Genomic DNA, 56,008 nt, shown 5'->3' on the forward strand with positions numbered 1-56,008 from the left:
GGCTCGACGACGACGATGCGCGCGTCGGGCACGCCCTCGCGCAGGCGCTCCAGGTCGCTGTCGATCGTCTCGCGGATGCGGTCGGCCGCGCGGTCGTAGCTGAAGTTGTCGTTCAGGCCCATCGTGACGAAAACGAGGTCGGGATCGTCGGCGATGACCTGGGCGGGGATGTCGTCGAGGCCCGGTCCCATCGAGGCGCGGCGGTTGACGAACCCCAGTCCGTTCTCGCTCCGGTTGATCTCCTGCCACCCGCGCTCGGCCGAGATGATCGTCGACCAGCGCTTGTCGGTGGCGCTCGCGCCCGTGCCGCGCGTGTACGAGTCTCCGTAGAACGACACGACCGGGCCGGTCGCCGCGGGGGCCGGTGTGGCGGGGGCCGGCGCCTCGGCCGGGGCTGCGCACCCCGAGACGATGAGGAGGAGGGATGCCGTGGCGATCAGGCTGAGGAATCGTCGCGCGCGCATGAGCCCATTCTCGGCGGCCCTCAGTGCTCGGGGGTCGGGGGAGCCGATTCTGCGGAGAGGCGTTCGACGTGGCGAGCGATCCGCGCCGCTCGGGTGGCCGGCGTCGCGGCCGTGACCACGGGGTGCAGGACGGAGTAGCGCTCGGTCTTCGTCAGGGCGTCGAAAGCGCGCGCGGCCGCAGGGGCGGCGTCCAGCGCCGCGCGCAGATCGGCCGGTACCTCGATCGCCGCGGAGCCCTCGTACGCGCGCTCCCAGCGGCCGTCGGCGTGAGCGCGTGCGATCTCGTCGGCCCCGCGGGGCCGCATGCGCCCCTTGTCCGTCAGGCGGGCGACGTGATCGACGTTCCGCTTCGACCACATCGATCGGGCGCGGCGCGGGGTGAAGTGCTGTCGGAAGGTGTCGGCATCCCGGGACTGCTTTCGCCCGTCGATCCACCCGCTGCAGAGGGCCTCGTCGAGGGCCTGGGCGTAGGTGAGGGACGTGGGCGAGGTCGTGCCCTTCTTCGCGAGCACCAGCCACACACCATCGCTGGTGTCTTCGTGGGCGTCGAGCCACGATCGCCAGCGCGCGGCGTCGTCGACGATCAGCTCGGGGGCTTCGGTCATGATCGTGATCCTCTCGGCGGGCTCACCGGACCCTAGCGCGGACCTCCGACACGAGCGCCCTATCGGAGCGCGCGCCCCGGGGCAACCGGCCCCCTCCGATGCGCTCGAGAGGAGAACATCGCTGAATGCGCAGTGTGACCTATGCCGGTGAGACCGTGACCACGACCGATGACGTGGCGGAGGCGCTCGTGCAGCTCACCGCGTCGATCGCCGCCGAAGGGCAGGCGGAGGCGGTGAGCATCCCGATCGTCACCGAAGGCGGCGAAGAAGAGGCCGAGCTTGTCATCGGCGTCGGCAACGACGTGCTCAGCGCCCCGGCCGACTGGGAAGGTCAGGAGCCCGACTTCTCGTGGGCGGCCGAAGAGCTGCGCCAGCACAAGCGTTTTCCGCAGGCACCGGCCATCGCGGTCGAGCAGCCGGGCGACGATGCGAACCCCGACGCCTTCTGGGACCCCGACCTCGACGGCTTCACCCGCGCCTGAGCCCAGACGACCGGGCCCCGCACCCGCGGGGGGGAGCTCGTCAAGCCCGCCTCGCCGGCCGCGCTCGGACGTAGCGTGGGCCATCCGCATCGGACGCGACCGGTTCATCGCCTCGATGCGTGAGCCCCGGACAGTTCGGGCGGCCCGCCGTTTCGTGGAGCCGCCCGAACGCTCGGCACCGGGAGGATGGGTGCATGCTGCACTCTCTGGTCACCGGCGCCTCACGCGGAATCGGGCGCGCGATCGCCGTCGCGCTGAGCGCCCGCGGCGATCGGGCCGCCGTCCACTACGGTCAGGACCTCTCGGCTGCCGACGAGACCCTCGCGCTGCTGCACGGTGAGGGGCACGTCCTCGTGGGAGGAGACGTCTCCGACTCGGAGACCGCGGAACGCATCGTCGACGACGTCCTCCACGCGTTCGGACGCATCGACGTCCTCGTCAACAACGCGGCCCTCGCGCCCGGCCCCTCGACTTCGCACCCCATCGCGACCGTCGACTACGCCACCTGGCACCGCACCTGGGAACGCATGGTCCAGGTCGATCTGCAGGCGCCCGCCAACCTGGCCTTCCTCGTCGCGCGCTCCCTCATCGAACGGGGGCTCCCGGGGTCGATCGTGAACGTGGGCTCGCGCGGCGCCTTCCGTGGCGAGCCGGAGTTCCCGGCCTACGGGGCGGCGAAGGCGGGGCTGCACGCGATGGGGCAGTCCCTCGCGGTGGCGCTCGCTCCGCATGGCATCGCGGTCACGAGCGTCGCTCCCGGGTTCGTCGGCACCGACCGGCAGCAGGAGAAGCTGGCCGGAGCGGCGGGCGACGGCATCCGGGATCAAAGTCCCTTCGGTCGCGTCGCCACTCCCGAAGAGGTGGCGGATGCCGTGGTGTACCTCAGTTCGCCGGGTTCGCAGTGGGCGTCGGGTGCGGTGCTCGATCTGAACGGGGCGTCGCACCTGAGGACGTGAGGCCGGTCCCGCGCGGGAGGAAGCGAGCGGCGGGTCGGGGCCGAGGGCGGCGGCTCTCATGGACGACGCGGGGCTCCGCCGCGGGGGTGTGCACGACGAGGGCTGTCGAGGCGGGTTCCGCCTGCGCCGCGAGCGCCGCGTAGACGTCGCCCCAGGTGAGCGTCACGTGTCGGTGTGTCCGATCGAAGGCGGCCCGTCGACCGGCGTCGGCGAGACGTTCGGCGTGATCGCGGAGCGGCGAGGGGGCGACCATCCACGTCCCGGCACCGCTGATCCGCCAGGACTCGCGGACGCGCCGCGCGAAGGGGCGGCTTCTCCATGCCAGCCAGGCCCACGGCACGAGCCACACGACGGCGCCGAGTGCCACGCTTGCCGCGACGGAGCTGGTGTGATGCGCGGCGGCGGCCGCGGCGATGCCGCAGAAGAGGCCGACGTAGGGCCAGATCACCGCCGCGTTCCACACGAGTCGCTCTTCGGGCCTGCCGTCCGGGGGGAGCACCCGCAGGTGCTCGACGACGAGCCCGTGACCGCTCAGTCGCCGTTCGTAGAAGCCCCAGGTTCCGCTCGCGTGAAAGGGGAAGCCGTTGTTCGTTCGCACACGACGATGCTGCGCTCGACGCATCGGCGCGGGAAGGATCCTGACGATATCCATGCGCCCCGTCGACTCGTCGACACGGGCGAACGACTGTCTCCACAGCTGTGGATAACTTTGTGGAGAGCGTGTGTGGAAACTGTCGCAGCCTGTGCAAACACGTGTGGATAAGGCCCGGATTCGTTAACGTGTTCGAAACTACACACGCGTAATTCCGCGGCGCCGGTCGTCTCCGGAGTTTCCTAGCCCTGTGGAAAGTCCCCCTCGGATGCCGCGCCCGCGGGCTCAGCCGAGAAAGGCGAACAGGAGCCGGACGAACCCCCACGCGCACATCGTGACCCAGAACAGCGTCCACCCGAGCAGGGTGTAGCCCCAGACGGCCTGGCCCACGCTCATGCGACCACGGCGGAAACGGACGCCGAGCACGATGCCGACGACGAGCGCACCCGCGACGACCAGAGCCGCGATCTGCTGCTGCCAGACGATGATCAGCGGGAGCGCGAGGATGACCGCGAACGCCGCCGCGTCGTAATTGACGCCGGAGGACGCCGCCTGCACGCCCTGCAGCACGACGAAGGCGACGAGCGCCAGCGCGATGACCACCACCTGCAGCCATCCGAGCGCCTTCACCCAGAACGGCAGGCCTCGATCATCCGTAGCATCCGGATGACGTTCCGCGACCTCTGTCATGACGTTTCCCCCTCGTCGCGTCCAGTCTGCCCGCGCGGTGAACGGCCGAGGGGGAGGGGTTGACGGGGGAAAGACAAAGCCCTCCCAAACGGCCTGAGGCCGCCCGCGAGGGCTGTGGAGGGGCTGACGGGAATCGAACCCGCGCTATCTGCTTGGGAAGCAGATGTTCTGCCATTGAACTACAGCCCCGTGCGCCTTGCGGCAGCCCGGCCAGCATAACAGCGTCTGCGTGGCATCCCTCGGCATCCGGGATGATCACGCGATTCGAGCGCGGGGTCGGCGCCGTCGAGACCGCGGGAGATTCGCGAGGACGCACACGTTCGTCGCCCATCGCACGCGGTCTCGACAAACGGATGCGGTTTCGACACCGGCCTCGGCGCCGAAACCCGACCGACGTGACACGTGCCCCGCCTCTAGGCTGGGGCCGTGCTGCTCTCCGATCGCGACATCCGGGCCGAACTCGACGCGAAGCGCCTCGGCCTCGAGCCCTTCGACCCGGCCATGGTCCAGCCCTCGAGCGTCGACGTGCGTCTCGACCGCTACTTCCGGTTGTTCGACAACCACAAGTACCCCTTCATCGACCCCGCCGAGAACCAGCCCGAGCTCACGCGTCTCATCGAGGTCGAGCCCGACGAGCCGTTCATCCTGCACCCGGGCGAGTTCGCCCTCGGGTCGACGTTCGAGCGGGTCAGTCTGCCCGACGACGTCGCCGCGCGCCTCGAGGGAAAGTCATCGCTCGGGCGTCTGGGGCTGCTCACCCACTCCACCGCGGGGTTTATCGACCCCGGGTTCTCGGGCCATGTCACTCTCGAGCTCTCGAACGTCGCGACGCTGCCGATCAAGCTGTGGCCCGGGATGAAGATCGGGCAGGTCTGCTACTTCCGGCTCACCTCGCCGGCCGAGAACCCGTACGGCTCCGGGCCCTACGGCAACCGGTACCAGGGGCAGCGCGGCCCGACGGCCTCGCGCTCGTCGCTGAACTTCCACCGCACCGACGTCGGCTACACCGACGCGGGTTCCGCGGGACGCTGACCGAACGACGACGCGGCGGGCTCCCGAGGGAGGTCCCGCCGCGTCGTGTTCTCGATGATCACTCGGATGCCGCGGACTCGCGCCCACGGGTGAACCCGGCGTCGAAACCGCGTTCGTAGGCGCGCTCGACCGCCCGGTGTCCGCGGCCGTGTCCGCGCTCGTGCCGGTGGCCGTGCTCCCCGTGGCGGGGCGCGGTGCCGGGGGCGGAGTCGTCGGAGGCGCTGTCGCCGTCGGAGAGGTGCCCGTCGGTGTACCCGCCGTGGCGGGGGCCGAAGCCGTGGTGGGCATTGCCGCCGTCTTCGCGTCGGTGGTCGCGCTCGCCGCCGCCGAAGCGGGGGCCGCCGCGCATTCCGGGACCGAAGCCGCGGCCGGACCCGGGGCCGAACGGGCCGGGACCGAAGCCGAAGCCGCGGGGGCCGCGCGGGCCGGCGTCCTCCTCGAGGCCGAGGGCCCCGGAGATCGCGTCGAGGGCGGCGGTCAGGCGCTCGATCTCTTCGGCGGGAACTCCGGCGAGAAGCGCCTGGCGGTCGGCATCCACTCGATCGAGGATCTGGCGACCCTCGTCGGTGAGCGTCCAGCCGTCGCCGGCGGGGGCGATCCATCCCCGGTCGGCGAGGGCGCTGATGCGCTTGCCGCCGCGGGCGATGCGGTCGCTGATCCACGGGGCGTCGAGGCGTCCGTCGATCACGGAGAGGACCGCGACGGTCTTCGGGTGCAGGTCGCTGTCGCGCAACTGCGCGAACAGGCGGTGGTGCAGCGCGTGGCCGACCGTCGTGAGGCGATGGGCGAGGCTGCGGGGGTCAGAAGGTGCGGGGGTGTTCATGGGGGAGTCCTTTCGTGGGCGGTCGATCCGCTATTGCATGTCATGTGACAACAAATGTACTGTGACATGTATTCCCGATGCTTGTCAAGAGACATGTAAAATTTCCGCATGGCCACCGACCCCGCCGACGAGATCGCCGCCGCCCTCGGGCGCCTGCGCGGACGACGCCCGAGGCCGCCGTTCCCGGCCGAGGCGCACCACCACCCGCGCGGCGACCACGGTGGCGGGCACGGCGGGCCCTGGGGCCGCGGCGCTCCGCCGTGGGCCGCCGATCCCTCGCACGGACGCTTCGGCGGGCCGGCGCGCCTGCGCATGCTCGACGCCCTGGTCGCGGCATCCGGTTCGCTCTCGGTCAGCGAGATCGGCGAGGCCGTCGGCGTCGACCAGCCGCGGGCCTCGCGCCTCGTGCAACAGGCCGCGCAGATGGGTCTGGTCGCGCGCGAGCCCGACCCCGACGACGCTCGTCGCACGCGCGTGCGCCTCACTCCCGAGGGCGAGAGGCTCGTGTCGGGTTTCCGGGGACGAAGGCGGGATGCCGTGCGCTCGGCACTCGAGTCCTTCAGCGACCCCGAGCGCGTGGAGTTCGCCCGACTCTTGGCGAAGTTCGCCGATTCCTGGCCCCGCGACTGAGGCCGCGGGGCGTAGCTCGCGGCATCCGGCACTTTGCCACGCAGTCACGCGCTCCGCACGGGTCGCACGGTCGGGGTCGCCGGGCTCGCGCGAAGCATGTGACACGACCGGCGCCCCGGACCTCGGCCGGCGCGGGATCAGGCGATGACGGCCGGCTTCGCCTTCACCGGGATCAGCAGCAGCAGCCCCGCGCCGAGGATCAGCACGATGCCCAGGATGCCGAGGCGCGTGTCGCCCGTCAGCCCGACGAACAGCGCGAACAGGCCCGGAGCGAGGAACGACACGGCGCGACCGGTCGTGGCGTAGAGGCCGAAGATCTCGCCCTCGCGCCCCTCGGGGGCGACGCGCGCGAGGAACGACCTGCTCGCCGACTGCACCGGACCGACGAAGGCGCACAGGCCGAGGCCCACGATCCAGAACGCGGTCTGCGAGGTGCCGATGAACAACACCGCGCTGCCGAGCACGATGAGTCCGATGAGCGAGGCCATGATGACGCGCTTGGGCCCGAACCGGTCGTCCAGGCGTCCGGCCGCGAAGGTGCTGATACCGGCGACGACGTTCGCCGCGACGGCGAAGTACAGCACCTGCGTCGAGCTGAACCCGAAGACCTGCGCGGCGATGATCGCCCCGAAGGTGAAGACGCCCGTCAGCCCGTCGCGGAACACCGCGCTGGCGACGAGGAACACCAGGACCTGTCGGCTGTCGCGCCACAGTGATCGCAGCGTGGCCCACAGCAGAACGTAGGAGCGGAAGAAGCTGACCTTCACCCGGCGCTCGCGGGCCGGGATCTCGGGTACGCGCAGCAGCACCGGAATCGCGAAGACGGCGTACCAGAGGGCGGATGCCACCACCGCCAGGCGGATGTTCCAACCGCCGTCCTTGGTCACGGCGAGGAGCCCACCGGCATCCGGATCCCCGAAGCTCTGGATGAACAGCACGAGCAGCAGGATCAGCAGCGCGATGCCGCCGACGTAGCCCATGCCCCACCCGAAGCCGGAGACGCGGCCGATGTTCTCGCGGGTCGAGACCTGGGTGAGCATCGCGTAGTAGTTGACGCTCGCGAACTCGAAGAAGACGTTGCCGACCGCGATGAGAGCGGCTCCCAGCACGAGGAAGTGCGGAGTGCCCTCGACGAACACCATCGCCGCCATCGCGATCACCACGAGTCCGGTGTTGATGCCGAGCCAGAGCTTGCGACGGCCGGTGCCGTCGGATCTCTGGCCCAGGACGGGGGCCACGAGCGCCACCACGATCCCGGCGATCATCAGGGCGACGCCGACGAGGGTGGCGTTGTCGGCGAGGGCGCGCACGAGGGCGGGGTCTTTGTCGTTGCCGTCCGCGGCGGCCACGATCGCGGGGTCCACGAAGAGCTGGCTCGCCAGATACGTGCTGAAGACGAAGGTCGTGACCACGGCGTTGAAGGCCGCGGAGCCCCAGTCCCACAGGGCCCAGGCGAGCACGGGACGGCGTGCGGAGACGCCGGTCGGGGTGGCGGCGGGGGGAGGCATGGGGGTCACGGTAGGGCCCTTCGGTGAACACCCGGTAAGGCCGGGATCAGGCCACGCCGTCGTCGACGTGCGCGTTCAGGTTAGACCCCGGCCCGCGCGTGGGCGCGGAGGAGACTACCGTGGAGTCATGGCATCCGAAACCCCCGTCGACTCCGCTGAGGCAGAGACCACCCCCGAAAAGCTCACCTTCGCCGATCTGGGACTGGATGCCGCTGTGCTCAAGGCCCTGAAGGACGTCGGGTACGAGACCCCCTCCGCGATCCAGGCGGCCACGATCCCGGTCCTGCTGCAGGGTCGCGACGTCGTCGGCCTCGCCCAGACCGGAACGGGCAAGACCGCTGCCTTCGCGCTGCCGGTGCTGTCGCAGATGGAGACCGGCCACAAGAACCCGCAGGCTCTCGTGCTCGCTCCCACCCGTGAGCTGGCCCTGCAGGTGTGCGAGGCGTTCGAGAAGTACGCCGCCCACATCAAGGGTGTCTCGGTGCTCCCCGTGTACGGCGGTCAGGGCTACGGCCAGCAGCTGTCGGCCCTGCGCCGCGGCGTCGACATCGTCGTGGGCACCCCCGGTCGCATCATGGACCACCTCGACAAGGGCACCCTCGACCTGAGCGAGCTGAAGTACCTCGTGCTCGACGAGGCCGACGAGATGCTCAAGATGGGCTTCGCCGAAGACGTCGAGACGATCCTCGCCGACACGCCCTCGACCAAGCAGGTCGCGCTGTTCTCGGCGACCATGCCGGCGCAGATCCGCCGCATCTCGGCGCAGTACCTCAACGATCCCGAAGAGATCACGGTCAAGACCAAGACCGCGACCTCGACGAACATCACGCAGCGTTACCTGATCGTCTCGTACCAGCAGAAGATCGACGCCCTCACGCGCATCCTCGAGGTCGAGAACTTCGAGGGCATGATCGTCTTCACCCGCACGAAGAACGAGACCGAGACGGTCGCCGAGAAGCTGCGCGCCCGCGGCTACACCGCCGCCGCCATCAACGGCGACGTCGCCCAGGTGCAGCGCGAGCGCACGGTCAACCAGCTGAAGTCGGGCAAGCTCGACATCCTCGTCGCCACCGACGTCGCCGCCCGCGGCCTCGACGTCGACCGCATCAGCCACGTCGTCAACTACGACCTGCCGATCGACACCGAGTCGTACGTGCACCGCATCGGCCGCACCGGTCGCGCGGGTCGCACCGGTGACGCGATCAGCTTCGTCACCCCGCGCGAGCGCCGCATGCTCACCGCGATCGAGAAGGCCACGCGCCAGCCGCTGACCGAGATGTCGCTGCCGAGCGTCGACGACGTCAACGCCACGCGCCTGACCCGTTTCGACGACGCGATCACCACCGCCCTCGAGGACACCGCGGCCATCGCGACGTTCCGCGACGTCGTGGCCCACTACGTCGCTCACCACGACGTGCCCGAGGCTGACGTGGCCGCAGCTCTCGCCGTGGTCGCCCAGGGCGACACCCCGCTGCTGCTCGAGGCCGAAGCCTTCCGTCAGCAGCGTTTCGACAACGATCGGCCCGCGCGCGAGGGCGGTTCGCGTGACGGCGGTTCGCGCGATGGCGGCCCGCGCCGCGACACCTCCGGCCGCTTCGCCACCTACCGCATCGCGGTCGGTCGTCGTCAGCGCGTCGAGCCGCGTCAGATCGTCGGCGCCCTCGCGAACGAGGGGGGTCTGCGCCGGGGCGACTTCGGCGCGATCCAGATCCGCCAGGACTTCTCGCTCGTCGAGCTCCCCGTCGACCTGTCGAGCGACACGATCGGCCGCCTCGCCGACACGCGGATCTCGGGTCAGCTGATCGACCTGCGCCTCGACCAGGGTGGTCGCTCCGCCAAGCGCAGCGACCGTCCCCAGCGCCGCGACCGCGATCGCGACTGAGCCCCGGCATCCGTTCGACGCCCCTGCTGCCTTCCGGTGGCGGGGGCGTCGTCGTCTTCGGGCGGTGGAGACTCGGATCAGGCCCCGCCGAGTTTCTCGATGGTCGGCCAGAAGGGGGCTCCGTGTGCGGTCATGTCGAGGAGGGCTCGACGCACCGCCGAGGCATGAGCCGCCCGAGCGACCGCCGTCAGCTCGCGCCCGTGAGCGGTCGCGGTGATCCGGCGCTCGCTCGAATCGCCCCCGCGTTCGACGAGGCCGCGATCGTGCATGCGCGCCAGGTGCCGCGAGAGGCGGCTGCGTTCCCAGCCGAGCTCATCCGAGAGGCGCTGCTGGCGGATGCTGCCCTGCCCCTCTTCGATCACTCGCGTCAGCACCGAGAAGTCGGCGCTGGAAAGGCCGGTTGCGTCGGCGATCGCGGATGCGACGGATGCCGAGACGTTCTCAGTCGCGCGTTTCCAGGCGATCCATCGACGCATCTCGTCGTCATCGAGTCGTGAGGCCATGCGTCGACCCTACCGCTGTGTTGACATAGCAACACGAAGCGCACACTATGTTGACATGACAACATCTCGAATCGCCCTCATCACCGGAGGAACCGCAGGAATCGGACTCGGATTGGCCCGCCGATATGCGGGGGCGGGGGCGCGGGTCGTCGTGGCGGCTCGACCCTCCGCGCGCCTCGCCGACGTGCCGCAGGTCATCCCGGGTGCGACGAGCATCGCCGTCGATCTCGAGGCGCCCGAGGGTCGAGACGCGCTCGCCGACGCCATCGTGGAGCGCTACGGCCGGCTTGATGTGCTGGTGAACAACGCCGGCATCCAGCGGCGCGTGAGCGTGGCCGAGGATGCCAGCCCCTGGCCCGAGCGGCAGCGCGAACTCGACCTGCTGTTCGCGGCCCCCGTGCACCTGACGACTCTTCTGCTGCCCGTGCTGCGCGCGGCCCCGGCTGGGCAGGTCGTCAACGTCACCTCGGGCGGGGCCTTCACTCCGCAACCCTTCGCGCCCGTCTACAGCGCCATGAAGGCCGCTCTGCACGGGTGGACGGTCACGCTCCGCCACGCGCTCGCCGACACCCCGGTCGCCGTGACGGAGCTCATCCCGCCGGCGGTCGCCACCGGGTTGGCGGGGCCCGGGCAGGCTCATGGCCTGGGGGTCGACGACTTCTGTGATGCCGTCTTTCCGGGGCTCGAGGCGCGCGAGGTCGAGGTCGGTGCGGGGCCGACCGCGACGGAGGAGTTCCGTCGCCTCTTGGCGGACGGCGCCCGCCGCTTCGCGGCCTCGGCGACGCGATTCCCGGTGGCGCGTTTCTCGGGCGCGGGATCGTAAGTTGAGCCAATTCATATCAACTCTTCTTGACGACCCGAAGGGCGTGCGTTAGCCTTGAGTCATCGCGGCTCAACCCGCGCAGAGACTTTTATCCAGAACCCCGAGTGCGGCAACGGCCGTGCTCACAAGCAAGGAGACACATATGCCCCGTGCAGTGGGAATCGACCTCGGTACGACCAACTCCGTCGTGAGCGTGCTCGAGGGTGGCGAGCCCAAGGTCATCGCCAACGCCGAGGGTTTCCGCACGACCCCCTCGGTCGTCGCTTACACGAAGGATGGCGAGGTGCTCGTCGGCGAGACCGCCAAGCGCCAGGCCGTCACCAACGTCGACCGCACCATCTCCAGCGTGAAGCGCCACATGGGCACCACCTGGACCTTCGACGTCGACGGCAAGAAGTGGACGCCGCAGGAGATCTCGGCCCGTATCCTCCAGAAGCTCAAGCGCGACGCCGAGGAGTACCTCGGTGACAGCGTGACCGACGCCGTCATCACGGTGCCCGCGTACTTCAACGACGCCGAGCGTCAGGCCACCAAAGAGGCGGGTGAGATCGCGGGCCTCAACGTGCTGCGCATCATCAACGAGCCCACCGCGGCAGCCCTCGCGTACGGCCTCGACAAGGGTAAGGAAGACGAGCTGATCCTCGTCTTCGACCTCGGTGGTGGAACGTTCGACGTCTCGCTGCTCGAAGTGGGCAAGGACGACGACTTCTCGACCATCCAGGTGCGCGCCACCTCGGGCGACAACCGCCTCGGTGGAGACGACTGGGACCAGCGCGTCGTCGACTACCTCATCAAGCAGTTCAAGGACACGACCGGCGTCGACGTCTCGGGCGACAAGATCGCCCTGCAGCGGCTGAAGGAAGCGGCCGAGCAGGCCAAGAAGGAGCTGTCGAGCTCGACCTCGACCAGCATCAACCTGCCGTACCTGTCGCTCACCGACTCGGGCCCCGTCTCGCTCAGCGAGACCCTCACCCGCGCGAAGTTCGAGGACCTCACCAAGGACCTCCTCGACCGCACCCGCAAGCCCTTCTCCGACGTCATCCGCGAGGCCGGCGTCAAGGTCGACGACATCGCCCACGTGGTGCTCGTCGGCGGCTCGACCCGCATGCCCGCGGTCGCCGAGCTCGTCAAGAAGGAGACGGGTAAGGATGCCAACAAGGGCGTGAACCCCGACGAGGTCGTGGCCGTGGGTGCAGCCCTGCAGGCCGGTGTCCTCAAGGGCGAGCGCAAGGACGTCCTGCTCATCGACGTCACCCCCCTGAGCCTCGGCATCGAGACCAAGGGCGGCATCATGACCAAGCTCATCGAGCGCAACACGGCCATCCCGACCAAGCGCAGCGAGACCTTCACCACCGCCGACGACAACCAGCCGTCGGTCGCGATCCAGGTCTTCCAGGGCGAGCGCGAGTTCACCCGCGACAACAAGCCGCTCGGTACCTTCGAGCTCACCGGCATCGCCCCGGCCCCCCGCGGCATCCCGCAGGTGGAGGTCACCTTCGACATCGACGCGAACGGCATCGTGCACGTCTCGGCGAAGGACAAGGGCACCGGCAAGGAGCAGTCGATGACCATCACCGGTGGTTCGTCGCTGCCGAAGGAAGACATCGAGCGCATGGTGCGCGAGGCCGAAGAGAACGCGGCCGACGACAAGAAGCGCCGCGAGTCCGCCGAGACCCGCAACCAGGCCGAGACCCTGTCGTACTCGATCGAGAAGCTGATCAAGGAGAACGAGGACAAGCTCCCCGCCGAGGTCAAGACCGAGGTGCAGGGCGATGTCGACGCGCTCAAGACGGCTCTCGCCGGCGACGACGACGACGCGGTCAAGACCGCGTTCGACAAGCTGAACGCCAGCCAGGGCAAGCTCGGCGAGGCCATCTACGCCTCCTCGCAGGCCGCGGGCGAGCAGGCCGACCCCAACGTGGGTCAGCCCGGCAACGGTGAGACGCCGAACCCCGAGGAAGACGTCATCGACGCCGAGGTCGTCGACGACGAGCCGACCGACGAGAACAAGAAGTAAGCGATAGAACATGGCACACAAGGACGACGAACAGCCCACGGGCTCGGGCGCCGGTCCTGACGAGACGGGGCCGGAGGAGAACACCTCCGGCCCCGCGCCGTCGGGCGAGCAGTCCGAGACGCAGGAACCGGATGCCGAGGGCCTGACCATCGACGACATCCTCGGGGCCGAGCAGACGCCCGAGGCCGCCGCAGAGGGGGCTTCCTCCGACAAGGAGGCCTCGCTGCTGATCGACCTCAAGCGCCTGCAGGCCGAGTACGCCAACTACCGTCGGCGCACCGAGGACCAGCGCGAGCGCGAGATCGAGCGCGCCAAGGGTGAGGCCGTGAAGGGCCTGCTACCCGTCATGGACGACCTCGACCGCGCCGCCAAGCACGGCGATCTGGTCGAGGGCACCCCGCTCGCGGCCATCGGTGACAAGGTGCGGGCCGTGGCCGAGCGCCTCGGCGTGGTCTCGTACGGCGCCGTCGGCGACGTGTTCGACCCGCAGCAGCACGAGGCGATCTTCCAGGCCCCGACTCCGGGCGTGACCGAGACGACGATCCTCGAGGTCGTCGAGGTCGGCTACCGCCTCGGTTCGGTCGAACTGCGACCGGCGAAGGTCGTCGTCGCCGTGCCGGCCTAGGAGGAGGACGAATGGCGAGTCAGGACTGGTTCGACAAGGACTTCTACAAGGTCCTCGGTGTCGACAAGAGCGTCAGCGCTGCCGATCTGAAGAAGACGTACCGCAAGCTCGCGCGCCAGTACCACCCCGACTCGAACCCGGGAGACGCGAAGGCCGAGGCGAAGTTCAAAGAGATCAGCGAGGCCTACTCGGTGCTCAACGACCCCGAGCAGCGCGAGGAGTACGACCAGATCCGGGCCATGGGCTCGGGGGCGCGCTTCTCGGCTCCGGGGGCCGGGGGCGGGGGCGGCTTCGACGACGTCTTCAGCCGCTTCGGCCAGGGGCGTCAGGCGCCATCCGGCGGCTTCGACGACTTCTTCACGATGTTCGACCAGCAGGGCGGCGGCTTCGGCTCCGGCCGGTTCGGCCAGACGACCGGAGGGTTCCGCGGCTTCGGCGGCCCGCAGAAGGGCGCCGACGTCACCGCGCGGACGACGCTCGACTTCGTCACCGCGGCCAAGGGCGAGACCATCACCCTCGCGGGCGAAGACAACGTGCCGTTCAAAGTGAAGATCCCGGCCGGCGTCTCGGACGGGCAGAAGATCCGTCTGCGCGGGCGGGGGCGCAAGTCGCCCGACGGCGGCGAGAGCGGCGACATCGTCGTGACCGTCGCGGTGCGTCCGCACCCGGTGTTCACGAGGGACGGCCTCAATCTCCGCCTCACCGTGCCGGTCACCTTCACCGAGGCGGCGCTGGGCGCGACCATCGAGGTGCCGACGCTGGGGGGCGACCCCGTCCGCCTGCGCGTCGCCCCCGGAACGCCGTCCGGCCGCGTGCTGCGCGTCAAGGGACGCGGGATCGAGACCGCGAAGGGCTCCGGCGACCTGCTCGCCGAGGTCCAGGTCGCGGTTCCCACTCATCTCGACGACGCCGCTCGCGAAGCCCTCGAGCGGTTCCACGAGCTCGAGCCCAAAGAGAACCCCCGCGCCGACCTGATGGCCAAGGCGCGATAACACCGCGCGCGTCGCCGAGGTTCTCGGCATCCGATACGACAGGATGCCGAGAACCCGGCACCGCACCCGGCACGACGAAAGAGGTGAAGACGTGTCCGAGAGAGAGATCGACGAAGACGCTCCGATCTTCGCCATCGCCGCGGCCGCCGAGCTGTCGAACATGCACCCGCAGACCCTGCGGCAGTACGACCGGCTCGGTCTCGTCGTGCCCGCGCGCACACAGGGCGGGTCACGGCGGTACTCGAGCCGCCACGTGCAGCAGTTGCGCGAAGTCGCACGGCTCTCGGGCGAGGGCATGAGCCTGCCGGCCATCGCCCGCCTGCTCGCCCTCGAGGAGCGGGTGCACGAGCTCGCCCGCCGTGTGAACGACCTCGAACGTCAGCTCACGATCGAGCGGCAGTCCCGCCCCGGGGCCCGTGTCTTCGCGGCCGGGGCGACCGGATCGGTCGTGACCCTCCGCCACGGAGCCCGCGTGCGCCGCGCCACCGACATCGTGCTGTGGCGGCCGCGCGACATGCACGGCGACTGACGCGCCGTCTTCTTCTCGGTCTCTCCCGGAGCTGTCGGCCGATAACACCCGTCTTGCTCCGTCGGTACGACGACACAGGGGTGCGCCTCGGTAACAGGGCGGTTCCGTCGAGATCTCCCCGTGTCGAACGCGACGCCCGTTCTCCGGACGGTTCCCCGGGTCAGGCCGGGTCGAGTCGCAGGACCGTGGGCGACTCGCCGAGCTTCATGTCGTCGACCACCCGGATCGTGCGCGCCACCTCGTCGACCGACGCGATGACCGTGCCGAAACGCTCGCGATCCGAGCACACGGCCGTCACGGTGACGAAGTGCGAACCCGTGTCCCACGTGTAGGTGGCGAACGGCGGCGTCTTCGGATCGCTCGGGAGCGGCATCGCGAGCTTCTCGCCCACACCGAGATGGGGGTTTCGAAACGACTCGGTGTCGTCGTACTCCATCGGCATCATCGCGCGAGCCGTTCGCAGCTGCGGCGTGGCCTCTTGCAGCTGCGCCATCACGACGAGCAGCTCGGGGTCGCTCTTCCAGACCCAGACGAGCACGCGCCCGGCCGCGCGGCGCATGAGAAGGGGCGCCGCCTGGCTCAGGATCCAGGCGAACGCGCCGCCGCCCGGCTTCGGAGCGGCGCCGGCGGCCTGATTGGCCTGGCTCAGCAGCATGCCGATCGCGGCCTTCCGGTGTCGGCGGCCGCGGAAGCCGAGCGAACCCGTCACGGGTACCCAGAGGTCGGCGGGGGCGTCGGCCTGCAGTCGGGACATGCGATCAGCCTACGATCCGGCGCCGGGGAGCGGGATGCCGACTCCCGGCGTTCGCGGCGGGAGAACGCCCCCATACCGGAGCGGGTGGCCGTTGTCGGAGGTCGGTGCCAGTCTGGGTCCAGCGGTCATCGCGACCGCGTCGATCTCTTCGGAGGGCCTCGTGCTCGGCAAACTCCTCATCCGCTATCTCTCGCGCTATCGATGGCTTCTGGTCGCCATCCTGGTGTTCCAGGCGGCGTCCGCGATCGCGACGCTGTACCTCCCGCGCCTGAACGCCGACATCATCAACCTCGGCGTCGCGCGCGGTGACACGGGCTTCATCTGGTCGCAGGGCGGGCTCATGCTCGTGATCTCGCTCGGGCAGATCGTGGCATCCGTGATCGCCACCTACTTCGCCGCACGGGCTGCGATGGCTGCGGGCCGCGACATCCGCCTCGACGTGTTCGAGCGCGTGAGCGGCTTCTCCGAGCGCGAGCTGTCGCAGTTCGGCGCGGGCTCTCTCATCACGCGCAACACCAACGACGTCCAGCAGGTGCAGATGCTGGCGATGATGGGCGCGACCATGCTCGTCAGCGCCCCGCTGCTCGCCATCGGCGGCATCGTCATGGCCCTGCAGCAAGACGTCGGTCTCAGCTGGCTGATCGCCGTCGCGGTGCCCGCCCTGCTCGTGGCGGCCGGGCTCATCATCGCTCGCATGGTGCCGCTGTTCCGCAGCTACCAGACCAAGCTCGACGCGGTGAACCGCGTCATGCGCGAACAGCTCACGGGAGTTCGCGTCGTGCGGGCCTTCGTCCGTGAGCGCATCGAAGAAGAGCGCTTCCGCGAGGCCAACACCGACATCCTCGTGGTGGGCCGCAAGGTGGGCTCCCTCTTCGTGCTGCTCTTCCCGTTGGCGATGCTCGTCCTCAACGTCACGGTGGTCGGTGTCATCTGGTTCGGCGGCATCCAGGTCGATGCCGGCGGTGTCGAGATCGGCACGTTGTTCGCCTTCATCCAATACGTGGCGCAGATCCTCGGCGGCGTCCTCATGGCGAGCTTCATGACCGTGATGATCCCGCGCGCCGCCGTCTCGGCCGAGCGCATCGGGGAGGTGCTCGACAGTCGATCGACGCTCGAGCGTCCGGCGAATCCCGTCGAGCGACTACCCGAACCCGGCGCGATCGTGTTCGACGACGTCGCCTTCGCCTACCCGGGCGCGGAGTCTCCCGTCGTCTCGGGGATCAGCTTCACGGCCCGACCCGGCGAGACCGTCGCGATCGTCGGCTCCACCGGTGCGGGCAAGACGACACTCGTCTCGCTCATCCCACGCCTGTTCGACGTCACGTCGGGTGCCGTGCGCGTCGGCGGTGTCGACGTTCGACAGGCCGATCTCGACGTGCTGTGGAAGAGCATCGGGCTCGTGCCGCAGCGGCCCTTCCTTTTCAGCGGCACGGTCGCCTCGAACCTGCGGTTCGGGCGTGAAGAGGCCACCGACGACGAGCTCTGGCATGCCCTCGACATCGCTCAGGGTCGTGACTTCGTCGAGGCGATGGAGGGCCGGCTCGAGGGGCGCATCGCACAGGGCGGGACGAACGTGTCGGGCGGTCAGCGCCAACGCCTCGCGATCGCGCGAGCCATCGTGCACCGCCCCGCGGTGCTGGTGTTCGACGACTCGTTCTCGGCACTCGACCTCAGCACCGACGCTCGATTGCGACAAGCGCTGTGGAAAGAGCTGCCCGAGGTGACCAAGATCGTCGTGGCGCAGCGCGTGTCGACCATCACGGGCGCCGACCGCATCGTGGTGCTCGAAGACGGTCGCATGGCCGGTCTCGGCACGCACGACGAGCTGCTCGCCACGAGCGCCACCTACCGCGAGATCGTCGAGTCGCAGCTGGGGGTCGAGGCATGAGCACTCCCGACACCCTCACCGAGGAAGAGCGCGCCGAGGCAGAACTCGCCGAACAGGCGCGACTGAACTCCGGCAGCTGGGACAGCGTCGCGCCCGGGAAGGCCTCGAACTTCGGCCCCAGCTTCCGCCGCCTCGTCGGGCTTCTGCGGCCGCACGCCGCGGCCTTCGTCTTCGTATCGATCCTCGGCGCCCTCGGCGTCGTCCTCGCGGTGCTCGCACCGCGCGTGCTGGGGGATGCGACGAACATCATCTTCGAAGGCGTCGTCTCGAAGGGCCTCGCCCAGCAGTTCGCCGCCGGCACCTCGCAGGTCGAGGTCGTCGACGCACTGCGCTCCGCCGGTCAGAACGACATCGCCAACATCGTCGGCGCGATGGACGACTTCTCCGTGGGGGCCGGGGTCGATTTCGACGCGCTCCGACGCGTCATCGTGACGGTGCTCGCGATCTACGTCGGCTCGTCGCTGCTGTCGTGGATCCAGGGCTACGTGATCAACGTCATCATGGTGCGCACCATGTGGCGCCTGCGCGAAGACGTCGAGGCGAAGATCAACCGCCTGCCGCTGTCGTACTTCGACCGGGTCCAGCGCGGAGAACTCATCTCCCGCGTGACCAACGACATCGACAACATCACGCAGACGATGCAGCAGTCGCTCTCGAGCGCCCTGACCTCGATGCTGACCGTTGTGGGCGTGCTCATCATGATGTTCACGATCTCGTGGCAGCTCGCGCTCGTCGCCCTCGTCTCGCTGCCGCTCATGGCGGTCATCTTCGGCGTCATCGGGCCGAAGTCGCAGAAGGCCTTCGGCGAGCAGTGGAAGAAGGTCGGTCGCCTGAACGCCCGCGTCGAAGAGTCCTTCTCGGGTCACGCCCTCGTGAAGGTCTACGGCCGCGAGAAGGACGCGCGCGAGAAGTTCGAGGCCGAGAACGAGGAGCTGTACCGGGCGAGCTTCACGGCGCAGTTCCTCTCGGGCATGATCATGCCGGGCATGATGTTCGTCGGAAACCTCACCTACGTCGGCATCGCCGTGCTCGGCGGACTGATGGTGGCCGGCGGGCAGATCCGCCTCGGTGACGTGCAGGCCTTCATCCAGTACTCGCAGCAGTTCACGCAGCCGTTGTCGCAGCTGGGCGGAATGGCAGCGGTCGTGCAATCGGGCACCGCCTCGGCCGAGCGCGTCTTCGCGCTTCTCGACGCCGAGGAGCAGGACCCCGATGCCGCGGACGCCCCGACCCACGTCGACGGACGCGGTGTCATCGAGTTCCAGAACGTCCGGTTCTCGTATACGCCGGAGCGGCCGCTGATCACCGACCTGTCGTTCCGGGTGGAGCCCGGGCAGACCGTGGCGATCGTCGGCCCGACCGGTGCGGGCAAGACCACTCTGGTGAACCTCATCATGCGGTTCTACGAGCTCGACGGCGGGCGCATCCTGCTCGACGGGCAGGACATCGCCGAGCTCCGACGCGACGACGTGCGTTCGCGTACGGGCATGGTGCTGCAGGATCCCTGGCTCTTCGCCGGATCGATCCGCGACAACATCCGCTACGGCCGCGAGAGCGCCACCGACGACGAGATCATCGAGGCCGCCGTGGCGACCCGCGTCGACCAGTTCGTGCACTCGCTCCCCGAGGGGTACGACACCGTGCTCGACGAGGACGCAGCCAACGTCTCGGCGGGCGAGAAGCAGCTCATCACGATCGCGCGGGCGTTCGTCGCGCGCCCGTCGGTGCTGATCCTCGACGAGGCGACCTCGTCGGTGGACACCCGCACCGAGCTGCTGCTGCAGCAGGCGATGGCCGCGCTGCGCCAGGGGCGGACGTCGTTCGTGATCGCGCACCGCCTGTCGACGATCCGCGATGCGGACCTCATCCTGGTAATGGAGCACGGCGACATCGTCGAGAAGGGCACGCACGACGAGCTCATCGCGCTCGAGGGGGCGTACTACCGCCTCTACCGTTCGCAGTTCGAACAGGCCACGACCGACCTCGACCCGGTCTCGGCGGAGGGGCAGCGCGACGGCGACCCGCAGCGCTCACCGGCGACGGATGACGCCGTGGTGGTCTCGGCGATGGCGGTGGCGGCATCCGAGGTCCCCGCCGCGGCGGGCACCGATGGTCCGCCGCGTCCGGCGCAGGGCATTCCCGCCTCCGAGCCCCGACCCGACGAGTGACGTCACCGCTTCGCGTCAGCTCTCGAAGCCCGCTCGGTTCCGCGCCGGGCGGGCTTCGTCGTCCGTCCGGGATCCGGGGGACCATCGGCGCCACCCGTGAAGTGGCCCGGGGCCCCCGAAATTCGCTCGGGTACAGTGGGGAAGCGCATGCACCTTCCCCTCGCCACGACCGCCGCATAGATAGGCCTCACCCCTCGTGACCACTCCTGCGACGCCCGCCGATCCTCCCGCGCCCGCCGCGTCGACCGACTCCTCGACCGCGCCCGAAGCGGTGCCGACCCCCGATCGGCCGCTGCGGATCCTCATCGGCGCCGACACCTTCCTCCCGCACGTCAACGGTGCCGCCCGCTTCGCCGAACGTCTTGCGGCGGGTCTCGTCGCCCGCGGACACGAGGTGCACGTCGCGGCCCCCAGCGCGCAGCACGGCAGGGTCGGCACCGGCACAGAGGTCATCGAAGACCAGCCGATGACGGTGCACCGGCTGCCCTCTCACCGCTTCCTGCCGCACGACTGGCTCACCTTCGTGTTCCCGTGGCGCGCGAAGCACTACGCCCGCATCCTGCTCGACGAGATCAAGCCCGATGTCGTGCACATCCAGTCGCACATCATCATCGGTCGCGGTCTCGCCCGGGAGGCGCGCAAGCGCGGCATCCCGGTGATCGCGACGAACCACGTGATGGCCGAGAACATCCTCGATTTCACGACCCTGCCCGACGCGCTCGACCGCCTCTTCGTGAAGCTGGCCTGGGCCGACGCGGAGCGCACGTTCAAGATGACGCGTGCGGTGACGACCCCCACCCGCAAGGCGGCCGACTTCCTCGAGTCGACGATCGACATCTCGGGCGTCATCCCCATCTCGTGCGGTATCGACCGCTCCAACTACCGGCCCGACTTCACGCCGCGCGACGCCAACCGCATCCTGTTCGTCGGGCGCCTGACGACCGAGAAGCACATCGACGTCGTGCTGACGGCGTTGTCGCAGCTCGACCCCGCTCTCGATGCCACCTTCGACATCGTCGGCGGCGGCGACCAGCGCGCCAAGCTCGAGACCCTCGCGCAGCAGCTCGGAGTCGCCTCGCGGGTGACGTTCCACGGACACGCCTCCGAAGAGGACCTGCGAACGCTGTACTCACGGGCCAGTGTCTTCGCCATCGCCTCGATCGCGGAGCTGCAGTCGATCGCCACGATGGAGGCCATGGCATCCGGCCTGCCGATCGTCGCCGCGAACGCCGTGGCCCTCCCGCACCTCGTGCACGAGGGAGACAACGGCTACCTCTTCGAGCCGGGCAATGCCGAAGAGCTCGCCGCGCGCCTGACCGACGTGCTCAGTGCGGCTCCCGACGAGCGAAAGCGTATGCAGCAGGCGTCCCTCGATGCCGTCGCCGTGCACGACATCAACCGCACGCTCGACACCTTCGAGGCGCTGTACCGCGGTCGACCGCTGCCGGAGTAACGCCCGTGCACGTCGTGATGTTCGCCGACCAGCACCTCGAGTCGCTCGGCGGCGCGCAGGTGTCGATGCGGTTGCAGAAGCGCTTCCTCGAGCGCGCGGGTCACGTCGTCACGGTCGTGGCGCCGCGCCTGCATCGACCGGCCGACCACGACGCGGCCTACCTCGACCTGCCGTCGATCGCGATCACCCCTGACCGCGAGTACGCGCTGACCTGGCCGGGCGCCCGGACGGACAGATTCCTGGATGCCGAGATGGGCGCGCGGCTCCCGGTCGACGTCGTACACGTGCAGGCCGACTTCTGGGGCGCGTTCATCGGCCACCGTTACGCCGCTCGCCACGGCCTGCCGGTGGTGCACACCATGCACAACCGCGTCGACGTGGGGATCGAGGCGACCGCGCCTTTCCCCGGGCTCGTGCTGCGCGCGCTCAACGCCTGGGCGCGGCGAGTGCTTCCGGACGCCGTCGGGTCTCGAGCGAGTGCGCCGATCTCGGACGGCTCAGTCGAGTCTGTGCGAGGTCGGCGAGTGGCACCGAGCCCGGCGACCCCGCGCCCCGCCGACGGGTGGGCGTTCCTGCGACAGCTCGCTCGCCTTTCGCGAGCCGTCACCGCCCCCTCCGGCCACTTCGCCCGCCGCCTCGAGACGCACGGCGTGGCCGATGCGGTCGACGTCATCTGGAACGGCATCGACGACGATGTGCTCGACGCGGCACTGAGCGCCGAGGCGGGGGTTCGCCGGCCCGGCCGCCCGCGGTTCATCTGGCTCGGCCGCATGAGTCCCGAGAAGCGCCTTCTGCCGTTCCTCGAGGCGGTCGTCGCCTCGGGAATCGACGCCGAGGTCGAGATCGTCGGCGGCGGGGCCCAGCTGCGCGCCGCGCGACGACTGATCGAACGGTCGTCGCCCGTGGCCTCGGTGATCTTCTCGGGCCGCCTGCCCTACGCCGAGACGCTCCGGCGTCTCGGCGATGCCGACGTCGTCGTGCAGACCTCGATCGGGTTCGAGACCCAGGGCATGACGGTGTTCGAGGCGGCCTCGCTGGGGACCCCCGCCGTGGTGAGCGACCCCGACATCGCCGCCGAGCTCGGCTCGGGCGTCTGGGCGGTTCGGGATGCCACGGTCCCGGCGCTCGCGGAGGCCCTGCGCCGTGCCGCGGACGACGTCGCCGCCGGCTCACCGATCGTGCCCGATCCCTCCATCGCCGAGCGGTTCCGTCAGTCCTCGCGCACAGCGGCGATGGTCGACGTGTACGCTCGCGCGGTCGCCGCGGGACGCTGAGGCGACCGGTCCGAGCGGATCGGAAGACCCCGCACGCGCGCGGACGGAGCGTGTCGCGACGCGCCGGGTTGCCGGCATCCGGGATCGGGGTGTGTTTCCCTGTCTGCGACCGTGCGCGCGGCGGTGACCGTCACGGTGTGGGCGCGACGGCGGGGCCGGTCGCGGCGTGCCGGGCCTCGGGGGCTGCCGCCCGCAGCGTCTCGAGCGGCGCCTGGTTCTTCGCCGCGCGGGGCTCTCGCGGGGCCTCGCCCCTCGCCGCGCGGGACTCTCGCGGATCCGCACGCCGGGGGTCCGTGGGAACCCGGCCGTAGCCGTCGGTGCGGACGAGCCACACGGTTCCGGCGATGCCGGCCAGAGAAAGGATGCCGAGGGCGATGAAGTAAGCCATGGCAGAAAAGCTACGGGTAGAGGAATGGTGCCCACGAGTGGCATGATGGACGCCTGTCGTCAGATTTCTGCCACACCGGAGGTTCGCATGCGCTCGGTCGCCGTCGTCATCCAGCCCGGGTTCGCCCCGTTCGAGTTCGGTCTCGCCTGCGAGGCGTTCGGCTTGGACCGCAGCGATGACGGCATCCCGAACTTCGACTTCCGAATCGTCGCGCCCGACCCCGGTGTCGTGCCGTCGAACATCGGGTTCTCGGTCAACGTCGAACACGGACTGGATGCGGCCGCCGACGTCGACATTCTCGTGCTCGCGCCGATACCGCGCGCGCAGTGGGGAGCCGTCGACCCGCGCGTGATCGAGGTCGTCCGTCGGGCGCACGAGCGCGGCGCCTGGCTGCTGAGCGTATGCAGCGGGTCGTTCGTGATCGCGGCATCCGGGGTCCTCGACGGCAAGCGGGCGACGACGCACTGGCGCTACGCCGACGTCATGGCGCGGATGTACCCCGAGATCGAGGTGGATCCCGACGTGCTCTACGTGCAATCCGGGAACATCATCACCAGTGCCGGCACCGCCGCCGGGCTCGACGCGAGCCTTCACCTGCTGCGTCAGGAGCTGGGCTCCGAACTCGCCAACCGCATCGCCCGTCGCATGGTCGTGGCGCCCCAGCGCGACGGAGGCCAAGCGCAGTTCATCGCCTCGCCGATCCCGATCGATTCCTCGCTCTCGCTCGCCCCGGTCACCGAGTGGATGCTGCAGAATCTGGATGCCGAGCTCTCGGTCGATCGGCTCGCGGCGCGCGCCCACATGTCGCCGCGCACCTTCGCTCGGCGGTTCAAGGCGGACCTGGGGGTGACCCCGGCCGCGTGGCTCGCGCGTCAGCGTCTGCTGCACGCCCAGCGGATGCTCGAGCAGACCGACCTGGGCCTCGATCGGATCGCCGCGGCGTGCGGTTTCGGCTCGGCCGCGGTGCTGCGCCAGAACTTCGCCCGCACGATGGGGCTGACCCCCACGGCGTACCGCGCGCGTTTCTCGTGCGGCGAGCCCGTGGCATCCGGGGCTGATGTTCCCGCGCGGGATGAGGAACCGATCCCGGCCTGAGTTCGCCGGGTCGGGTTCCGGTCTCCACGGGTCCCGGCCGGTGGTCTGGCCGGTGGGCCGGTGCGCCGGCCCGGACAGGTGCCCCGGTTCTGTGCCTCGGCCCGGTGTGCCTGGCTGGTGTCCTGGCCGGTGATTCGGCCGGTGGGCCGGTGCGCCGGCCCGGACAGGTGCCCCGGTTCTGCGCTTCGGTCCGGTGTGCCTGCCCGGTGTCCCGGTGTCCTGGCCCGGTGTCCTGGCCCGGTGTCCTGGCCCGGTGTCCTGGTGGTCCGGCTCGGTGTCCTGGTGTGCCTACCCGGTGTCCCGGTGTCCCGGTGTCCCGGCCCGGTGTCCTGGTGATCCGGCTCGTGGCACGGTCGGTGGCCCGTCTCCGGTGGGCCGACGGCCCGACGGCCCGTGCCGTCGTGCGGAGTTCGCGGCCGACGCCTGTTCCGGCGGGCGTGGCGGCGGCGTGTCGGACGGAACTCCGCGCGACGGTCCGTGGCGACGTGTGCGGCGGGGTGTGGTTTGTGCCCGAAGCCGAGCCGCGGGGCAGGGCCGTCGGGCGGAGAACGACGCCGACACGCCGTTTCGCCGCCGCCCCCACCGGCGTGGCGCGGCAACGCTCCGCATGACGGCCCGTCTCGGCCCGCACGTCGACCTCAGCCTCGACCTCGACCTCGACCTCGACCTCCACCTCGACCTCGGCCGGTTCTCCCCCCGTGTCACGGCCCCGTCTCGGGCGCCCCGACCCCCATTGCCCCGTGACTTCACCGCTGCTAAACTTGAGTCAACGCAGCTCAACTTTTGAGGCGGCGAACAGACTTTCAGGAGAACACATGAACGCCACACAACAGCCGGGGCAGGAGGACGCGCGCAGCGCCCTCGAGCAATTCGGCATCAACCTCACCGACCGGGCTCGCCAGGGCAAGCTCGATCCCGTGATCGGGCGCGACGGCGAGATCCGCCGCGTCAGCCAGGTGCTGACCCGGCGCACGAAGAACAACCCCGTGCTCATCGGCGAACCCGGCGTCGGCAAGACCGCCGTCGTCGAGGGGCTCGCGCAGCGCATCGTCGCTGGCGACGTCGCCGAGAGCCTCAAGAACAAAGAGCTGGTCTCGCTCGATATCTCGGCTCTCGTCGCGGGGGCGATGTATCGCGGCCAGTTCGAGGAGCGCCTCAAGAGCGTCCTCAAAGAGATCACCGAGTCCGACGGCCGCATCATCACGTTCATCGACGAACTGCACGTCCTCATGGGCGCGGGTGGCGGCGAGGGGTCGGTTGCGGCCAGCAACATGCTCAAGCCGATGCTCGCGCGCGGCGAACTGCGCCTGATCGGTGCGACGACGCTGGACGAGTACCGCGAGTTCATCGAGAAAGATGCGGCGCTCGAGCGGCGCTTCCAGCAGGTCTACGTCGGCGAGCCCACGGTCGAAGACACCGTGGCGATCCTGCGCGGCCTCAAGGAGCGGTACGAAGCTCACCACAAGGTCGCGATCGCCGACGCGGCGCTCGTGGCCGCGGCATCCCTGTCCAACCGCTACATCCCCTCGCGTCAGCTGCCCGACAAGGCCATCGATCTGATCGACGAGGCCGCCTCGCGGCTGCGCATGGAGATCGACTCCGCGCCGCTGGAGATCGACGAACTGCGCCGACACGTCGACCGCCTCAAGCTCGAGGAACTAGCGCTGAAGAAAGAGAAGGACGACGCGTCGAAGGAGCGCCTGGCGACTCTGCGCGAGACCCTCTCCGCCGAACAGGCCAAGCTCGACGACCTGCAGGCCCGGTGGGAGCGCGAGCGCGCCTCGCTCAACCGCGTCGGTGATCTGAAGACCCGGCTGGATGCCGCTCGCGTCGACGCCGAGCGCGCGCAGCGCGAGGGCAACCTCGAGCGGGCATCGCGACTCCTCTACGCCGAGATCCCGGCTCTCGAACGCGAGCTCATGGTCGCCGAGCGCGAAGAACCGGCGGGCGACCGCATGGTCAACGATCAGGTCACCGACGAGGACATCGCGGCCGTCATCGCCGCGTGGACGGGGATTCCGGTGGGGCGCCTGCTGCAGGGCGAGACCGAGAAGCTGCTGCACCTCGAGCGCGAGCTCGGCAAGCGCCTGATCGGACAGAAGGATGCCGTGAAGGCGGTGTCCGACGCGGTGCGTCGCTCGCGCGCGGGCATCAGCGACCCGAATCGCCCGGTCGGCTCCTTCCTCTTCCTCGGCCCGACCGGCGTCGGCAAGACGGAGCTGGCGAAGTCGCTCGCCGACTTCCTCTTCGACGACGAGCACGCCATGGTGCGCATCGACATGTCGGAGTACGGGGAGAAGCACTCGGTCTCGCGCCTGGTCGGTGCCCCTCCGGGGTACGTCGGGTACGAGGCCGGCGGGCAGCTCACCGAGGCCGTGCGTCGGCGCCCCTACAGCGTCGTGCTGCTCGACGAGGTCGAGAAGGCGCACCCCGAGGTGTTCGACGTGCTGCTGCAGGTCATGGACGACGGTCGCCTGACCGACGGCCAGGGCCGCACGGTCGACTTCACCAACGTCATCCTGATCCTGACCTCGAATCTCGGGTCGCCCATCCTCATCGACCCGACCCTGTCGATCGACGCCAAGCGCGAGCAGGTGCAGGCGCTCGTGCGCCAGGCCTTCAAACCCGAGTTCGTGAACCGCCTCGACGACATCGTCATCTTCCAGGCGCTCAGCCAGGACGACCTCGCACAGATCGTCGAGCTCGCGGTCGACGCGCTGCACAAGCGCCTGCGCGAGCGGCGGCTGAGCCTCGCGGTCACACCCGATGCCCGGTCGTGGCTCTCCGAGCGCGGCTACGACCCGGTGTACGGCGCCCGGCCGTTGCGCCGTCTGATCCAGACCGAGATCCAGAACCGCCTCGCCATGGCGATCCTCGCCGGAACGGTGCGTGACGGCGACGTCGTGCGGGTCGATGTGGCCAGCGACGGCGACTCGCTCGTGCTCGTCAGCACCGGCCCCGCGCAACCGGAGCCGGGCGACGACGACGTCATCGAGGCGGAGATCGTCGAGTAGCGGGAGCGAGGGGGATGCCGCGTCGAGGGCGTGGCATCCCCCCTCTGCGTTCGAGGATGCGGCGCGTCTCCCGCTCGCTCGACACTCCGTGCATAAACGCCGTCTCTGCTCGCTCGACGTCCCGTGCATGAGCGCCGTTTCCCGCTCTTTCGACCCCCGCGCAGAAACACGCTCTGCTCGCAGAAACGCGAGCAGAGCGTGTTTCTGCGCGCAAATAGCGTTTATGCGGGCGGGGGGGGAGACGGCGACCCGGTCCCGGTTGCCCCGCGGGGCAGCCCGGACTCCGGATCACCCGCGCCGCGCGAACGAGAACGCTCCCCGCCCGGAGGGACGCCGTACGAGGGCGGTCCTCCCGGCGGGGAGCGTGAAAGGGCGGATGCCGTGGCTCAGTCGTCGACGAGCAGCGACTCCTCGACCGTGCGACGCTGGCGCGGCGCGAGCTCGCGCTGACGCAGGCCCTCTTCGGCGGCGTCGACGTCGCCCAGGGCGCCCACCGCGATCACGGTGACGGGGGTGAAGCGGGCGTCGATGTCGAACGCCGCGCGCAGGTCGTCGGCGACGAAGCCGCCCATCTGGTGGGTGGCGAGGCCCTCGGCGTGCGCCTGCACGGTGAAGTGGGCGGCGGCCTGTCCGCTGTCGTACAGAGCCCAGGTACGAGCCTCGCCGTCTTCTGTCTCGGTCTCGGCGAGCACGACGAGAAGAGCGCCGGCCGCGGGAGCCCAGGACTGGTTGAAGCCCATCAACGCGGCGACGACGCGCTCGTGCGCGGCGGTGCCCCGGCGCGCCACGATGAAGCGCCACGGCTGGAAGTTCATACCCGAGGGAGCCCAGCGGGCGGCCTCGAGGGCGGACCGCAGGGCCGACTCGTCGATCGGCGTCTCGGGGTCGAAGACGCGGGTGCTCCAGCGCTCGGCGAGGACGTCGAGGATGGGGGCGTCGGTGGGGGCGGTGCGGTCGAGGGTGAGAGACATGGGGACTCCTGAGAACGAGGGCTGATCCGGGACGCCGTTGACCCGAACCATTGAACGCCATGAGACGGCGAAGTGTTCCCGTGTGAACCTATAGGTCTGCCATGAGCCGCCGGTCCGCAACCGGCGGCGTCGAGGCCCCGGTGCGCGCGGCGGCGTCGGTCAGGCGTTCCACGACGCGGGACCGGCGGTACCCGCCGGGTACTCGTCGAGCGGGACCTCGCCCTTGCGCCACGCGTCGATGACCGGCTGAACGATGCGCCAGCACTGCTCGGCCGCATCGCCGCGGACGGCGAGCATGGCGTCCCCATCGAGGATGCCGGAGAGGACTTCGCCGTAGGCCTTGAGGGCGCCCTCGCCGAGGTGGGCGGAGAGGTTCACGCGCTCGAGGTCGAGAGGGTCGTCGGCGCCGTTGATGTTCAGGCCCAGGCTGATCGTGTCGGGCCCGAGCGAGAACACCATCTGGGAGGGCTCGCTCTCGCCGATGAACCCGTCGGGAAGATGCCGGACGGGCTTGAACGTCACGGTGACGGCCGGGTCTCCCGCACCGAGTGCCTTGCCCGAGCGCAGCAGGATCGGAACACCCTGCCAGCGGGCCGTGCGCACCTCGACGGTCATCTCGGCGAGCGTCTCGGTGTCGCGCGAGGCATCGACCCCGGGCTCGTCGACGTACGACGAGAAGTGGCGGTCGCCCACGTCGCCCGCGGTGTAGCGCGCGCGGCGCGAGTTCGCGACCGGGTCGTCGTCTTTCACGTGGGTCGCGCGCAGCACCGCCGAAGTCGCATCGCGTAGATCGAGTTGATCCAGGGATGCCGGGGGCTCCATCGTGACGAAGGCCATGACCTGCAGGAGGTGGCTCTGGATCATGTCGACCAGGGCACCGGCCGCGTCGTAGTAGCCGGCGCGGCCCTCGAGGCCCAGGGCTTCTGGGAAGTCGATGCGGATCGAGGCGATGTCGTCGGCCGACCAGACGCTCTCGACGATGCGATTCGCGAATCGCGTGCCCAGCAGGTTCAGCACGGTGGAGCGGCCGAGGAAGTGGTCGATGCGGAACACCTGGTCTTCGGGCACCAGGGTCGCCAGCTGCGTGTTCAGCGTGCGGGCGCTCGCCTCGTCGGTGCCGAACGGCTTCTCGAGGGCGAGGATCGTTCCCTCGGGGATCGTCACGTCGCTGAGCGCGAGGCACGCCTTCTCGGTGACCGCCGGGGGCACCGCGAAGTACAGGGCCGGTCGGCCCTCGGCGTCGTCGAGCAGCTTCTGCAGATCGGCGGCCGTCGTGATGTCGGCTCGAGAATAGGTCGTCTCCGAGACGGAGGCGAAGGCGCCGTCGGCATCCATCGTCTGGAAAGCCTTCTCGACCACCTCGCGCCAGTGCTCGTCGGTCCAGTCCTCCATGCCCGCCCCGTGCAGACGCACGGACCGGTTCGGCTCGCGCGAGAGCAACTGGCCGAGGGCCGGGAGCAGCAGTCGCGAAGTGAGGTCGCCCGAAGCGCCCAGGATGATCAGGGTGGTGTCCGCAGCCATGGGGTCACCGTAGCGCTCGCCCCCGACATCGCCGTGCCGCTTGCAGCGGGCACAGGGAAGTCACTAGCGAGATCGATCGACACGATGTCGGCGGTACCTGCCACAATCCGAGGGTGACGACTCCGATCGAGGACTACGCGGTCCTCAGCAACTGCCGGTCCGCCGCTCTCGTCTCCTCCGCGGGGAGCGTCGACTGGTTGTGCCTGCCGCGGTACGACAGCGGGTCGATGTTCGGCGCCCTTCTCGGCGATGAGTCCCACGGCGCCTGGACGCTGCGTCCCGCCGACCCCGAGGCGCGGGCGACCCGGCGGTACGACGGCGACACCTTCGTGCTCGTCACGCGGTGGGAGACCTCGACCGGCATCGCCGACGTCTACGACGCCATGCCCGTCGACGAGGGCGTGGAGGCCCTCATCCGCCGCGTGGTCGGGGTCTCGGGCGAGGTCGATTTCGTCAGCGAGGTGCGTCTGCGCTTCGACTACGCCCGTGCAGTGCCGTGGGTGCGTCAGATCGGCGGCGGCGACGAGCACGTCATCCTCGCCGCGGCCGGCCCCGATTCGGTGACGATCCGCGGACCCCGCCTCATCGCCGTCGACACCGCCCACCGCGGCCGTTGGACGACGGAGCCGGGCCGAAGCGTCGACTCCGTCCTCGCCTGGGGCCCGTCGTGGCAGGAGCCGCCCGTCGCCTTCAACGTCGAGGCGGCGCTCGAGCGCACCCGCGAATGGTGGGCCGCGTGGGCCGACCGCGTGCAGGCCGCCGGTACCCACGCGGCGCTGGTCACGCGCTCGCTCATGGTGCTGCGCGCCCTCACGCACTCCGAGACGGGCGGAATCGTGGCGGCGGCGACGACTTCTCTCCCCGAGGCCTTCGGCGGTTCCCGCAACTGGGACTACCGCTACGTCTGGCTGCGCGACGCCGCTCTCACCCTCAGCGCCTACATCGACCACGGCTACCTCGATGCCGCGCACCGCTGGCGCGACTGGCTGCTGCGCGCGATCGCGGGCGACCCGTCCGACGTGCAGATCATGTACGGGATCGCGGGGGAGCGCGACCTGCCCGAGCGCGAGATCCCCAGTCTTCCCGGCTACGGCGGCGCGGCCCCCGTGCGCATCGGCAACGGCGCGGTCGACCAGTACCAGGCCGACGTCATCGGCGAGGTGATGGTCGCGCTCGAAGCCGCGCGCAACGCCGGCGTCGAAGAGACGACGTTCTCGTGGTCGCTGCAGCGGGCGCTCCTCGACCAGCTGGCGACCGAAGTCGACCGCCCCGACCTCGGGATCTGGGAGATGCGCGGCGAACCCCACTTCTTCACGCACTCGCGGGCGATGGTGTGGGCGGCGTTCGACCGTGGCATCCGGGCCGTCGAAGAGGGCGGGCGCGACGGCGACGTCACCACATGGCGCACCCTGCGCGATCGTGTTCGGGCCGACATCGACGTCCGCGGTGTGCATGCGGGCGGTTGGTTCACGCAGCACTTCGACACCGACGAGGTCGATGCCTCGCTTCTCGTGCTGCCGCAGGTGGGTTTCTGCGCCTACGACGATCCGCGCATGCTCGCCACCGTCGCGCGCATGGAACAGACCCTCATGCCCGACGGATGGCTGCTGCGTTACCGCACCACGGGCGTGGACGGCCTGACCGGCGACGAGCATCCCTTCCTCGCCTGCTCGTTCTGGCTGGTGGGGCAGTACGCCCACAGCGGCCGCCGCGACGAAGCCGTCGCGCTCATGCACCGGCTGACGGCCGTCGCCAACGATCTCGGCCTGTTGTCCGAGGAGTACGACCCCACGACCGGTCGTCAGGCCGGGAACACCCCGCAGGCGCTCTCGCATCTCGCCCTGGTGGGGGCGGCCGACGCCCTCGACGCCACGGCGCCCCACCGAGAGGCCTGAGCCCGCCCCGACCGCACCGGCACGGCCCTAGAGTCAACGCATGGACGACGACGTCGAGCTGCGCCGGCTGCGCGAGCGCGTGTACGGGGCCGAGGGGGCGTCCGCGACCCCCGCGATGATCGAGCGTCTCGCCGAGCTCGAGGAGCAGGTCCGCCGCTCCGGCTCCTCCGCCGCCCCCGAGTCCGCGGGTTCGACGCCTGCCCCCGTCGCCCCCGTCGCCATGCGCTCCGTCCCCGGAGCCGCGGCCCCTCTCGAGGATCCCCCGACCCCTGGAGCCGCCGGCCCTAACGAGGATCCCTCGACCCCGGATGCCGCCCCCCTCACGCCCCGGCGCGTTCTGCGCCTCGTGCTCCTCTCCGTCGGCGCTCTGGCTCTGCTCGGTATCGGCATCGCGATCGGTGCGAGCGTGGCCCCCACCATGGCCGCGACCCCCAATCCCGCGTCGGCGGCCTATCCCGAGCTGACCTTCCCGCAGACGATCGAGGACGTCATCTCGGCCGACATCCTGCGCGACAGCGGGATCGACGCGGGGAGCACGCGCTACATCGCGACGGTGAGCGACTTCCGCATCTACCTCGCCCAGCCCGACGATGGCGACGGACGCTGCATCGTCGCCTTCACCTCCACCGACAATCGACCGTGGTCGGCCGGCTGCGCGAGCGGGGCGCAGGAGGGAGCCGCGATCTTCGGGGTCGACGAGACCCTCACCGTCGCGATCGGGGATCCCGATGATTCCGATGTCACCGGCATCCCGATCCGTTTGTCACCGAGTGTCACGGCGTACGTGACGCAATAGCGAAGGCGAACGACGATGTTCCACGCCGATGGCGCCTACTCCGGGTTCGCGGTCGACGACCTCGAGGCGGCGCACCGTTTCTATGCCGACACCCTCGGACTCCGCGTCGAGGTGCTCGAGGGATCGGGCTTTCTCACGCTGCATCTCGGTTCCGGGGGACGCGTGCTCGTCTACGGCAAGCCCCACCACCAGCCGGCCTCGTTCACGGTGTTGAACTTCCCCGTGGCCGACGTCGAGGCGGCTGTCGACGACCTGCGCTCCCGCGGCGTCGACACGAAGATCTACGACGACGCCCACTTTCCCGCCGACTCCCGCGGCATCATGCGCGAGGGCGGTCCGCTGATCGCGTGGTTCCGTGACCCGGCGGGCAACGTCCTCGCCGTCCTCGACGAATGACGGATGGCTCAGCCCATCGCACGGAGGTCGGTTCCGGTCGCATCGAGGCGGAAGGACTGGTCGCGGTAGTCATCACGCAGTCCGAACGATATCTCCGGCGCCTCGACGCTGCGGTTGAAGGTCGGGCTGTCCAGGTCGGTGTCGGTCGTGCGGTGGATGAACACCGATCCGCCGTCTGTCGGTAGCCCGCTCTGGGCCGAAGCGTTCTCGATGGCCGGCCAGATGCGGTCGAGAGCCACGTCGGACCACGAAAACTGTTCCTCGGCGAGCTGGGGCTGGCTGCTCGCGGGCCCGTCGTGGCTGACGCGGCCCCCGCGGTAGGTCCACTCGTCGGTCTCGATAGCGCCGGCACGGACCGGGGCGTTCACGATCACGGCATCCGCGATCACGGTGATCGACACCACTCGATCGTGACCGATCGCCTCCTCGAGCGACCTCTCGGCGCTGAGGAGGGTGTCGGGCCGGCGCATGTCGACGCTCCACCGTCCCTCCGACCACGCGTCGACGGTCAGGCCGAGACCCTCTCGGAACGGCAGCAGAACGGCACCGGCGGCGAGGGCCGCGACCACGGCGAACAACGCGAGTCGAAGGGGACGTCCGCGGCGGCCGATACCGATGAGAGGCCCGCGGCGACGGCCTTTGTCGATGCGCGTTCCCGGGGGGATCGATCGGACCTCGACCTCGGTACGTGTCGGGATGACGAGGCGCTCGATCTCGGCGGGCGAGAGTTCCCCGTCGACGAAGGCGACCTCGGGGCCGCCCTCGAGCAGGATCGCGACATCGCGTTCGATACCGGACTGGTAGGCCGGCAGCTCGATCAGCGGGACGATCGTGCGGATCGTGGTCGCCCACGCGTCGCCGGTGAGCTCGACCACCGTCACATCGATGTCGCAAACCGGCTGCTCGTTGATGAACGTCCCGGTCTGGCGAACCGAGTCGATGCGGGCGCGTCCCAGGCGGCGGGCGTCGCGAGCCTCGTGGACGGCGGCGGCAGAGGGGAATGACGCCGAGAGACCGCTCGCCAACCGGGTGACGGTGATTGCGAGGATGAAGACCGTGAGCGCGATGCCGAAGATTGGCATCCCGGTGTCCGGATTTCCGAGCAGGGCGACGATCAGAGCCCCGATCACCACTCCCAGGGCGGCGGAAGCAACAAGGCGAAGCACCCGAAAAGCCTAGACGTCCCGGGTGAGCGTCGGGAAAAGGGGGCGGGATGCCGGGGCTCCGGGATCCCGCAGAAGGGCGGGGGTCACCGTGGCCACGGCAACCCCCGCCCGGCTGACCGGACCCGAACCGGTCAGCCCCGCAGAGCCTCGCCGAGCTTGACGCGCGCCCCCATGCGCAGCAGCGAGTTGCGGTAGATGCGGGCGGCGACGCCGATCGCGAGCACGCACGAGGCGAGCAGAACGAGGAGCGAGAGCACGGGTTCCCACCACTGCGCGTCGCCGAGGTACATGCGCAGCGGCATCCCCACCGGAGCCGAGAACGGCACGTACGACATGATCGTCAACACGACGGGGTTGTCGTTGAAGAAGATCACCAGGAAGTACGGCGCCATGATCAGCATCGTGATCGGGGTGGTCGTCGCTCCGATGTCCTCCTGCCGCGAGACCATCGCGGCGGCCGCGGCGAACAGCGCCGCCAGCAGCACGAAGCCGAAGAGGAAGAAGATCGCGAACCACGCGATCGGGGCGCCGAGGGCGTCGAGCACCCCCGCTTGGCCGGTGACGGCGAGTCCCACGACCGCGACGGCGGCGAGCAGCACGATCTGCGCCATCGCGAGGATCGTGTTGCCGAGCACCTTGCCCGCCAGGAGCGCCCGCACCGGAATCGCCGAGATGAGGATCTCGACCACGCGCGTCTGCTTCTCTTCGACGACGCTCTGCGCGATGGTGCCCCCGAAGGTCGTCGCGGCGATGAGGAAGACGAGGCCGAAGGCCAGCGCGATGAAATACCGCAGCACGTCGGCGGCGGTCGAGCCGGGCTCGAGCCGGTCGACCGGCGGGGTGTCGCTCAGCATCTGCAACAGGGTCGAGGGGACGCTGTCCTTCACCACGACGGTGAAGTCGAACGCCGAGTCCGACGAGTCCGAGATCAGGGCGGCATCCACCGTCCCGTCCGCCACGAGAGCGCGAGCGGCGTCGTCGCTGTCGGCAACCGTCACCTCGAGTCCGTCGAGGCCCGACACATCGCCCTGCGTCTGCGAGGTGACGGCGACGGGGATGCCGCTGCCGCTGGCGTTCGAAGCGGTGAAACCGCCCCAGAGCACCGACGCCAGGGCGGCGACGATGAGGATCGCGGTGGAGATGACGAATGCCTTGCTGCGCAGCTTCGAGCCGATCTCCCGCTCGGCGACCAGCCAGATGCTCTGCACCTCGCCGGGCGCGCGGTGCGGTGCGGTCTTTCGTGCCGGTGCCTGCGCGGTGGTCACGGTGCTCACTGGATGACCTCCTTGAAGATCTCGGCCAGGGTGGGCCGCTGGGGGGAGAAGCTGGCGACGTCGCCGCGTCCGACGGCTTCGCGCAGAACCCGCTGGGCGACGAGGTCGTCGTCGGCGTCGAAGAGGGCGTAGCCGCCGTCGAAATCGATCACGCGCACGCCGGGCTCGTCGCGCAGCCACCCGGTGTCACCGCGCGAGACCAGCTCGTACCGGTGGGTCGCGTGCTCGGCGCGGAGGCCCTCGCGGCTTCCCGCCGCCCGGATCGTGCCGTCGGCGATGATGACGAGGTCGTCGCAGAGACGCTCGACCACGTCGAGCTGGTGGGAGGAGAACAGCACGGCCGCGCCCTCGGCGGCCTTCTGCTGCAGGACGCCGGCGACCACGTCGACCGCCAGCGGATCGAGACCCGAGAAGGGCTCGTCGAGGATCAACACCTCGGGCTCGTGAACGAGCGAGGCCGCGATCTGTGCGCGCTGCTGGTTGCCCAGCGAGAGCGTTTCGATGAGGTCGCCCAGGCGCTCACCGAGTCCGAGGCGCTCGAGCAGGGCCGTGGCTTTGGAGGTCGCCTCGGTCTTGCCGAAGCCGTGGAGCCTCGCGAGGTAGGCGATGTGCTCGGCCACCTTCATCTTGGGGTACAGCCCGCGCTCCTCGGGCATGTACCCGAAGCGACGGCGGTCGGAGGCGGTGACCGGGGCGCCGTTCAGCTCGACGGTGCCGGCGTCCTTGCCGAGCACGCCCAGAGCGATGCGCATCGTCGTGGTCTTTCCCGCGCCGTTGCCGCCGACGAAACCCGTGAGGCGCCCGGGGGCGACGTCGAAGCCCACCCCGTCGAGCACGCGGCGTCCGCCGTAGCTCTTGGTGATGCCGTCCAGATGGAGCACGATGCATCCCTTCTTCTCGATGTCTCCCACGCTAGGGATCCGGATGCCGCGTCGCCTCCGCCCCGGGACGGTTCTGCGTGTCCGCCGCAGGGGGGAGGGCCCCTCCACCGCGGGGCTGCGGCAAGGCGCCCAGATCACCCTCGATCGCCGAGACGACCCGCGGTGGCGGCGGTACGGCGCCCGGCCCCGCGGGCGCGGCGGCCCGGTGGGCGCGGCGGTTCGGGCGCGGCGCCCAACCCGACCGGCCCCGGCCCGGCGGGCGCCCGCGCCGCCGTCAGGCCAGACCGTGCCGGTGGGCCAGCACCACGGCCTGCACGCGGTCGCGCGCGCCGAGCTTCTGCAGCAGGTTCGACACGTGCGTCTTGACCGTCGCCTCGCCGATGAACAGGCGTGCGGCGATCTCGGCGTTGCTGAGCGCCTCGGCCACCAGCCGCAGCACTTCGCTCTCGCGCTCGGTGAGAGGCTCGGTCAGACGCAGCGGCTCGATCGTCTCGGAGGAAGTGGATGCCGGCACCTCGGCACCCTGCGAGGCGAAGCGCTCGATGACCCGGCGCGTAACCTCGGGTGCGAGCAGCGCGTCTCCGGCCCCGACGATGCGCACCGCCGAGACGAGCTCTTCCGGGCCCGCGTTCTTGAGCAGGAACCCGCTGGCCCCGGCGGCCAAGGCCGAGAAGAGGTAGTCGTCGCGATCGAAGGTCGTGACGATGAGCACCGCCGCGTCGGAGGCGGGGTCGGCGGTCAGCTGGCGAGTGGCTTCGAGGCCGTCCATGCCGGGCATCTGCACATCCATGCAGATCACGTCGGGCCGCAGGCGCGCCGCCGCCGCGAGTGCCTCGAGCCCGGATGCCGCCTCGCCCACGACCTCGATGTCGGGCTCGAGCGACAGGATCGTGCGGAAGCCGGCGCGCATCATGGCGTGGTCGTCGACCAGCAGCACGCGCACCTCAGACATGTGCCACCCCCGCCGGTGTGAGGGGCACGCGCACGCGCACGAGGTAGCCGCCGCGCGAGCGCGGCCCGATCTCGATCGTCCCGCCCGAGACGGCCGCGCGCTCGCGCATGCCGAGCTGCCCGAGCCCCGGCGTCGACGAACCGCGGCGTCCCGTGTTCGAGATCTCAAGCTCGACGGCATCCGTCTCGAACCTCAGGCGCACGTCCGCGCTGGCATCCGGCCCCGCGTGGCGGCGCGCGTTCGTCAGCGCCTCCTGCGCGATGCGGTACAGGTTCACCTGCACGAGGGGAGGGGGATCGCACGCGGGATCGCCGACGACGGTAAAGGTCGAAGGGAGCCCCGCGGCGGTGGCGTCGTCGACGAGGGCCTGGATCGAAGTCAGCCCGTGGGTGGTGGGCGCGGTCTGGGGGGCGGCGTCGCCGTCGGGCGTGCGCAGGGTCTCGAGAAGCTGGCGCAGCTCGTGCAGCGAGGCACGCGCGGAACTCTCGACGCTCGCCAGGGTTTCGCGAGCGGCGTCGGGGTCACGCGTCAGGAGCGACCGGGCGACCCCCGCCTGGACCCCCATGAGCGAGACGTGGTGGGCGACGACGTCGTGCAGTTCGCGCGCGATACGAACGCGGTCGAGGGCGACGGCCTGTGCCGCGGTCACCTCGCGCTCGGTCTCGAGCTCGGCGGTGCGTTCCTCGAGGGCCGCGCGCTCTCGCATCTGCTGGTGCGAACGGTCGCCGAAGTAATAGGCACCCCCGAAGAAGAGGGCGTTAATCCCGATCATCAGCAGTTGGTAGGCGACGAACGGCGAGAAGGCGCCGGCGCGCGAGAACGCGCCTCCGGTGATCCCCTCCACCGGTTGCGTGGCGTCTTGGAACATCACCACGAACAACCAGGCGAACATCCCCACGATGATGGCGACGCGCACGATCGTCGCGCGGCGGCGGCTCGTCTCCCACGCGCCGACCGTGTACAGCGCGATGAACATGGCGATGTTCCCGGCGTAGATCTCGGGGATGCGGAGGGTCACGGCGAGGAAGTACGCGAACGACACGATCACGGCCACCACCGACGGCCAGCGCCGACGCAACGCGATGGGGGCGGCGAGCACGAACACGTAGCCCACCGCGAGGGCGAGCGAGGCCTGCTTGTCGCCGTAGAGGCCCGACACCGACGACAACACCGCGCTGAGCAACCCGCCGAGCAGCAGCACGACCGCGAGCACGATGTCGTTCCGCTGTTGCGCGCGCGTGATCCGTGGCATCCCTCCACGCTAGAGGCGACCGCCGACACCTGCATCCCCCGCACGGCGGAGTCAAGAGGAGGGGGAATACAGGTTCGACCGTGATGCTTGCACGTGAATGAATCAGGGCGCTCGGCGCCCCCGTCGTCCAGAAAGAGGATCATCGTGACCGACTACACGATCGGCTACATCGTCGGCAGCATCTCCAGCACCTCGATCAACCGCCGTCTGGCGAAGGCACTCGAGAAGGTCGCCCCCGAGGGCGTGACCCTGAAGGAGATCCCGATCAAGGACCTGCCCTTCTACTCGCCCGACTACGACGGGAACTTCCCCGAGGTCGCGACGGAGTTCAAGAAGGCGATCGAGGATGCCGACGGCGTCTTCATCGTGACCCCCGAGTACAGCCGGTCGATCCCCGGCGTGCTCAAGAACGCCCTCGACTGGTCGGCGCGCCCCTACGGCGAGGCGTCGTTCAACGACAAGCCCACCGCCGTCATCGGCACCTCGCAGGGCGGCATCGCCACGGCCGCGGGCCAGCAGCACCTGCGTGCAGTGCTCCTGCACTACAACGCCCTCGTGCTCGGCCAGCCCGAGGGGTACATCCAGTCCACCCCCGGCCTGTTCGAAGAGGACGGCACCGTCACCGACGAGGGGACCGCCGCGTTCCTCCGCTCGATCATCGAGGCGCTGGTGACGCTGGTCGAGCGCACCGCTCCCGCCGAGGTCCCCTCGGTCTGACGCTCCCGCACGGCGGGGTCGGGGTTCGCTCCGGCCCCGCCGTCGTGCGTTGCGGGGTGCACTCTTCGCGCGCACCATGCGTTCTCGAGGGGATCGGGTACCGCGGCGGCCCCGCAGAATCGGGTGGATGCAACGGACGCGGGCCATCCGGCGCCTGAGCTCCGAATCTGTTGCCGTGGGTTCGAGTCCGGTGCCTCGCGGGCACGCCGATCGGCCCACCTGAGCGGGTGAATGTCTCCGGATGCCGCGACCTCGGCGTTCAGCCGAAGATCATCGGCAGGTCGTCATCGTCGTCGGCGTCCGACAGCTCGAGGTCGGCGACGACGGGGACGTGGTCGCTGGGGACCTCGCCCTTGCGTTCGTTGCGATGGATCTCGGCGCCGTGGACGGCGTCGGCGAAGGCGCGCGAGCCGAGGATGAAGTCGATGCGCAGACCCTCGTTGCGCGGGAAGCGCAGCTGCTTGTAGTCCCAGTAGGTATAGCCGGTGGGGATGAGCGGTCGCACCACGTCGGTGAGCCCCGCCGTCTCGAACGCGGCGAAGGCCGCCCGCTCGACCGGCGAGACGTGCGTGCTCGCACCCTGCACGATCGTCGGGTCGCCGTTGTCGTCGTCGGTCGGGGCGATGTTGAAGTCACCGGTCAGCGCGAGAGGCAGGTCGGGGTCGGCCGCGAGGGTGTCGGCCGTGTACTGCCGCAGCTTGTCGAGCCAGTCGAGCTTGTAGGTGAAGTGCGGGTCGTCGAGCCCGCGACCGTTGGGCACGTACAGGCTCCACACGCGGACGCCGTTGACGGTGGCGCCGATCGCGCGGGCCTCCTGCGGGAGGTCGGGCCCCTCTTTGCCCTTCTCGAACCCGGGCATGCCGGGGAAGCCGATCTCGACGTCCTCGAGCGGCTCACGGCTCGCGATCGCGACGCCGTTCCACTGGTTCAGTCCGTGCGCGGCGACGTGGTAACCGGCCTCCTCGAAGGCGGCGTACGGGAACTGCTCCGTCTTGCACTTGATCTCCTGCATCGCCAGCACGTCGATGTGCTCGCGCACGCAGAACTCGACGGTGCGGGTGACGCGGGCGCGGACGGAGTTGACGTTCCAGGTGGCCAGGCGCATGGCATCCAGCCTACTTTCGTGCGCCGACATCGCCGTGCGGGCGAGACGGTCGCGGCCCGTCGCGCGGAGTCGGTGGCCGACATGCCGTTCGGGTCGCCGATGGGGCGGCGTGCCGGGGCCGAACTCCGCGGGACGGCGGGCGGCGCGCCGGGTCGGTTGGTGGGCCGTCGTGCGGAGTGCGCGGGCGGCGCGCCGGGTCGGTTGGTGGGCCGTCGTGCGGAGTGCGCGGGCGGCGCGCCGGGTTCGCCGCAGCAGGGGCGGAGTGTCGGGGGAAATCTCCGCACGACGGATGCCGCAGACCCGCGCCCCGCAGTGGCCCGGTCCGCGGCGGGGCAGGGCAATAGAATCGACGCCGTGACCACCGCCTCCACGCCCGAGCTCGAAGCCGACCGTCAGGCCCTCATCGGCCTCATCAAGGACGAGGCGGTGTTCCACGGCGACTTCACCCTCTCGAGCGGCAAGAAGGCGACGTACTACGTCGACATGCGCAAGCTCACCCTCGACCACCGCGCCGCCCCCGCGATCGGCCGTCTGGTGCTGGACCTCGTGAAGGACCTCGACGGCGTCGTGGCCGTCGGCGGGCTCACGCTCGGCGCCGACCCCATCGCCAACGCCGTCATGCACGAGTCGGTGCACGCCGGAACCCCGCTCGACGCGTTCGTCGTGCGCAAAGAGCCCAAGGACCACGGCCGCGGTCGCCAGATCGAGGGCGCCGATGTCGAGGGCAAGCGCGTCGTCGTCGTCGAAGACACCTCGACCACCGGCCAGTCCGCCCTCAAGGCCGTCGAGGCGCTGCGCCGCGCGGGTGCCGAGGTCGTCGCCGTCGCCGTCATCGTCGACCGCAAGACCGGAGCGCAGGCAGCGATCGAGGCCGAGGGCCTGCAGTGGCTGGGATCCATCGACCTCGACGACCTGGGCCTCGCCCCGCAGTAAGCAGTCCCGCTCCGCCGGACCCTCGGCTGGTGCGTCGGTGGGTCGACGCGCTGTTACGAGAACAGGGTGATGCGACGAGAACAGGGCGTTTCGTGGGGTTTCGTCCTGTTTTGGTGGCGTCTCCTGTTCTGGTGACGGGGTGGCGGATGCCGGCTCTTGGGCGCCCGGCCGGGGTGCAGCCGCCGGGGTGCGTCGGGGCGTCGCCGCGTTGTTACGAGGACAGGGTGGTGCGACGAGAACAGGGCGTTTCGTGGGGTTTCGTCCTGTTCTGGTGGCGTCTCCTGTTCTGGTGACGGGGTGGCGGATGCCGGCTCTTGGGCGCCCGGCCGGGGTGCAGCCGCCGGGTGCGTCGCCGCGCTGTTACGAGAACAGGGCGGTGCGACGAGAACAGGGCGTTTCGTGGGGTTTCGTCCTGTTCTGGTGGCATCCCCTGTTCTGGTGACGGGGATGGCGGATGCCGGCACCCCGGCGCCCAGCCAGCGCGTAGCCGCCGACCGCGTCGGCGCGCCCCGCGCCGGACCCGCCTCAGTATGACCCGCCTCAGGCCGACCCGCCTCAGGCCGACCCGCCTCAGGCCGACCCGCCTCAGGCCGACCCGCCTCAGGCCGACCCGCCTCAGCCCGACCCGCCTCAGGCCGACCCGCCTCAGCCCGACCCGTCTCAGGCCGGCCCGTCGCCCGGCACGCCTCAGCCCGGCCCGCCTCAGGCCGACCCGTCTCCCGACCCGTCGCCCGGCCCGTCGAACGGGTCTCGCCGCCCGCCGCCGCGCCGCGAACGGCGCCACTGCACGATGAAGGCCACGAGCGTTCCCGCCGTGATGAAGAAGGCGACGATCAGCCAGAGCGTACGGTCGTCCATGGTGTCTCCTCGTCGGGGTCAGAGACCCGCTTCGAGGCCTTCCTCACCATCGGCGAGGTCGGACTCGAGGGGCTCCTGGCGCACGAGCTCGGCGACCGAGCCGAGAATCTCGTCGGGGCGGAAGGGGTAGCGCTCGATCTCTCGCTGGTCGCTGATGCCGGTCATGACGAGCACGGTGTGCAGCCCGGCTTCGATGCCGGCCACGATGTCGGTGTCCATACGGTCGCCGATCATGCCGGTGTTCTCGCTGTGCGCACCGATGCGGTTGAGGGCCGAGCGGAACATCATCGGGTTCGGCTTGCCGACGATGTACGGCTCCTTGCCCGTGGCCTTGGTGATGAGTGCGGCGATGGCTCCGGTCGCGGGCAGCACGCCCTCGGTAGAGGGGCCCGTGGCATCCGGGTTCGTGGCGATGAAGCGGGCGCCCCCGCGGATGAAGCGGATCGCCTTCGTGATCGCTTCGAAGGAGTAATTGCGGGTCTCGCCCACGACGACGTAGTCGGGCGTGGTCTCGGTCATGATGAAGCCCGCCTCGTGCAGGGCGGTGGTGAGCCCGGCCTCGCCGATGACGAAGGCGGATCCGCCGGGCATCTGCGACCGGAGGAAGTCGGCGGTGGCCAGAGCCGAGGTCCAGATCGAGGACTCGGGCACGACGAGACCGGACGCCCGGAGTCGGGCACTGAGGTCACGCGGAGTGTAGATGGAGTTGTTCGTCAGCACGAGGAATGGGGTTCCCTCGGCCCGCCACTGTGCGAGCAGTTCGGACGCCCCGGCGATGGGCGTGTTCTCATGGACGAGGACGCCGTCCATGTCGGTCAGCCAGCACTCGATATCGCCTCGGGTCCGCATAAGGCCCAGCCTAGACCCGGCCACCGACACGCTCCCAGGGGTGGTGCTGCGCGGACGAGCGTGGGCGGGCCCGACCGAAAGTCGTGGCCCGCCCGACCGCGGATGCCGACTTACTTGAAGGTGTCCTTCACGTCTTCGCCGGCCTTCTTCGCGTCGGCCTTGACCTGGTCGGCCTTGCCCTCGGCGGCGAGCTTGTCGTTGTCGGTGGCGTTGCCGATCGCTTCCTTCGCCTTGCCCACGATGTCCTGAGCGGCGTTCTTGATCTTGTCGTCGAGACCCATGATCTGACTCCTCTTCGTCGTTTCGGCGTCGGCGGCGAGGGGATCTCGTCGCGACGGAGCGGGTTGCTCACCGATGAGACGCACCCCGAGCGCGATTCGTCACGCGACGTCGCGAAAAACTTCTCGCCGCGGGTATTCCGTTCACGGAATGCACCCGTGACGGACGCGCCCGATCTCGTTAGGGTCGAAAGGTGACGCGAACCGAATGGGACCCCGAGAACCTCCCGAACCTCTCCGGGCGGTCCTATCTCGTCACGGGCGCCACTCGCGGGCTCGGCTTCTTCGCGTGCGAGCAACTCGCCGCCGCCGGCGCCCACGTGCTGCTCACCGGCCGAAACCCCAACAAGATGTCCGCGGCCAAGGCGGCCATCAAGCGTTCGACTCCGGATGCCAGCATCGAGACGCTTCTGCTCGACACCAGCAACATGGGCTCGGTGCGTGCCGCTGCCGCCACGGCCCGCGCGCGCGGGCGGCTCGACGGGCTCCTTCTGAACGCCGGCATCGTCCACCCGCCGAAGGAGCGCCAAACCGCCGGCGGCCACGAGCTCGTCTTCGCCACGAACGTGCTGGGCCACTTCGCCCTGGCCGGCGAGCTGCTCAAACCCCTCGCCGCTGCCCGCGGCCGCATGGTCTGGGTGGGCAGCATGTCGACGTCGCTCTGGCGGCACGTACCCACCGATCCCGAGCTGCACGAGGGATACTCGCCGTGGCGCGCCTACGTGCAGTCGAAGGCCGCGACGACCGCGTTGGCCCTCGAAGCGCAGAAGAGGCTTCTCGCCCACGGCGTTCCGATCCAGAGCCTCGTGGCCCACCCCGGCTACTCGACGAGCGGCCGCACGCGTGGCGTGCGCGGCGTCAACGAGCCGAGTCGGCTCACGCGCTTCCTCGACAACCTGCAGGCGCCGATCACCCAGTCCAAGGAGCAGGGCGCCTGGGCCCTCGTCCGCGCTCTCGTCGACCCGTACGCCGAGGGCGGCGCGATGTACGGACCGGCGCTCGTCGCCCGCGGAGCCCCGCGCGTGGCGACCCCGGCCCGCCGGACGCGGGGCAGCGAGCTCGGTGCCGACCTGTGGCGCGCGTGCGAGACGGCGACGCACGTGCGCTGGCCCTTCGATCGGGCTCGGCGCGCGGCATCCTGAATCCGGCCTCGCGCCACCGCTGAGCGGAGGAGGACCGAGGGAGAACCTCACGAGGGTCCTCTACTCGCCGGATCCCCTCCCGCGCACCGGCCGCAGCTCGCGCGAGCGGTCGACGGCGCACGCCGGGCGAGCCCCCGACTCTCAGCGCGTGAGCCAGACCGAACTGCCCGCGCCGGCCGGCAGCGTCACCTCGACGCCGTCGGCGCGCACGACGTCGTCGCTGAGCACTTCGAGCTCGTGCCCGACATCGATGCCGTTCTCGACGAGCGCCCGCAACAGTTCGGGGTCGCGGTCGCTCACGCGAAGAACGCGTCCGGCGTGTCCGGCCGACGCCTCGGCGAGGAGCACGAAGGGTTCGCGGTGCACCGAGCCGTCGGCATCCGGGATCGCGTCTCCGTGGGGATCGAAACGCGGGCGGCCGAGTCGCTCGTCGATTCCCTCGAGCAGGCGGTCGCTCAGGGAGTGCTCGAGCACCTCGGCTTCGTCGTGCACCTCGTCCCACGAGTAGTCGAACTCGCGTACGAGCCAGGTCTCGATGAGGCGGTGCCGGCGGATCACGCCCGCAGCCCGGAATCCGCCCGCGGGGGTCAGCGACACCGGTCCGTACGGCCGATGCGTGACCAGACCCTGCGCGGCGAGCTTCTTGACCATCTCTGTCACGCTCGAGGGGGCCAGGCCCAGCACGCTCGCGAGCTGCGAGGGCGTGATCGGGCTGTCCTGCCACTCGGTGTGGTGGTAGATCGCCTTGAGATAGTCGTCGGCCACGGGCGATTCCACAGCGTCAGCCTAACCGCCGGTGAAGACCAACCACAGGAGCAGGGCGTTGAGGGCGATGAGGAACACGGATGCCAGCACCCCGGCCGCCGTGGTCGCCGCGCGGTTGCGATAGTCGCCGAGCACATCGCGTCGACGGGTCAGGGCCACGAGCGGGACGAGTGCGAACGGGATGCCGAACGACAGCACGACCTGGCTGAGCACGAGCGCGAGGGTGGGGTCGACGCCGAGGGCGAGGATCACCAGCGCGGGGACGAGAGTGACGAGCCGGCGGGCGAGCAGGGGGATGCGCGCGTGCAGGAGCCCCTGCATGATCTCGGCGCCGGCGTAGGCGCCGACCGAGGTCGAGGCGAGACCGCTGGCGAGCAGACCCACCGCGAACAGGGTGGCCACGAGCGGGCCCAGTCCCGCGCGCAGAGCCGCGTACGCGCCTTCGAGGCTGTCGGTGCCCTCGACCCCGGCGAGGTTCGCGGCGGCGAGCAGCAGGATCGCGAGGTTGACGGTACCGGCGACGGCGAGGGCGATCGTGACGTCCCACCGGGTCGCTCGCAGCAGGCGCGGGGTCGAGATGCCTCGGGCTTCGGCGAGGGCATCGGCGCGGGTCTGGGCGGTCGCGTCGGCGAGGGGGTGGGTGCCGTCGCCGCGCGTGGCCGGATCGGCCCCCGCGGGTGCGAAGCGATCGCGGGCGAGGGCGGAGTGCGCGTAGATCGCGTGCGGCATGATCGTCGCGCCCAGGATCGAGGCGGCCAGCAGGACGGAGGTGCTGCCCTCGAACCGCGGAACGAGACCAGCGATGACCCCGGCGGGCTCGGGCGGGGCGAAGAACAGCCCGAAGGTGAAGCCGACGGCGATGATCAGCAGCAGCCCGATGAGCACCGTCTCGAAGGCCCGTGCTCCGCGCCGTGTCTGCACGAGCAGGAGGCACATCGAGATGACCCCCGTGATCGCCCCGCCCCACACCAGGGGGATGCCGAAGAGCAGATGCAGAGCGACGGCACCGCCGATGACCTCGGCGACATCGGTGGCCATCGCGACGAGCTCCGCCTGCAGCCAGTACGCACGACGCGCCCAGGGTCGGCGGATGCGGTGCCCGAGCGCCTGCGGGAGGCTCTCGCCCGTGACGATGCCGAGCTTCGCGGAGAGGTACTGGATCAACCAGGCCATGACATTGCCGAGCACCACGACCCAGACGAGCAGGTAGCCGAAAGTCGCGCCCGCGGTCATGTTGCTCGCGACGTTGCCCGGATCGAGGTAGGCGACGCCGGCGACCATGGCCGGTCCGAGCAGCCAGAGTGCGCGCCCGGATGTGTGGCGGCGATCCACGGCATCCATATTTTTCGGCATCCCGAAACCGTAGCAATATTTCGGGCAACCGAAAAGTGGCGACGACGGGTGCGGCGATCACCCGTCGGGCGCGAGGCGGTCCCGGACGCGGCCGGTACGACGCGCGGCCTCGCGCCCGTGCCCTCGACCCGCGGCGGACGAGAGTGCGTCGCGGTGGGCGGCCTGTCCGCGGGGGAGGGTGCCCATCACGGGGCGGCGCGCAGCGCGCGGGTAGCCTGAGGACGTGACGCATGCCGACGAGACCGCGCCGGCGCCGACCGACGCCGCCGAGCCCCGATCCGCGCATGCCGACGATCCGGCGCCGCGGCCGGACGACGTGGCTGCGGCACCCGCGCACGGCGTCGGTCCCTGGCCCGGCGGCCCGGACGCCTGGCCCGACGACCCGCGTTACGACCGCGAGCTGCTCGAGAACGGCGACACGCGCAACGTCGTCGACGTCTACCGCTACTGGAGCATGGACGCGATCGTGGCCGACCTCGACGTCAAGCGGCATCCGTTCCACGTCGCGATCGAGAACTGGCAGCACGACCTCAACATCGGCTCCATCGTGCGCAGTGCGAACGCGTTCCTCGCGGCCGAGGTGCACATCGTGGGCAAGCGCCGCTGGAACCGTCGCGGCGCCATGGTCACCGATCGCTACCAGCACGTCCGTCACCACGAAGACGTCGCCGCCTTCACCGCCTGGGCGCGCGAGGCGGGACTCCCGGTGATCGCCGTCGACAACGTCGAGGGGTCGGTGCCGGTCGACCGGGCCGAGCTCCCGGAAGCGTGCGTGCTGCTGTTCGGTCAGGAGGGGCCCGGGCTGTCGCCCGAGGCGATCGAGGCGGCCACCGGCGTGGTCGAGATCACCCAGTACGGTTCCACGCGCTCGATCAACGCCGCGTCGGCCGCCGCCGTGATCATGTACGAGTGGTGCCGTCGCTGGGCGTGAGCTGCGCCTTCGTGACGCCACCGTGTGAAACGCGGGGTCTTTGTCGGTAACGCGCTGCCGCTCGGCGGCGAGACGGTTGTTTACTGACGGCACCCGGTTGCAAGACCCGCGGGGAGGAGGAAGCGCCCCGCCGCGAGTCGCGCAGCCTGTTCTTCGCCGGTGGCAGCCGGTGAAGGACGCGACACCGAATCACACTCCTGGAAGGAATGACCATGACGACCACGGATTCAGCGACGACGGACCTGGCGGACCGCTGGCGGGACGCACCCGCTCCACACGATAGCGCCGGCTGGATCGCGCGCGCCCGCGAGGTGGCCGACATCCTCGCCGTCGACGCGGTCGAGCGCGATCGGGCGAATCAACCCCCGTTCACCGAGGTCGCGCTCCTCAAGGCATCGGGCCTGGTCACGCTGCTCGGCCCCCGCGCGCACGGCGGCGCCGGCGAGACGTGGGAAACGGCGTACAAGGTCATCCGCGCGGTGGCCCGCGGCGACGGCTCGATCGGCCAGCTGCTCGGCTACCACTACCTGTGGGCGTGGGCGGCTCGGCTCGTGGCGACCGACGCCCAGATCGCCGCGGTCGAGGCGCTGTACACCTCGAACGCCTTTCTCTTCGGCGGGGCGGTCAACCCGCGCGACTCCGACCTCGTCATCCGCGAAGACGGCGACGATCTGATCTTCTCGGGGCACAAGTCGTTCTCGACCGGCGGCCGTGTCTCCGACCTGACGGTGCTCGAGGGCGTGCTCGAGGGCACCGACACCCATATCTTCGCCATCGTCCCCACCGCGCAGGAGGGCATCGTCTTCGCCGGCGACTGGGACAACCTCGGCCAGCGCCTCACCGAGTCGGGGTCGGTCGAGATCCGCGACGTCCGGGTGCCGTGGGCGGATGCCGCGGGCTTCGTCGACAAGCAGTTCCAGCCGCTCGTCTATAACACCCTCAATGTGCCGGCCATCCAGCTCGTCTTCGCGAACTTCTACCTCGGCATCGCACAGGGAGCCCTCGAGACCGCCGCGGCGTACACGCGCCACCGCACCCGGCCGTGGCCGTACGGCGGAGACGACAAGCAGCGCGCGACCGACGAGTGGTACCTGCTCGAGGGGTACGGGACGCTGCAGTCGAAGCTGTGGGCAGACGAAGCGCTGCTCGACGCGGTGGGCGCCGAGATCAGCGCCGTCCTGCACGCTCCGCGCGAGGAGCTGACCGAGCACCGTCGCGGAGAGATCGCGGTGCGCATCGCCGCCGGAAAGCTGCGGATCGTCGATGACGGTCTCGAAGTGGCCTCGAAGGTCTACGAGCTCACCGGGGCTCGCGCGACGTCGAACGCCGTCGGCCTCGACATCTTCTGGCGCAACCTCCGTACGCACAGCCTGCACGACCCCATCGCCTACAAGAAGCGCGAGGTCGGCGAGTACGTGCTGCTCTATCAGGTGCCGGTCCCCACCTGGTACACGTGATTTCCGGGGGCGGGGCGCCCACCGGCGTCCCGCCCCGCGCTCCGTCGAGGCCGGGGCCGGCCACAGGACGTCAGGCGCCTGCCGTCATCCAGCGCCGCCCGCGCACCCGCAGTCCGAGGGTGAGCGCCCGCGCCACCATGTAGACGCCGAAGAACGCCGCCGCCAGCCACGCCAGACCGACGGCCCCACCGCCGGCGAACAGCGCCACCAGCACGAGCGCCGGCGCGTAGGGCACGAGGTTCAACAGTCCCGCCAGAGCGAGGTAGCGTGCATCGCCGGCCCCGATCAGCACGCCGTCGAGCACGAAGACGAACCCGGCCAGGGGCTGTGCGACGGCGAGCACCAGCAGCGCCGGTTGGATGAGCGCGGCGATCTCGGCATCGCCCGTGAAGATCAGGCCGATGACGCCCGAGGCGGCGGCGAGCACCGCCCCCACCGCGACGCCGAACCAGATGCCCCAGGCGCTCGTGCGCGAGAGCACCCGGCCGACCGCGTCGGTGTCGCCGGCGCCCAGGGAGCTGCCGATCAGCGCTTGGGCCGCGATCGCGAGGGCGTCGAGGGCGAACGCCGCCGTCGAGAAGATGGTGAAGGCGATCTGCCATCCGGCGAGCTCGGCCGAGCCGAGCCCCGTCGCCACGGCGACCGTGGCCAGGAACGCCGCGCGAAGGCTGACCGTGCGCAGGAAGAGCCACCCGCCCGAGCGGACGGTGCTGCCGAGGCTCTCGCGCTGGAACCCGAGGGATGCCGTGTGCACCTGCGCCAGCCGCCGCGCGACGAGCACGTAGGCGCCGACCATTCCCCACTGCGCCACGACCGTGCCGATCGCCGAACCCGCGATGCCCCATCCGAAGCCGTAGATGAACAGCGCGTTGAGCAGCGCGTTGGCGCCGAAGCCGAGGCCGGCGATCCAGAGCGGAGTGACCGTGTTCTGCATGCCGCGCAACAGGCCGGTGGCGGCGAACACCACGAGCATGGCGGGCAGACCCCACATCGAGATCGCGAGATAGGTGCGCGCGTTCTCGGCGACATCGGGCGCGGCGCCGAAGAGGTCGACGATCCCGGGGGTCGCGAGAGAGCCGGCTGCGGCCAGGAGGGCACCCAGGCAGAGCGCGAGCCACATGCCGTCGATCCCGACGCGCACGGCCCGGCCGTACTCGCCCGCACCGTAGCGCCGCGCAACCGCGGGCGTCGTCGAGTACGCCAGGAACACCATGAGCCCGACGATCGTCTGCAGCACGGCCCCGGCGATCCCGAGGCCCGCGAGGGGAGCGACACCGAGGTGGCCCACCATCGCGGCGTCGACGATGAGGAACAGCGGTTCCGCGACGAGCGCGCCCAGGGCCGGCAGAGCGAGCCGCAGGATCGAGCGGTTCAGCGTCGCGGGCTGCGGGGTCGTCACGGTCCGAGCCTAGGGCGGGCCTCCGACACCGCCGCGGCGGCGCACCTGCGAGGGGCTCGGGCCGTTTCGAGCCCGCATGCATATCGGACACATATCCTGTCTCCATGACCGACACCCCCCGCTCCGGTCTCGCGCTCGACGAGCTCAGCGACGAGATCCGCCCTCAGGACGACCTGTTCCGCCACGTGAACGGCAGCTGGCTCGAGCGCACCGAGATCCCCGACGACAAGGCCCGTTGGGGCTCGTTCCACCTCATCGCCGAGCAGGCCGAGGCGGACGTGCGCACCATCGTCCAGGAGTCGCAGGATGCCGAGCCGGGCAGCGAAGCCCGCAAGATCGGCGACCTGTTCGCCAGCTTCATGGACACCGACCGCATCGAGGCCGCCGGTCGCGAGCCGCTCGCCGCGCAGCTCGACCGTGTCGACGGCGTCGCCAACATCCCCTCCCTGCTCCGGCTCATCGGCGAGCTCGAGCGCGACGGGATCAGCGGCCTGCTGACGCTCTTCGTCGAGCCCGATCCGGGCGACCCGACCCGCTACGTGCCCGTCGTCTACCAGGGCGGCATCTCGCTGCCCGACGAGAGCTACTACCGTCTCGACAACTTCGAAGAGACGCGGACCGCCTACCGTGCGCACATCGAGCGGATCCTGGAGCTCGCCGGAGTCGCCGAGGCCGCGGCATCCGCCGATCGCACTTTCGCCCTCGAGACCGACATCGCCGCGCACCACTGGTCGCGCGAAGACAGCCGCGACTCGGTGAAGACCTACAACCTGAAGACGTGGGACGACACCCTCGCCCTCGCGGGGATCGACCTCGAGCCGTGGCGCGCGGGGGTCGCCCCGGGGCACGACGAGGCGCTCGCCGAGGTCGTCGTCTATCAGCCGAGCTTCATCGAGTCGCTCGGCGCCCTGCTTGTGGAGGAGCGCCTCGACGACTGGAAGGCCTGGCTGCGATTCAAGGTCGTGCACGCGGCCGCCGCCTTCCTCTCCGAGGCCTTCGTCGCCGAGAACTTCGCGTTCTACGGCACGCAGCTCACCGGCGTCCCCGTCAACCGCGAGCGCTGGAAGCGCGGCGTCAGCCTCGTCGAAGCGGCGCTGGGCGAGGCGATCGGAAAGGTCTACGTCGAGCGCCACTTCCAGCCCGCGGCGAAGGACGCGATGGACGGACTCGTCGCCAACCTCATCGAGGCGTACCGCCGCTCGATCCAGAGCCTGTCGTGGATGACGGACGAGACGCGCGAGCGCGCCCTCGCCAAGCTCGATACCTTCGTGCCGAAGATCGGTTACCCGGTCCGCTGGAAGGACTACTCCGAGCTCGAGATCACCGCCGACGACCTCGTGGGCAACGTCCGCCGGGCGCACGTGTGGGAGCACGACCGTCAGCTCGCCAAGGTCGGCCAGCCGATCGACCGTGACGAGTGGTACATGACCCCGCAGACGGTCAACGCGTACTACAACCCGCTCATGAACGAGATCGTGTTCCCCGCGGCCATCCTGCAATACCCCTTCTTCGACGCCGACCGTGACGCCGCGGCCAACTACGGCGGGATCGGCGCGGTCATCGGACACGAGATCGGGCACGGCTTCGACGATCAGGGCAGCCGTTTCGACGCCGACGGGTCGCTTCGCGACTGGTGGACGGATGCCGATCGCTCGGCGTTCGAGGAGCGCACCAAGGCCCTGATCGCCCAGTACGAAGCGCTCGTCCCCCAGGGGCTGAGCGAGGAGCACCACGTCAACGGCGCCCTCACCATCGGCGAAAACATCGGCGATCTCGGAGGGCTCGGCATCGCGATCGCCGCGTACCGCCTGTTCCTCGAGAGCCAGGGCGAGACCGATCTGAACGGACCGGTCGTGGACGGGTACACCGGAATCCAGCGGTTGCTGCTCAGCTGGGCGCAGATCTGGCAGCAGAAGGGTCGGGATGCCGAGACCATCCGCCTGCTCACGATCGACCCGCACTCGCCGAACGAGTTCCGTTGCAACCAGATCGTGCGTAACATCGACGCGTTCTACGACGCGTTCGAGGTGACCGAGGGCGATGCCCTCTGGCTCGACGCCGACCAGCGCGTCACCATTTGGTGAGGTCCTGTTTGTTGCTCTTCTGACGCGGAAGGAGCCACGCTCGTGGGCATGCCCCCGGTTCCCGAGTCCGCCCCGCCCGACCCCGTCGGCGGGCCGGTGGAGTCGTCTCGTCGCGACGCCCCGGCCCTCCGCGGAGCCGGACGCAAGGGACCGAAACGTCTGCCGCGTCGCGCCGCCGCGGGGCGTCGGTCGTTTACGGCGACCCTCCGCTCCCTCGACGAGCTCGCCTCGTCGGGCGCCAAGGTGTCGGTGCGCATCGACGACCTCGACGGGGGCTCGACGGAGGTGCTGGCGGGCGACGACTTCGTCACTCTTCCCGTCGGCGGCCTCGGTGTCGTTCCGTTGCTCATCGAGGCCGCGGCGTCGTTCGAGTCCGGCCGTCTCGACCCGCTCGAGATCATCGATCGGGCGACCGTCCACGGCGCGGCTCATGGCGGGGTCTGGCAGCACCTGAAGGCCCCGGCACTGCCCCTCGCCGACGTGGCGGTGCTCGCGGCTTCCTCCGGCGACGCCCTCGCCGTCAATGCCCTGCTGCACCGGGTGGGCCTGCAATCGGTGCGGGCGCGCGTCGAGCAGCTGCGGCTTCGCCGCACGGCCCTGCTCGACCGTTTCCGCGACGACCGCGGCCCCGACGACGCCCCCCACCTGGCACTGTCGACGGCTCGCGAGATGGCGCAGGTGTTCGCGGGGCTCGTGAACTCCACGATCGTCTCGCCGCAGGTCAGCGCGCAGGTCGCGGAGTGGCTGAGTCTGAACCACGACCTGTCGCTCGTGGCATCCGCCACCGGCCTCGATCCTTTCGCGCACGAGAACGACCAGCACGGGCTGCTGTTCATCAACAAGACCGGGCGTGCCCCGGGTGTCCGCGCCGAGGCGGGGGTGCTCGGCGGACCCCGCGCCGGAATCTCGTACGCGCTGATCGTGAACTTCGACGACCTCTCGATCGCCCACCGCCTGCGTGCGCACGACGCCTTCCGCGTGCTCGGCGTCGAACTGATGGAGTACGTGTACTGAGGGTGATCAGGCGGTTCGCACGCGCCACACGCTGCGCGAGCAGGCCGCGAACACCGTCGCCAGCACGATGATCGCCGCGCACCCGAGAAGCACGGGGGTCGCTCCGAGCTCGTGCGCCAGGGGCCCGACCAGGATCTCCCCGAGCGGGACCGCCACGAACGATCCGACCATGTCGTACGAGTACACGCGCGACAGCGCCTCGCGCGGAACCTGCGTCTGCAGCGACTGATCCCATGCGATCGCGAACAGCTCGATCGCGGCCCCTCCGACGGCGAACGCGCCCACGAGGAGCGCGAGCGTCGGTTGCACCGCGAGGACCGCGACCGGAAGGGCGACCAATGCCATGCCCGCGACGCCGAGACCGAGGGCGTGGCGCGGGCGCCATCGCAGGGCGATCACGGCGCCCACCGCGAGACCGGCGGTCTGTGCAGCGACGACGAGTCCCCATCCGCCGCGACCGAAGGTCTCGTCGGCCACGAGAGGGCCGAGCACGGTGGTGGCCCCGACGAACGCGGCGTTGAGCACGGCGAACTGCAGCACGACGATCCAGATCCACCGGCGGCTCGCGAACTCGCGCCACCCCCCGCGCAGGTCGGCCCAGACCGATGCCGCCGCGCCGGGGTCGACGGCATCCGTTCTCGCGGGAAGGCGCAGGCGGGTGAAGAACACCGCCGCGACGGCGAAAGCCGCAGCGTCCATCGCCAGGCCCCACCCGGGCCCGACCGCGGCGACCACCACCGCACCGACGGAGGCGCCGACGATGCCGCCGCCGTTCAGACCGAGACGCAGCAGAGCGTTCGCCGGCCGCAGCAGGGCGACCGGAACGGTGTCGGGGACGAGGGCGGCCGCCGCCGGAAGGCTCACCGCCGCGACGGCGCCGTTCACGACGCTGAGCAGGATGAGGATCGGGATGCCGGCGGTTCCGGTGAGCACGAGCACGGCGATCGTGCCCTGGGTGGCGGCGGCCGCCAGGGAGGATCCCACCAGTACCGCCCCGCGGGGGAGGCGGTCGGCGAGCACGCCGCCGAAGAGCAGCATCGCGACGTTCGCGACCGAGCGGGCGGCCACGACGAGACCCAGGTCGGCGGCCGACCCGGTCAGATCGAGCACGGCGAAGGCGAGGGCGATGGGTGCGACGGCGTTGCCGATGATCGCCGTGGTGCGTGCGGCGAGCAGCCAGCGGAACGGCGCGTGGGCGAGGGGACCGGTCATCGGGGGTGCCGGAGCGGGAAGAGGGCGGTCGTCATCGACACCGGTCGCGTCCCGGCGGTCCGCGGAGGTCGGGCCGCGGCATGCAGGAGAGCCGATGCCTCGCCGATGTGCCGGACGATGCGGGCCCAGACCTGCGGGTCGACCCAGAGCTCGGCATCCGCGGTCAGAGCCGGCCCATCGATCCGGGCGCGTGCGCGGCGCCGGAGCTCGTCGATCAGCGCTTCGACGTACTCCTCTTCGCTCTCGGGCGAGCGCTCGCCGGTGTGAGCGTCGGGATCGTATCGTCGGGACGAGCTCTCGTGGCGGTATCGCCGTGCCTCTCCGCCGCGCAGCCGCACCACCTCGACGACGCGGATCAGACCCGCCCGCTCGAGTACGCGCAGGTGGTAACTGGCCGACGCCTGCGAGACGCCGAGTTCGCGCCCGGCCTCGGCGGCGCTCATCGCCGCGCCGGTGAGCAGCGACAGCAGGCGCAGGCGCAGGGGGTGCGCGGTCGCGCGCAGCTCGTCGATCCGGGACATCCCGCCATCGTGGCGCGTCCGACCGCGACCGTCAAACGTCTCTTTGGGGGTCGGGCAGATGGTCCCGCACCTCGCGCCCGAGCGCAATCCCCGCTGTCGCGCCCCGACCCGCTGGGACGCTGGTGGCCTCGAAGCGAAAGAAGGGACCGAAGCCATGTCGGACACCACCCCCGCGAGCGATCCGTTCGCCAGTTCCACCGGGCCCGAGGCGCACTCCATCACCGACTGGACCGACCTCGGCCGCGAGATGTGGTCGTACCTGACCGGTCGCGGCGCCGCCGTGAACTACTCGTTCGTCGACATGACCGTCGAGGTGCCGCGCGACATCGGCCCCGACGCTCCCCGTGCGACCTGGAAGCTCAACGGCACCCTCCGCGTCACCACGAGCGACGACACCGCGGCCGGGTCCGACCCGTACCGCGGCAACTGAGGGGCGGCGCCGTCATGGTGCGCCTCGACATCGACCTCGCCTTCTCGGAGCACGAGGGACAGGATGCCGACACCCCGCCGTTCGAGGGTACGATCACGGCCGCGGGCACCGAGGTGCGCATCGTCGTGAGCGACCCCTCGCGGCTGCCCGGCAACGGCCGACGCACACTCGCCGAGCTGTCCACGGTGGCCGACGCCCTGGCATCCCGAGGCATCTCCGTGAGGCTCGAGGGCCCGGACGGGCCGATCCTGCACCTCGGGGACGTGAAGAAGAGTGCTCTTCAGCGGGCGATCACCGGGTCGCGCCACATCCGGCTGGGGTCGGTGGGGGCGGTCGCGCCGCTGCTCACCCGCCGCAACAAAGGGCGGGCGTTGACGTTCCCGATCCCGCCCGAGACGCCGCTGCCGCTGGTGCCGACGGTCAATCGCACGGTGCGACGGCGCATCACGACGACGCACTACACGCCCGGATCCGGCCGCCCGCGCCTGATCTTCGCGGTGGGCGACGCGACGTGGGACGGCTCGCGCCCGCGCGAGTTCGACCTGCTGCCGACCACGACGGTCATCGGGTCGGGCGAGGGCGCAGACCTGCGCCTGCCGGGGCTCGCGCCGGTACACGCCGAGATCCGGCACGAGGGCGACGACGAGTACGTGCTCTACGGCTTCGACG

The 56,008-nt window shown here is 70.4% G+C and carries 53 protein-coding genes and 1 tRNA gene (2 of these 54 cut by a window edge); 28 read left to right on the forward strand and 26 right to left on the reverse strand.

Annotated elements, in window-relative coordinates; genetic code table 11:
* Positions 1-464, reverse strand: the 5' portion of a protein-coding gene (locus AB6V29_RS12295) for an SGNH/GDSL hydrolase family protein (protein ID WP_369358931.1). 241 nt of this gene lie to the left of the window's left edge; 464 of the gene's 705 nt are visible here — the first part of the coding sequence; the start codon lies at positions 462-464; its stop codon lies beyond the left edge, outside the window.
* Between the two features lie 20 nt (positions 465-484).
* A complete protein-coding gene (locus AB6V29_RS12300; RefSeq protein ID WP_369358933.1) occupies positions 485-1,069 on the reverse strand; it encodes a YdeI family protein in 585 nt (194 codons plus the stop codon).
* Between the two features lie 125 nt (positions 1,070-1,194).
* Here AB6V29_RS12300 and AB6V29_RS12305 point away from each other — a divergent pair, with 125 nt between their 5' ends.
* A complete protein-coding gene (locus AB6V29_RS12305; protein WP_210076830.1) occupies positions 1,195-1,551 on the forward strand; it encodes a hypothetical protein in 357 nt (118 codons plus the stop codon).
* 194 nt (positions 1,552-1,745) lie between these two features.
* Positions 1,746-2,507, forward strand: a complete 762-nt coding sequence (locus tag AB6V29_RS12310) for an SDR family NAD(P)-dependent oxidoreductase (RefSeq protein WP_369358935.1) — start codon at positions 1,746-1,748, stop codon at positions 2,505-2,507.
* Here the strand turns inward: AB6V29_RS12310 and AB6V29_RS12315 are convergent.
* The 3 genes from AB6V29_RS12315 to AB6V29_RS12325 all read right to left on the reverse strand — a co-directional run bounded on the left by AB6V29_RS12315 (position 2,434) and on the right by AB6V29_RS12325 (position 3,978).
* Positions 2,434-3,105 (reverse strand): DUF6611 family protein, encoded by a 672-nt coding sequence (locus tag AB6V29_RS12315; RefSeq protein ID WP_369358938.1) that lies wholly within the window; start codon positions 3,103-3,105, stop codon positions 2,434-2,436. The two genes, AB6V29_RS12310 and AB6V29_RS12315, sit on opposite strands and share 74 nt — an antisense overlap.
* A gap of 279 nt (positions 3,106-3,384) precedes the next feature.
* Positions 3,385-3,789, reverse strand: a complete 405-nt coding sequence (locus AB6V29_RS12320) for a hypothetical protein (RefSeq protein WP_369358940.1) — start codon at positions 3,787-3,789, stop codon at positions 3,385-3,387.
* Positions 3,790-3,904: 115 nt separating this feature from the next.
* Positions 3,905-3,978: transfer RNA gene (locus tag AB6V29_RS12325), tRNA-Gly, on the reverse strand.
* Between the two features lie 237 nt (positions 3,979-4,215).
* On the opposite strand from AB6V29_RS12325, the gene dcd reads away from it, so the two are divergent.
* Positions 4,216-4,821: a dCTP deaminase gene (dcd, locus tag AB6V29_RS12330; RefSeq protein WP_210076838.1), complete on the forward strand. Its 606-nt coding sequence runs from the start codon at positions 4,216-4,218 to the stop codon at positions 4,819-4,821.
* A gap of 58 nt (positions 4,822-4,879) precedes the next feature.
* Here the strand turns inward: dcd and AB6V29_RS12335 are convergent, their stop codons facing one another.
* On the reverse strand, positions 4,880-5,644 hold the full coding sequence (locus tag AB6V29_RS12335; RefSeq protein WP_369358941.1) for a MarR family winged helix-turn-helix transcriptional regulator: 765 nt from the start codon (positions 5,642-5,644) through the stop codon (positions 4,880-4,882).
* 108 nt (positions 5,645-5,752) lie between these two features.
* Here AB6V29_RS12335 and AB6V29_RS12340 point away from each other — a divergent pair, with 108 nt between their 5' ends.
* Positions 5,753-6,274: a MarR family winged helix-turn-helix transcriptional regulator gene (locus AB6V29_RS12340; protein ID WP_369358943.1), complete on the forward strand. Its 522-nt coding sequence runs from the start codon at positions 5,753-5,755 to the stop codon at positions 6,272-6,274.
* 137 nt (positions 6,275-6,411) lie between these two features.
* Here the strand turns inward: AB6V29_RS12340 and AB6V29_RS12345 are convergent, their stop codons facing one another.
* Positions 6,412-7,782: an MFS transporter gene (locus AB6V29_RS12345; RefSeq protein WP_369358945.1), complete on the reverse strand. Its 1,371-nt coding sequence runs from the start codon at positions 7,780-7,782 to the stop codon at positions 6,412-6,414.
* A gap of 127 nt (positions 7,783-7,909) precedes the next feature.
* On the opposite strand from AB6V29_RS12345, the gene AB6V29_RS12350 reads away from it, so the two are divergent.
* Positions 7,910-9,664 (forward strand): DEAD/DEAH box helicase, encoded by a 1,755-nt coding sequence (locus tag AB6V29_RS12350; RefSeq protein WP_369358947.1) that lies wholly within the window; start codon positions 7,910-7,912, stop codon positions 9,662-9,664.
* Between the two features lie 77 nt (positions 9,665-9,741).
* On the opposite strand, the gene AB6V29_RS12355 is transcribed toward AB6V29_RS12350, so the two are convergent.
* Positions 9,742-10,167: a MarR family winged helix-turn-helix transcriptional regulator gene (locus tag AB6V29_RS12355; RefSeq protein ID WP_369358949.1), complete on the reverse strand. Its 426-nt coding sequence runs from the start codon at positions 10,165-10,167 to the stop codon at positions 9,742-9,744.
* A 55-nt stretch (positions 10,168-10,222) separates the two neighbouring features.
* Here AB6V29_RS12355 and AB6V29_RS12360 point away from each other — a divergent pair, with 55 nt between their 5' ends.
* The 5 genes from AB6V29_RS12360 (at position 10,223) to AB6V29_RS12380 (ending at position 15,153) form a co-directional block, all read left to right on the forward strand.
* On the forward strand, positions 10,223-10,990 hold the full coding sequence (locus AB6V29_RS12360) for an SDR family NAD(P)-dependent oxidoreductase (protein ID WP_369358952.1): 768 nt from the start codon (positions 10,223-10,225) through the stop codon (positions 10,988-10,990).
* Positions 10,991-11,132: 142 nt separating this feature from the next.
* Positions 11,133-13,007 carry a molecular chaperone DnaK gene (dnaK, locus tag AB6V29_RS12365; protein WP_103207881.1) on the forward strand — a complete coding sequence of 625 codons (1,875 nt, stop codon included), beginning with the start codon at positions 11,133-11,135 and terminating at the stop codon, positions 13,005-13,007.
* Positions 13,008-13,017: 10 nt separating this feature from the next.
* Positions 13,018-13,632: a nucleotide exchange factor GrpE gene (locus tag AB6V29_RS12370; protein ID WP_369358955.1), complete on the forward strand. Its 615-nt coding sequence runs from the start codon at positions 13,018-13,020 to the stop codon at positions 13,630-13,632.
* A gap of 11 nt (positions 13,633-13,643) precedes the next feature.
* Positions 13,644-14,624 carry a DnaJ C-terminal domain-containing protein gene (locus AB6V29_RS12375; RefSeq protein WP_116239534.1) on the forward strand — a complete coding sequence of 327 codons (981 nt, stop codon included), beginning with the start codon at positions 13,644-13,646 and terminating at the stop codon, positions 14,622-14,624.
* Positions 14,625-14,715: 91 nt separating this feature from the next.
* A complete protein-coding gene (locus AB6V29_RS12380; protein WP_056224717.1) occupies positions 14,716-15,153 on the forward strand; it encodes a heat shock protein transcriptional repressor HspR in 438 nt (145 codons plus the stop codon).
* A 160-nt stretch (positions 15,154-15,313) separates the two neighbouring features.
* On the opposite strand, the gene AB6V29_RS12385 is transcribed toward AB6V29_RS12380, so the two are convergent.
* Complete coding sequence (locus AB6V29_RS12385) at positions 15,314-15,907, reverse strand: hypothetical protein (RefSeq protein ID WP_210076852.1); 594 nt, start codon at positions 15,905-15,907, stop codon at positions 15,314-15,316.
* A gap of 160 nt (positions 15,908-16,067) precedes the next feature.
* Here AB6V29_RS12385 and AB6V29_RS12390 point away from each other — a divergent pair, with 160 nt between their 5' ends.
* The 4 genes from AB6V29_RS12390 (at position 16,068) to AB6V29_RS12405 (ending at position 22,690) form a co-directional block, all read left to right on the forward strand.
* Entirely contained in the window at positions 16,068-17,795 is a 1,728-nt protein-coding gene (locus tag AB6V29_RS12390; protein ID WP_307313760.1) for an ABC transporter ATP-binding protein, read from the forward strand.
* Positions 17,792-19,963 carry an ABC transporter ATP-binding protein gene (locus tag AB6V29_RS12395; RefSeq protein WP_369358959.1) on the forward strand — a complete coding sequence of 724 codons (2,172 nt, stop codon included), beginning with the start codon at positions 17,792-17,794 and terminating at the stop codon, positions 19,961-19,963. The genes AB6V29_RS12390 and AB6V29_RS12395 overlap by 4 nt, the downstream gene beginning before the upstream one ends.
* 271 nt (positions 19,964-20,234) lie before the next feature.
* Complete coding sequence (locus AB6V29_RS12400) at positions 20,235-21,416, forward strand: glycosyltransferase (RefSeq protein ID WP_369359113.1); 1,182 nt, start codon at positions 20,235-20,237, stop codon at positions 21,414-21,416.
* A 5-nt stretch (positions 21,417-21,421) separates the two neighbouring features.
* The gene (locus tag AB6V29_RS12405) at positions 21,422-22,690 is read left to right on the forward strand and encodes a glycosyltransferase (RefSeq protein WP_369358962.1); all 1,269 of its coding nucleotides are present in this window, start codon (positions 21,422-21,424) and stop codon (positions 22,688-22,690) included.
* A 130-nt stretch (positions 22,691-22,820) separates the two neighbouring features.
* On the opposite strand, the gene AB6V29_RS12410 is transcribed toward AB6V29_RS12405, so the two are convergent.
* Positions 22,821-23,078 carry a hypothetical protein gene (locus AB6V29_RS12410; RefSeq protein ID WP_369358965.1) on the reverse strand — a complete coding sequence of 86 codons (258 nt, stop codon included), beginning with the start codon at positions 23,076-23,078 and terminating at the stop codon, positions 22,821-22,823.
* Between the two features lie 87 nt (positions 23,079-23,165).
* On the opposite strand from AB6V29_RS12410, the gene AB6V29_RS12415 reads away from it, so the two are divergent.
* Together AB6V29_RS12415 and AB6V29_RS12420 are read left to right on the forward strand one after the other, a co-directional pair.
* On the forward strand, positions 23,166-24,173 hold the full coding sequence (locus AB6V29_RS12415) for a GlxA family transcriptional regulator (RefSeq protein WP_369358967.1): 1,008 nt from the start codon (positions 23,166-23,168) through the stop codon (positions 24,171-24,173).
* Positions 24,174-24,988: 815 nt separating this feature from the next.
* Positions 24,989-27,187, forward strand: a complete 2,199-nt coding sequence (locus tag AB6V29_RS12420) for an ATP-dependent Clp protease ATP-binding subunit (RefSeq protein WP_307313751.1) — start codon at positions 24,989-24,991, stop codon at positions 27,185-27,187.
* A gap of 386 nt (positions 27,188-27,573) precedes the next feature.
* Here AB6V29_RS12420 and AB6V29_RS12425 read toward each other — a convergent pair whose 3' ends face one another.
* Complete coding sequence (locus tag AB6V29_RS12425) at positions 27,574-28,158, reverse strand: nitroreductase family protein (protein WP_369358970.1); 585 nt, start codon at positions 28,156-28,158, stop codon at positions 27,574-27,576.
* 159 nt (positions 28,159-28,317) lie between these two features.
* Entirely contained in the window at positions 28,318-29,679 is a 1,362-nt protein-coding gene (locus AB6V29_RS12430) for a glucose-6-phosphate dehydrogenase (protein ID WP_369358972.1), read from the reverse strand.
* 113 nt (positions 29,680-29,792) lie between these two features.
* On the opposite strand from AB6V29_RS12430, the gene AB6V29_RS12435 reads away from it, so the two are divergent.
* From AB6V29_RS12435 to AB6V29_RS12445, 3 genes are read left to right on the forward strand one after another with little or no spacing between them, the layout of a single operon-like run.
* Positions 29,793-31,574 (forward strand): glycoside hydrolase family 15 protein, encoded by a 1,782-nt coding sequence (locus AB6V29_RS12435; RefSeq protein WP_369358975.1) that lies wholly within the window; start codon positions 29,793-29,795, stop codon positions 31,572-31,574.
* Between the two features lie 40 nt (positions 31,575-31,614).
* Positions 31,615-32,370 (forward strand): hypothetical protein, encoded by a 756-nt coding sequence (locus tag AB6V29_RS12440; protein ID WP_369358977.1) that lies wholly within the window; start codon positions 31,615-31,617, stop codon positions 32,368-32,370.
* 15 nt (positions 32,371-32,385) lie between these two features.
* Entirely contained in the window at positions 32,386-32,766 is a 381-nt protein-coding gene (locus AB6V29_RS12445; RefSeq protein ID WP_369358978.1) for a VOC family protein, read from the forward strand.
* Between the two features lie 8 nt (positions 32,767-32,774).
* Here AB6V29_RS12445 and AB6V29_RS12450 read toward each other — a convergent pair whose 3' ends face one another.
* The 5 genes from AB6V29_RS12450 to AB6V29_RS12470 all read right to left on the reverse strand — a co-directional run bounded on the left by AB6V29_RS12450 (position 32,775) and on the right by AB6V29_RS12470 (position 38,291).
* Positions 32,775-33,932 carry a hypothetical protein gene (locus tag AB6V29_RS12450; protein WP_369358980.1) on the reverse strand — a complete coding sequence of 386 codons (1,158 nt, stop codon included), beginning with the start codon at positions 33,930-33,932 and terminating at the stop codon, positions 32,775-32,777.
* A gap of 131 nt (positions 33,933-34,063) precedes the next feature.
* Positions 34,064-35,197 carry an ABC transporter permease gene (locus tag AB6V29_RS12455; RefSeq protein ID WP_267789358.1) on the reverse strand — a complete coding sequence of 378 codons (1,134 nt, stop codon included), beginning with the start codon at positions 35,195-35,197 and terminating at the stop codon, positions 34,064-34,066.
* Positions 35,198-35,202: 5 nt separating this feature from the next.
* Complete coding sequence (locus tag AB6V29_RS12460) at positions 35,203-36,087, reverse strand: ABC transporter ATP-binding protein (protein ID WP_369358981.1); 885 nt, start codon at positions 36,085-36,087, stop codon at positions 35,203-35,205.
* A 274-nt stretch (positions 36,088-36,361) separates the two neighbouring features.
* Positions 36,362-37,039 (reverse strand): response regulator transcription factor, encoded by a 678-nt coding sequence (locus AB6V29_RS12465; RefSeq protein WP_267788561.1) that lies wholly within the window; start codon positions 37,037-37,039, stop codon positions 36,362-36,364.
* The gene (locus AB6V29_RS12470) at positions 37,032-38,291 is read right to left on the reverse strand and encodes a sensor histidine kinase (RefSeq protein WP_307313737.1); all 1,260 of its coding nucleotides are present in this window, start codon (positions 38,289-38,291) and stop codon (positions 37,032-37,034) included. The genes AB6V29_RS12465 and AB6V29_RS12470 overlap by 8 nt, the downstream gene beginning before the upstream one ends.
* A gap of 144 nt (positions 38,292-38,435) precedes the next feature.
* On the opposite strand from AB6V29_RS12470, the gene AB6V29_RS12475 reads away from it, so the two are divergent.
* The gene (locus AB6V29_RS12475) at positions 38,436-39,008 is read left to right on the forward strand and encodes an NADPH-dependent FMN reductase (protein WP_369358983.1); all 573 of its coding nucleotides are present in this window, start codon (positions 38,436-38,438) and stop codon (positions 39,006-39,008) included.
* Between the two features lie 259 nt (positions 39,009-39,267).
* Here the strand turns inward: AB6V29_RS12475 and AB6V29_RS12480 are convergent, their stop codons facing one another.
* Entirely contained in the window at positions 39,268-40,113 is an 846-nt protein-coding gene (locus tag AB6V29_RS12480; protein ID WP_369358985.1) for an exodeoxyribonuclease III, read from the reverse strand.
* Between the two features lie 354 nt (positions 40,114-40,467).
* Here AB6V29_RS12480 and pyrE point away from each other — a divergent pair, with 354 nt between their 5' ends.
* Positions 40,468-41,046: an orotate phosphoribosyltransferase gene (gene pyrE / locus AB6V29_RS12485; RefSeq protein ID WP_210076888.1), complete on the forward strand. Its 579-nt coding sequence runs from the start codon at positions 40,468-40,470 to the stop codon at positions 41,044-41,046.
* A gap of 702 nt (positions 41,047-41,748) precedes the next feature.
* Here pyrE and AB6V29_RS12490 read toward each other — a convergent pair.
* From AB6V29_RS12490 to AB6V29_RS12500, 3 genes are all read right to left on the reverse strand, one after another.
* The gene (locus AB6V29_RS12490; RefSeq protein ID WP_267788554.1) at positions 41,749-41,904 is read right to left on the reverse strand and encodes a hypothetical protein; all 156 of its coding nucleotides are present in this window, start codon (positions 41,902-41,904) and stop codon (positions 41,749-41,751) included.
* 18 nt (positions 41,905-41,922) lie between these two features.
* Positions 41,923-42,753 carry an HAD-IIA family hydrolase gene (locus AB6V29_RS12495; protein WP_210075830.1) on the reverse strand — a complete coding sequence of 277 codons (831 nt, stop codon included), beginning with the start codon at positions 42,751-42,753 and terminating at the stop codon, positions 41,923-41,925.
* A 110-nt stretch (positions 42,754-42,863) separates the two neighbouring features.
* Positions 42,864-43,034 carry a CsbD family protein gene (locus AB6V29_RS12500; protein ID WP_210075832.1) on the reverse strand — a complete coding sequence of 57 codons (171 nt, stop codon included), beginning with the start codon at positions 43,032-43,034 and terminating at the stop codon, positions 42,864-42,866.
* Positions 43,035-43,225: 191 nt separating this feature from the next.
* Here AB6V29_RS12500 and AB6V29_RS12505 point away from each other — a divergent pair, with 191 nt between their 5' ends.
* Positions 43,226-44,173 (forward strand): SDR family NAD(P)-dependent oxidoreductase, encoded by a 948-nt coding sequence (locus tag AB6V29_RS12505; protein WP_369358987.1) that lies wholly within the window; start codon positions 43,226-43,228, stop codon positions 44,171-44,173.
* Between the two features lie 141 nt (positions 44,174-44,314).
* Here AB6V29_RS12505 and AB6V29_RS12510 read toward each other — a convergent pair whose 3' ends face one another.
* Complete coding sequence (locus AB6V29_RS12510; RefSeq protein ID WP_267788552.1) at positions 44,315-44,950, reverse strand: metal-dependent transcriptional regulator; 636 nt, start codon at positions 44,948-44,950, stop codon at positions 44,315-44,317.
* A 9-nt stretch (positions 44,951-44,959) separates the two neighbouring features.
* Positions 44,960-46,291 (reverse strand): Nramp family divalent metal transporter, encoded by a 1,332-nt coding sequence (locus AB6V29_RS12515; protein ID WP_369358989.1) that lies wholly within the window; start codon positions 46,289-46,291, stop codon positions 44,960-44,962.
* A 316-nt stretch (positions 46,292-46,607) separates the two neighbouring features.
* Here AB6V29_RS12515 and AB6V29_RS12520 point away from each other — a divergent pair, with 316 nt between their 5' ends.
* Positions 46,608-47,222 (forward strand): TrmH family RNA methyltransferase, encoded by a 615-nt coding sequence (locus AB6V29_RS12520; RefSeq protein WP_369359116.1) that lies wholly within the window; start codon positions 46,608-46,610, stop codon positions 47,220-47,222.
* A 212-nt stretch (positions 47,223-47,434) separates the two neighbouring features.
* Positions 47,435-48,679 (forward strand): monooxygenase, encoded by a 1,245-nt coding sequence (locus AB6V29_RS12525; protein ID WP_369358991.1) that lies wholly within the window; start codon positions 47,435-47,437, stop codon positions 48,677-48,679.
* 70 nt (positions 48,680-48,749) lie between these two features.
* Here AB6V29_RS12525 and AB6V29_RS12530 read toward each other — a convergent pair whose 3' ends face one another.
* A complete protein-coding gene (locus AB6V29_RS12530; protein WP_267788548.1) occupies positions 48,750-50,078 on the reverse strand; it encodes an MATE family efflux transporter in 1,329 nt (442 codons plus the stop codon).
* A gap of 104 nt (positions 50,079-50,182) precedes the next feature.
* On the opposite strand from AB6V29_RS12530, the gene AB6V29_RS12535 reads away from it, so the two are divergent.
* Positions 50,183-52,162 (forward strand): M13 family metallopeptidase, encoded by a 1,980-nt coding sequence (locus tag AB6V29_RS12535; protein WP_369358993.1) that lies wholly within the window; start codon positions 50,183-50,185, stop codon positions 52,160-52,162.
* A gap of 48 nt (positions 52,163-52,210) precedes the next feature.
* Positions 52,211-53,176 carry a serine hydrolase gene (locus tag AB6V29_RS12540; protein WP_307313719.1) on the forward strand — a complete coding sequence of 322 codons (966 nt, stop codon included), beginning with the start codon at positions 52,211-52,213 and terminating at the stop codon, positions 53,174-53,176.
* A 6-nt stretch (positions 53,177-53,182) separates the two neighbouring features.
* Here AB6V29_RS12540 and AB6V29_RS12545 read toward each other — a convergent pair whose 3' ends face one another.
* Together AB6V29_RS12545 and AB6V29_RS12550 are read right to left on the reverse strand one after the other, a co-directional pair.
* Complete coding sequence (locus AB6V29_RS12545) at positions 53,183-54,388, reverse strand: MFS transporter (RefSeq protein WP_267788542.1); 1,206 nt, start codon at positions 54,386-54,388, stop codon at positions 53,183-53,185.
* Positions 54,385-54,909, reverse strand: coding sequence for a helix-turn-helix domain-containing protein (locus AB6V29_RS12550; protein WP_307313715.1), 525 nt, complete (start codon positions 54,907-54,909; stop codon positions 54,385-54,387). The genes AB6V29_RS12545 and AB6V29_RS12550 overlap by 4 nt, the downstream gene beginning before the upstream one ends.
* A gap of 154 nt (positions 54,910-55,063) precedes the next feature.
* Between AB6V29_RS12550 and AB6V29_RS12555 the strand changes: the two genes are divergently transcribed.
* Together AB6V29_RS12555 and AB6V29_RS12560 are read left to right on the forward strand one after the other, a co-directional pair.
* Positions 55,064-55,339: a hypothetical protein gene (locus tag AB6V29_RS12555; RefSeq protein WP_267788538.1), complete on the forward strand. Its 276-nt coding sequence runs from the start codon at positions 55,064-55,066 to the stop codon at positions 55,337-55,339.
* A gap of 14 nt (positions 55,340-55,353) precedes the next feature.
* Positions 55,354-56,008, forward strand: the 5' portion of a protein-coding gene (locus AB6V29_RS12560) for an FHA domain-containing protein (RefSeq protein WP_369358996.1). Its footprint extends 236 nt past the window's final position; the window shows 655 of its 891 coding nt (coding positions 1-655); the start codon lies at positions 55,354-55,356; the stop codon falls past the right edge of the window.

The sequence above is a fragment of the Microbacterium sp. 20-116 genome (genome assembly GCF_041079415.1).
Classification (GTDB): domain Bacteria; phylum Actinomycetota; class Actinomycetes; order Actinomycetales; family Microbacteriaceae; genus Microbacterium.

Bases quoted from the DNA above. Each gene is read 5' to 3' on its own strand.
- AB6V29_RS12300 (WP_369358933.1), bottom strand. From the start codon at position 1,069: ATGACCGAAGCCCCCGAGCTGATCGTCGACGACGCCGCGCGCTGGCGA.
- AB6V29_RS12445 (WP_369358978.1), top strand. From the start codon at position 32,386: ATGTTCCACGCCGATGGCGCCTACTCCGGGTTCGCGGTCGACGACCTC.
- AB6V29_RS12440 (WP_369358977.1), top strand. From the start codon at position 31,615: ATGGACGACGACGTCGAGCTGCGCCGGCTGCGCGAGCGCGTGTACGGG.
- AB6V29_RS12470 (WP_307313737.1), bottom strand. From the start codon at position 38,291: ATGCCACGGATCACGCGCGCGCAACAGCGGAACGACATCGTGCTCGCG.
- AB6V29_RS12430 (WP_369358972.1), bottom strand. From the start codon at position 29,679: ATGGCTGCGGACACCACCCTGATCATCCTGGGCGCTTCGGGCGACCTC.
- AB6V29_RS12490 (WP_267788554.1), bottom strand. From the start codon at position 41,904: ATGGACGACCGTACGCTCTGGCTGATCGTCGCCTTCTTCATCACGGCG.
- AB6V29_RS12550 (WP_307313715.1), bottom strand. From the start codon at position 54,909: ATGTCCCGGATCGACGAGCTGCGCGCGACCGCGCACCCCCTGCGCCTG.
- AB6V29_RS12540 (WP_307313719.1), top strand. From the start codon at position 52,211: ATGCCCCCGGTTCCCGAGTCCGCCCCGCCCGACCCCGTCGGCGGGCCG.
- AB6V29_RS12495 (WP_210075830.1), bottom strand. From the start codon at position 42,753: ATGCGGACCCGAGGCGATATCGAGTGCTGGCTGACCGACATGGACGGC.
- AB6V29_RS12335 (WP_369358941.1), bottom strand. From the start codon at position 5,644: ATGAACACCCCCGCACCTTCTGACCCCCGCAGCCTCGCCCATCGCCTC.
- AB6V29_RS12515 (WP_369358989.1), bottom strand. From the start codon at position 46,291: ATGCCGAAAAATATGGATGCCGTGGATCGCCGCCACACATCCGGGCGC.
- AB6V29_RS12355 (WP_369358949.1), bottom strand. From the start codon at position 10,167: ATGGCCTCACGACTCGATGACGACGAGATGCGTCGATGGATCGCCTGG.
- AB6V29_RS12385 (WP_210076852.1), bottom strand. From the start codon at position 15,907: ATGTCCCGACTGCAGGCCGACGCCCCCGCCGACCTCTGGGTACCCGTG.
- AB6V29_RS12360 (WP_369358952.1), top strand. From the start codon at position 10,223: ATGACAACATCTCGAATCGCCCTCATCACCGGAGGAACCGCAGGAATC.
- AB6V29_RS12395 (WP_369358959.1), top strand. From the start codon at position 17,792: ATGAGCACTCCCGACACCCTCACCGAGGAAGAGCGCGCCGAGGCAGAA.
- AB6V29_RS12340 (WP_369358943.1), top strand. From the start codon at position 5,753: ATGGCCACCGACCCCGCCGACGAGATCGCCGCCGCCCTCGGGCGCCTG.
- AB6V29_RS12545 (WP_267788542.1), bottom strand. From the start codon at position 54,388: ATGACCGGTCCCCTCGCCCACGCGCCGTTCCGCTGGCTGCTCGCCGCA.
- AB6V29_RS12465 (WP_267788561.1), bottom strand. From the start codon at position 37,039: ATGTCTGAGGTGCGCGTGCTGCTGGTCGACGACCACGCCATGATGCGC.
- AB6V29_RS12410 (WP_369358965.1), bottom strand. From the start codon at position 23,078: ATGGCTTACTTCATCGCCCTCGGCATCCTTTCTCTGGCCGGCATCGCC.
- AB6V29_RS12480 (WP_369358985.1), bottom strand. From the start codon at position 40,113: ATGCGCCTGGCCACCTGGAACGTCAACTCCGTCCGCGCCCGCGTCACC.
- AB6V29_RS12375 (WP_116239534.1), top strand. From the start codon at position 13,644: ATGGCGAGTCAGGACTGGTTCGACAAGGACTTCTACAAGGTCCTCGGT.
- AB6V29_RS12345 (WP_369358945.1), bottom strand. From the start codon at position 7,782: ATGCCTCCCCCCGCCGCCACCCCGACCGGCGTCTCCGCACGCCGTCCC.
- dnaK (WP_103207881.1), top strand. From the start codon at position 11,133: ATGCCCCGTGCAGTGGGAATCGACCTCGGTACGACCAACTCCGTCGTG.
- AB6V29_RS12350 (WP_369358947.1), top strand. From the start codon at position 7,910: ATGGCATCCGAAACCCCCGTCGACTCCGCTGAGGCAGAGACCACCCCC.
- AB6V29_RS12310 (WP_369358935.1), top strand. From the start codon at position 1,746: ATGCTGCACTCTCTGGTCACCGGCGCCTCACGCGGAATCGGGCGCGCG.
- AB6V29_RS12420 (WP_307313751.1), top strand. From the start codon at position 24,989: ATGAACGCCACACAACAGCCGGGGCAGGAGGACGCGCGCAGCGCCCTC.
- AB6V29_RS12305 (WP_210076830.1), top strand. From the start codon at position 1,195: ATGCGCAGTGTGACCTATGCCGGTGAGACCGTGACCACGACCGATGAC.
- AB6V29_RS12535 (WP_369358993.1), top strand. From the start codon at position 50,183: ATGACCGACACCCCCCGCTCCGGTCTCGCGCTCGACGAGCTCAGCGAC.
- AB6V29_RS12320 (WP_369358940.1), bottom strand. From the start codon at position 3,789: ATGACAGAGGTCGCGGAACGTCATCCGGATGCTACGGATGATCGAGGC.
- AB6V29_RS12500 (WP_210075832.1), bottom strand. From the start codon at position 43,034: ATGGGTCTCGACGACAAGATCAAGAACGCCGCTCAGGACATCGTGGGC.
- AB6V29_RS12425 (WP_369358970.1), bottom strand. From the start codon at position 28,158: ATGTCTCTCACCCTCGACCGCACCGCCCCCACCGACGCCCCCATCCTC.
- AB6V29_RS12525 (WP_369358991.1), top strand. From the start codon at position 47,435: ATGACGACCACGGATTCAGCGACGACGGACCTGGCGGACCGCTGGCGG.
- AB6V29_RS12555 (WP_267788538.1), top strand. From the start codon at position 55,064: ATGTCGGACACCACCCCCGCGAGCGATCCGTTCGCCAGTTCCACCGGG.
- AB6V29_RS12370 (WP_369358955.1), top strand. From the start codon at position 13,018: ATGGCACACAAGGACGACGAACAGCCCACGGGCTCGGGCGCCGGTCCT.
- AB6V29_RS12415 (WP_369358967.1), top strand. From the start codon at position 23,166: ATGCGCTCGGTCGCCGTCGTCATCCAGCCCGGGTTCGCCCCGTTCGAG.